Origin of the sequence: Bacteroides salyersiae WAL 10018 = DSM 18765 = JCM 12988, assembly GCF_000381365.1 — a bacterium.
Taxonomy (GTDB): domain Bacteria; phylum Bacteroidota; class Bacteroidia; order Bacteroidales; family Bacteroidaceae; genus Bacteroides; species Bacteroides salyersiae.
Window position 1 is genome coordinate 1,031,050 of sequence record NZ_KB905466.1, and the last position, 57,671, is coordinate 1,088,720.

Genomic DNA, 57,671 nt, shown 5'->3' on the forward strand with positions numbered 1-57,671 from the left:
TCAAAAATGCAAAGGACTCATCATTGACCTGCGTGGAAATACCGGTGGCTATATGGATGCCGCAACCCGTATGGTAAACGAGTTCCTGCCACAAGGAAAATTAATCGTTTACGCCCAAGGACGTAAATACAAACGTTTAGACGAAGTTGCCAACGGGACAGGAAGCTGTCAGGACATTCCGCTAATCGTCCTTGTAGATGAAGGATCGGCTTCCGCCAGCGAAATTTTCTCGGGTGCCATACAAGACAACGATCGGGGTACCATCGTAGGTCGTCGGTCATTCGGTAAAGGATTAGTGCAACAGCCGATCGATTTCAGTGACGGTTCTGCCATCCGTCTGACGATTGCCCGCTACTACACCCCCTCCGGACGCTGCATACAACGCCCCTATGAGAACGGAAAAGACCGTAATTATGAAATGGATCTGTACAATCGTTATACGCATGGAGAGTTCTTCTCTAAAGACAGTATCAAGCTCGATGAATCACAACGTTACTCCACAGGCCTTGGTCGCCCGGTATACGGTGGCGGCGGCATTATGCCCGACGTATTTGTTCCGCAAGATACTACCGGAGTAACCTCCTACCTGTCGACAGTATTAAACAAAGGCCTGACCATTCAATTTACTTTCCAATACACGGATAATAATCGCGAAAAGATGAGTCAATACGATACGGAAGAGGCATTGGTAAATTATCTTCGTCAGCAAGGATTAGTCGAAAAATTCATCCGCTACGCAGAAACCAAAGGGGTAAAGAGAAGAAATATCCTGATCCAGAAATCATACAAATTGCTGGAGAAAAACATTCTCGGAAATATCGTCTATAACATGTTAGGGAAAGAGGCTTACATCAAATACTCCAACCAGACAGACCCTACCGTAAAGAAAGGGCTGGAATTACTTGAAAAAGGAGAAGCTTTCCCAAAAGCACCGGTTATTACCGAAGAACCGGAAACCCAAAATAAAAATGAAAGAAAGGAAAAGAAAACTGCGAAAGTGGATAGCACAGGAGAAAACCCGGTATTGCGACTCTACGCTGAAAGATCTTTCTGCTGATATACTTGCCAACCTCGAAAAGCATCCGGCTTTCGAGGCGGCAACTACGCTATTACTTTATCACTCATTGAAGGACGAGGTGCAAACCCACTCCTTCATTGAGAAATGGAGTAAAAAAAAGACCATTATTTTACCTGTCGTCGTCGGAGAAGAGCTGGAACTGCGTCTCTATACCGGTCCTCAGGATTTAGCTATCGGCGCCTATGGGATTGCCGAACCTACCGGAAAGGTATTTACCGATTATAAAGCCATCGATCTGGCCGTTATTCCGGGAATGGCTTTTGACAAGGATGGTCATCGCTTAGGAAGAGGCAAAGGTTATTATGATAAACTCCTCCCTTACATTCCGGCAGTCAAGATCGGAATATGTTTCCCGTTTCAGTTGATCGAAGAGGTGCCTGCCGAACCGTTCGACATCTGCATGAATACAATTATAACAAAATGAAAACTAATTATCACACCCACACCACCCGCTGCCACCATGCGACAGGGAGTGACGAAGATTATGTTTTAAGCGCCATCAAAGGCGGCTATCAAGAACTCGGTTTTTCCGACCATACTCCATGGAAATACCGAATCGGCTATCTATCCGGTATCCGCATGACTCCCGAAGAATTTCCCGAATACGTACAAAGTATCCGCACATTACAAGAAAAGTACAAAGACCGTATCAGCATAAAATTAGGATTGGAGTGTGAATATTTCCCCGAATATATTCATTGGTTGAAGGAGTTGGTTCGTGAGTACAAACTGGACTATATCATTTTCGGCAATCATCATTTCCACACAGATGAGAAGTTTCCCTATTTCGGACATGGCACTACCACACAAGACATGCTCGACCTTTATGAAGAAAGTTCCATTGAAGGAATGGAAAGTGGATTATTTGCCTATTTTGCCCATCCGGATCTCTTTATGCGCTCTTACCCGGAATTCGACCGGCATTGTAAACTGGTGAGCCGCCATATCTGCCGCACGGCAGCACGATTAAACATCCCGTTAGAATATAATATAGGTATGATGGATTATAATCAGGCTTTTGGCGAGTTGACCTACCCCCATCCCGAATTCTGGCATATTGCAGCCAACGAGGGATGTACTGCCATTATTGGAGTAGACGCCCACGACACTAAAGCATTAGAATATTCCGGATATTATGACCAAGCATGTGAAACACTAAAAGAACTCAAAATAAAGACAATCGACCGGATAGAATTCTTAAAATACTGATATCATAAAACGGGATATTTATTTTTTCCTATTTCACTGAAAATCAAGGCATATAAAAGTATATACTATTACACAGCAAAAGTATATATCTTTATAGCGTAAAAGTATACACTTTTACACTGTAAATATATATATTCTTACATTAAGTTATATCAGCCTCACAGTAAAACCCACCATTAAAAGGATTTATAAAACACATAGCTGAAAAAAAACTTAAGATTATTTATCTTACATTGGCAATTTTGCTATCTTTGTATTAAATAACAGCAGCATAATGAGCAATACTCCTGAACCAATAACTTTTAATCAACTGTTTACCGACTACAAAGGGCGATTTACCCGTTTCGCGCAGACCTATGTACGGAATACGGCAGTTGCAGAAGATATTGTCATAGATTCATTGGTTTATTATTGGGAAAATCGACAGCGGTTAGATGAAAACACCAATATACCTGCCTATGTGCTCACTGTTATAAAGCATAAATGCCTAAACCACCTCCAACAGCAACAAATACATAAAGATATTGAAGAAAACATTCAGTCTCATGCCGAATGGGAGCTCAGTACCCGTATTGCAACTCTTGAAGCATGTAACCCCAACGAACTTTTCAATGCAGAAGCGATGGAGATCGTTAACCGTACCTTAGCCAAACTGCCAGCACGTACCCGAGAAATCTTCATAATGAGCCGTATGAAAAATATGTCTCATAAAGAAATTGCAGCAAAACTGGACATTACGACTAAAGGTGTTGAATTTCATATTAGTAAAGCACTTAAAGAACTGAGAATAAGCTTAAAAGACTATCTCCCTGTATTTCTATACTTATTTTTTTATTAAAAAAATCAATTTTCCACTAGGGATATATCTTTTTTATCTGCTTAACAAATAAGAAGATAAAAAAGGCGTATGCATTTTTAATTATTGATTATGAATAAAGAACTATTATATAACTTTTTTCAAGGAAAAACTTCCATGCAGGAAGAAATCCAAATAAGAAACTGGATGGAAGCATCACCGGAAAACCGGAAACTCTTTCTGGAAGAACGGCAATTATTTGATGCGATGATCTTATTAGCTGATGAGGATAAGATCCGCTCTTATCAAAAGAAGAATATCTTTATCGGTAACTATTGGATAAAAGAAGTAATGAAAATTGCTGCTGTAATTGCAATGACTCTGATAGGAGCATATGCATACGACAGATATACCCCCAAAGAAGAACTATTAGCTATGCAAAAAATAACGGTTCCCGCCGGACAAAGAATTAATCTTGAGCTTTCAGACGGAACAGTAATTTGGCTTAATTCACGTTCAACGATCCAATATCCGGCCTCATTCTCAGGAAAAAACCGTACCGTCCAATTGAATGGAGAAGCTTATTTTGAAGTAGCTCATAACGCACAAAAACCTTTTATAGTAGAAACAGCAAAAGGAAATGTGGAAGTCTTAGGCACAAAATTCAATTTGGAAGCCTATGCTGACAATAATTCTTTTGTGACTTCTCTAATGGAAGGTTCCGTAAAGGTAACATCCGGAACCAAAGAACGCCTTATAAAACCGGATGAAATGGTCGTATTAGACCATGGCGACTTAAAGGTTACTCCTATAGAAGATTATAATGTATATCGATGGAAAGAAGGTCTTATCTGTTTCAAAGATGAAACTTTCGTAAACATCATGAGCAAATTTGAAACTTGTTATGGAGTAACTATAAAAATTGAAAACCAAAAAGTTATAAATTCCCGTTACACTGGAAAATTCCGTCAATCAGACGGCATCTCTTATGCTTTAAGGGTATTGCAAAAAGACGTCAAGTTTACATTTGAAAGAAATGAAGAAAATCAAATAATTTATATTAAATAAGATATGGCCTATGGAATAGAATGAAAAAAAAATCTCCAAACAGAATTAAAAAAAGAGTGCCAATACCTTGACCCGCATCGACACTCTGAATAATATCAATTATCTAATAACTATATTAAACATAGCAAAGATATGAATAAAAAATCTTTGTGTGGTAGATTATACCCGCAAAAATTACGAACCAATCATCTTTTTAAGATCATGAGAATTACATTCTTGTTAGCCTTTATTTCTGTTTTCAGTTTGAATGCAAAAGACGTACACTCTCAAAATGCACGTGTCACTTTGTCTCAAACGAACAGTCCGTTAGAAGTTATTATCAATGAAATCGAAACTCAGACCGATTATCTTTTCATTGTTAATTCCAGTATCGATACCAATAAAAGAGTATCGATAAAAGTAAAAAACGCTCCAGTGCACAATGTATTAAACCAACTGCTTAAAGGAACTAATATAAGCTATTCCACTGAGGGTTCTTACATCATCCTTTCCCAAAATAAGTCTCAAACAGACAAAGACGAACCCATGCAGGAGGTTAAAGAAGTCATCATCACAGGTAAAATCATTGATGCACTCGGAGAACCTCTAATAGGAGTCAACGTTGTATTAAAAGGAAGCACAGCAGGAACAATTTCTGATATTGACGGAAATTACTCTTTAAAAGTACCCGAAGGAAAAGGAGAAATCCAATTCTCATACATAGGATACCGAAATGTCGTTTTACCCATTGGAAACAAAACTGTTATTAATGTAACGATGGAAGAAGATTCTAAAGTATTGGGAGAAGTGGTTGTTACTGCCTTAGGTATCGAGAAAAAAGCCGAATCTTTAACGTATGCTACTCAAAAAGTAGGAGGAGATGAATTGACAAGAGCCAAAGACGCCAACTTTATCAATGCATTGCAAGGTAAAACAGCCGGATTAGTCATTACTCCTAACTCGACAGGTGCCGGTGGTTCTTCTAAGTTACTACTTCGCGGAAACGCATCTGTCTTAGGAGAAAACTCTCCGTTAATAGTTATGGACGGTGTTCCGATGGCCAGTCCTGCTTCTACACAAATCACGGACGCTCTATTATCTGGTGGTAATACAACTGACGGCGGAGATATTTTATCGAATATCAACCCGGATGATATTGAAAACATAACCGTTTTGAAAGGTGCCAACGCCGCCGCGCTGTATGGTAGTGCTGCTGCTAATGGAGTACTTATGATCACTACTAAAAAAGGAAAAGAAGGAAAAGCAAGTATCAGCGTATCGAGCAGTACTCTTTTTGAAACTCCTTTGGTTACGCCCAAATTCCAAAATATTTTCGGTGCAGATGTTGAAAGCTACAATGATACTTCTTTAAATCCGAATCAGGTAATTGCCAAAAGACGATTAGGAAACTACTCATGGGGAAGCCGGATTGGACGCTTGTCAGGAACGACATTAGCAGAAATTCCTTATGCGAGAAATTCCGCTGTGGATAATGTTAGCAGTTTCCTTGAAACAGGTACAAACTTTAATAACTCAATATCAGCCTCTTTCGGATCGGAAAAAGTCAACAATTATATTTCTTACGGAAATACGACTTCTAAAGGTATGATTCCTAATAATAAATTTAATCGCCACAACCTGACTTTCAGACAGGGAATGAAACTTTTCAAGGATCGTGTGGAGATTAATTTGTCTGTCAGCTATGTTTATCAGGAATCTAAAAACAGACCGGGATCAGGTATTTACGGTAATCCACTGTACGACCTATACTTATTGCCCCGTAATGCCGATATCTCTTATTTTAAAGATAATTCTGAAGTATATGGACAATTGTACTATATACAAGGTATTTATGACGAAAATAACAAAATCGTATATCCTAAAGCGAGTACCAGCGGCCCTATTCAACAGTGGCCATGGATCAACGAAGAAAATCGTAACTCACCTTATTGGTACATGAACCGATTGCAAAAGAACTCAATACGCGAACGTATTTATGGTACTTTGGGATTAAAGGTCAATATCCTTGAAGGTTTGAGTGCACAAGCACGTTTCAGAGCGGATCGTATCAGAGATACAAACGAAACAAAAACCTACCAAGGTACAAAAGCGAAAACGCTCTATAATTCGATTTACGAATACTCCAGAAATAATGTTGATATGATGTATGCCGACTTTTTGATTTCATACAATAAGCGAGTGAATAATTTAGATCTATCAGCCAATTTCGGAGGTTCTACTGAAAAAGAAGATTTAAATGATGTAGGATGGAATTATTGGATGAGAGACTCTACAAGTATCCCAAACGTATTCGACCCATCCAACATAATAACCAATAAAAAAGATGGTACCAGTCTGCCCGTAACCAAATCAAAAGATCAGAACTGGACCAACTCAATATACGGTACATTCTCCTTAGGTTATAAGGAAATGATCTATCTTGATGCGTCTTTCCGCACAGACTGGTCGCGTGTGTATACTCAGTTTGAAATGTTTGATGCCCCCAGTCATTACACTTATTACAGTGTAGGTGGTAATGCGATATTAAACAGATTATTCAAGCTTGAAAGTGATGTATTAAACCACTCCAAATTACGTATCTCTTATAGTGAAGTAGGTAACTCTATTCCAAACTATGTATATGGAGCTGTAAAGCAGAACATTAGTTCGGGAACGATAGAAGCATCCCAATACCGTACATTCCGCAACCCAAAACCGGAAACGGTACGTTCGACAGAAGCGGGAATCGACCTCCGTTTATTTAGAAATATGATCGATTTCGATTTCACTTTCTATAACTCCAAGATGTTGAATCAATGGTTACCTAAACCGGCGGCAACAGGTGGAACTTTACCATTAAATTCCGGATTGATCAGAAATCGTGGTATTGAAACAACATTAGCCTACAACTTCACAACCCCGGACAACAAGTTCACCTGGCGCACTGCATTCAACTACTCTTTCAATCAAAACAAGATTTTAGAAACATATGGAGACAACAAGAATGAAATGATAGAACAAGATCCTGTGTATAACGGTGGTCTGAAATTACGCTACGAAGTAGGAAAACCTTATGGTGAATTATATGGTAAGACATTCCAATACGGTGCTGACGGTAAAATTAAAACAGACAGCCAGGGTATCCCAATGTTAACCAAAGACTATAACTGTTATTTAGGAAATGCAAACTCCCCCCACCATCTTGGATGGAGCAATACGTTTACTTATAAAAATTTCTCTCTCTTTTTCCTGATTGACGGTAAAATAGGAGGTAATGTTATATCGTATACGGAAGCATTGCTTGATGCATACGGGGTATCGGAACGAAGCGGAGAAGCACGTCTGACAGGGATAACCTATCAGCAAAGATCGGCAGTAGGCGGTGTAGAAGTTATGCTACCTGTACCGGGAATTGTTATGCCGGACGGCGAAATCACTTCTGTTCAAGGATATTACCAAAGGATAGGATTGGGACAACCGGCATTAAGTGAATATACATATTCGGCAACCAATTTCCGCTTACGTGAAGCATCCGTGGGATACACTTTCCGTAATCTTTTCGGAAGTGGAAACCATTTAAATGTTTCATTCGTTGCCCGCAACTTATTCTTCCTGCTTAAAAAGTCTCCTGTAGATCCGGATGTGTCTGTCTCTACAGCCAATAGCTATGGAGGTATTGAAGCATTCTCTTTACCGACAACCCGCAGTTTTGGTTTGAATCTTAAAGCAACATTTTAATTGTATATAGATATGAAATTTAATAATATTTTTTTAGTAAGCGCTATCGTATCTTTGTCCGTTGCCCTGAGTTCATGTTATGAATCGGCATTGGAGTATGAAGGCGATGTGAACAGTATCAATTCTGATGACGGAACAGGATCTGATGAAGGGTTCCTGGCCAGCCCTGATCTTGCAGTGGGTTTTTTACGGACGGCACAGCTTCGCGTTATTGATGCCAAAGAACATCCATACCAATACCAATATACATTTATCGGAGATGATCCGGTCGGATATATGTCTTCTCCCCACAATTTTGATGGACGTATGACATCGAGTCTGGCATTTTACAGTGATTTTGCAAGTGGTCCTGCTGCCAATCTTCAATGGGTGGCTCAACAAGCGGTCCCCGTTATGCGTTCGGCCGACACATTGAAAATAGCTCCTTTAGGTGCCTTTGCCTCCATCCTGTTCTCAGACGTTTCTCTACAATACACCAATGTACATGGTCCGATGCCCTTATCTGATTATAAGGTATTAAAAGAAGAACGCCCGTTAACATATGAAAAACAGAGCGTAGTGTATACCCAATTGTTTCAAGATCTGGTCAGAGCTGATTCCATATTGGCAGAATATGAAAAGCAACCGGTTGAAAGTATTGACGATCTTATTAAAGAGACCGATATGCTGACAGAACAAAGTACAGCCGCCAATATTGTAACAATGTGGAGAAAATATGCAAACTCATTAATTTTACGTATGGCAATGACGGCAGTTGATGTAGAAGGATATACATGTAACATCAACGGTGAAGAGAAAACGGTACGGCAATTAGGAGAAGAGGCTGTTCGTCGCGGAGTTTTACAGGCCGGTGACAAAACAATCGGATTACTCTGTGGAAACGGAACAGAGGTTGGTAATCATCCTCTCTATAAAATTGCAAATACTTGGGTGGATTCTCGTTTGAATGCTTCCTATCACAACTATTTAATCCGTACCCAACATCCTATTTTAGAATTCTGGTTTGCAAAAAATGAAGGAGCTATAACCAACCGGAATCAGTCTACAATAAAAAAAGAAGAAAAATTCTTAAGTATCCGTTCCGGTATGGAGCTATCTACTCAAGCTCTTACAACGCAGACTTATCAATACTATTCAAAGTTTAACTTAAACTTTTCCGGTGAGAAATTGGCATTTTTTAAAGTAGAGGAAGTTTTATTCTTATTGGCGGAAGCTGACTTACGCGGATGGAATGTAGGCGGAACGGCAGAAGATTTTTACAATGCCGGTATAAAAGAATTCTTCACTAAACACGCCTTTTCTGACGCTTCTTATAATGAATACATGTCTTGGAAAGGTATGGGAAATTTAGGTGTATCCCCACAAATAAAAGAAGAAGCCATCTACAAGGATTTCTTGGACAGTGATAATAATCTTCCATTATGGGGCGGATATTATATGCTTAACAATAGCTATGATAAACCTGAAAACGCAGATACCAATCCTTATATCAATGATTCAAAAGAGCAAAAACTTCAGAAAATCATTACTCAAAAATGGATTACTTTATTCCCGCTTTCCACAGTTGCCTGGACAGACTATCGCCGTACTGGTTATCCAATACTTCTGCCATACTGTCCATTTGCCTATGGAAATTCAGATGGTTCATTGGAAGAGCCGCGTTTTAACTGGGAAACCGGTGAAATGCTTACCACAGGAGTAACGATACGTCGTATACCTTATAATACCGGTAGCCTTGAAATAGCTAATGAAGTTGCTTTAACCGCTACTTCTGCCTTGAATGAAGAGACAACCGGAACGGCCAAGGGGGATACGCAAGGAACCCGTTTATGGTGGGATATCGCAGAAAAAAAGACACTTGATTAATATTTACTTAAAATTAGTATTATGAAGCTAAAACAATTTTTATTTTCAGCAGCCTTATTAGCATCCATGAATGCAATAGGGCAGAGTGTACCGACACACGAGATGTACGTGGACTTTGGTATAACGGAGAGGACAGATATTGTATCTGCATTGGATAAATGGCAACCGGGAGATAATTTCAGTAATGATCCTGATTATCAAGATGAAAATTTCTTCATCTCTCGCGTACCACTAAAATCACGTTTCATCAATCAAAATACGCAGGCCAATAAGAATCTGAATGAAGAAAATAATAAGAATCTCTGCTGGTGTTCTCCTATTGGTGAAATGACAAAGAAATGGGGACCAATGCCACGTTACAATTTCGATGGTGACAATTTTAATATGTGGCAATACATTAACATCCATGCAAACTGGTCTAACACGTGGTTCCGTGTACCTGGAACATTTAACGATGTAGCTCATAAAAATGGTGTCCGTACCGGATGTCTTTATTTTATCGATTGGGCAGAACAGGTTAGTGCAACCAGTAGTGCTGGAAAAATGTTAGCTGAGCTATGCGCAAAAGACGGTTCTGGAAATTTCAAATATGCCCGTAAATTAATTCAGTTCTTGAAATATTATGGCATTGATGGTTTAGGACTAAATCCTGAAGGTTACTGGTCGACACAACTGAATGAGGACTTTTCTTCTTTCCTGGCTGAATGCCATAAGGTAGCCAAGGAAATGAATCATCCGTTCCATGTAGAATGGTATGCATTTGTTTCTAATACAGGTGGCTTAAATGATAATGGATGTAAACTGGAAATAGGTGCCAACGACAAATGGTTCCATAAAAACGGCAATCCTGTTACCGACGTATTTTTCTTAAACTATAACTGGAGTGAAAGCGGTTTACAAACATCTGCTGAAGCTGCCAAATCTTTAGGACGCAGCACATACGATGTATATGCAGGCTTCGACCAGCAAGGACGCGGATATGGTAAATATGGAAATGCAGGATGGACAGCATTAATGAGACAACCGGTATCTATCGTTGTATGGGGAGCTCATGACCGTAGCCAACTGTATGCAGGTTCAACAGAAGGTGGAAACTCCGATCTCAGCGTTCAAAATGAATACCAAAAGAAACAAGAACTCTTATTCACCGGTGGTTCAAGAAATGTCCTTCGTACCCCAGATATTACAGACGATGCAATTACCAGTTCTTATACTGACTTGGCTAAATGGCATGGTTATTCAAAAGCTGTAATTGAAGAAAGTGCTTTGACGGAACTTCCTTTTGTCACTCGTTTTAATTTGGGTAACGGCCTTTCATTTAGCAAGGACGGAGTAGTTACATTCGAACACAAATGGTATAACCTTGGCTTACAGGATTTATTACCGACATGGCGTTGGTGGATTGACAACGGAGACGGAACTACAATACCGGCAGATCCTATCAACTGCGACTTTACATTTGATGATGCTTGGTTCGGCGGCTCATGCTTAAAATTACACGGAGCTACTTCTAAATCTAATATCCGTTTATTCAGTACTAAATTTAATGTAGCAAGTGCATCCGATGAATTCACCATTGTACTCAAAACACTCAACGGAACGGATCCGAAAATGAAACTGAACGTTTCAAAAGTTGGAACAGAGAATACTTTCACATCTTATACCTTATCTGCCGATGGTATTGTGCAAGGAAAGTGGAGTACAGTAAAAATCAAGGCATCCGAATTGGGATTAAAAGCCGGAGATGTTATCGGCTGTATCGGTTTGTCTGTTGAAGGTACGGATAAAGACTACGCTGTCCTATTGGGTGAAATGTCATTCATACCAAAACTGTATAAGAAAACTCCGGTTACTCCGGTCATTACCCACACCAATGTAATGAAGCGCGTATACAACCGTGCCGACTTTAAGGTTATTTTTGACGTTCCATTCAGTGGTACAAGAAAAGACGAATATCAGGATTGTCCGATTTATAACGAAGAAGTTAATTCTTGGTATTACGAAGTATACGTAAAACAGGGTGAAAAGGAAACACTGGTTACAGCTACTACTTCATGGGCTGCTTATGTAGTAGATGCTCCGCTAAATGGTGTAGATCAGACATTCCAAATCGGAGTCCGTTCTGTGGGATTAGATGGAAAAACTGTTTCTCCGATCGTTTGGTCTGAAGAAATCGAAAGTGAACTTTCAACAATCGAAACACTTACGATCGATAAAGAAATCATTAAACCGAAGGAAGAAGTAACCATCGGATTTGAAGATCCTAATCATGCAACAGCTACGATCGAAGTTTTGGATGCTTTAACCGGAAACGTAATTGACAGCAAAAAAGATATCTTGAAATTCACAACTTCATTACCTTCTGTTGGGACTTATGATGTGAGGGTTTCTACAAAAATGAATGTAAACGGAACATTAAAAGATACCGTAATCATAAACAGAGCCTTACTTTTAGTTACTCCCGAATCAACCGGACGTTTGCCGATAATTACTAACATCGCAGCAGATAAAACAGAAGTGACTACCGAAGAACAAGTAAATCTTACTGCAGATATTACCAAAGGTGATACTTATCTGTTAAACGGTAGAGAACGTGACTGCTCCGTATCCCAATCTTTGTATATGAAAGAACCTTATCAATTGACCATTGATGGTAAAATCATGTCAGAATATACAAACACCTCATTTGCTTTGTGGTTTAAAGTAGAAAAATTCGAGCATGCTTCTTTGGGAACATTGTTGATGACTAAGGTCAACCGCAATTATGGAGGTAGTTGGACAGAGTCTGTCTGGGGTGAAATGTGGACCGCTATCCGTCCTAAAAATTATAGTGAAAACAAATATAAGAACGGAGAAGATGAATTGTCTGTATCCGTAGATGCCCCTCCTGCAGGAACTGGTGGGTATGAACATAATGCTGATGTAGACGGTATGTCAAACGGTTATACACTATCGCCCAACACATGGTATCATGTCTGTGTTGTGAAATCCGGTAGAAATGTAAAACTTTACTTGAACGGAAAGAAAATTATCGATGCACAATCAAGAGGTGCAGGTCCTAAAGATTGGAGAGGTGCCAATTTCTATGTAGGTGGTAGTATGACTAATCTGGCAAGTTTCACTGGCTGGGTAGATGAAGTACAAATTTGGAGCAAGGCTTTGACCGAAGAAGAGGTACAAGAATCTATGGGTGGTTACCTAATTCCTCCTACCGGGCTGGAAGGCTACTTTACTTTCGAAAATACCGTAACAGATACAGACAACAACATTTATTTCCCTAATGAAGGAAATAACAGCACAGCTGTACCTGGAGCATACATGACAATCGGTACAAGCGAAAATGATAAAAATGTTGATGTGAAACAAAATCAATTAACCCCTGCTTTAGGAGTACCTTATATTACAGGTGTTCGTCCTATCAAGTTTGAATCAGCTAAATGGATACTCGACGGAGCTAACTTCTCACAAGAAGGAGATGACAAAGCTACTGCAACTTATGCACAAGACGGTCAATATCCGGTTACATTGACATTAACCAATTCTTGGGGTAGTACAACAAAAACAATCGCAGATTATATTGTTGTGAAAAAAGGTGTCGGTATGGAAGAAAACAGAGCAGATAATTTCTTAATCTATCCGAATCCGTTCAAAGAACAAGCTAATATATTATTTGCAGATGCAGGCGCATATAATGTACTTGTATTCGATATGCAAGGAAAGCAAATCTCCGCATACAATTATAACGCTGCCGCCGGAGAAGTTTGCCAATTGTCATTCGATGCTCCGCAAGGCATGTATTATGTAGTTGTAATGCAAAATGATAAATGCGTTCAATCTTTCAAGGTAATAAAAGAACGCTAATTTACAAAAAGGGGTGCGCAAGCCGACTGCGCTTTGCGCACTCTCCTTTTCTATTTACATTATTAAATGATATATATGAATTATCTAAGATTATTTATTCTGTTAAGCCCCATCGCTCTGTTCCTCACCGGCTGTGAGAATGATGATGACAATAACGGAACCTTGAATCAAGTCGAAAACATTATCAATTATAATCCGGCTGAAAATTACAAGGGCACTTATGACATCACCCTTCAAAAAAATATAGCACTCGAATTTTGCAAGGTCGAGGGAGTCATGGGAACAGATGAATTTATCGTCAGAAGTCAAGATTCAGGCGAATATACATATGTAAATTGGGGCTATAAATATGCCGGTGTCCAAGGAGACGAATATGGGTATTACGATCGTGTTTCGTATAACGATACGATTTTGATCGGACTGGGTTTCTCTGATACATGGCAAGTAGGTAAGTATGATCTTCTGTTAGTCAGAGATAACAACTATCAGGTGATAGATCAATTCAACTTTATGGTACTTAAAGATATCGAAGTTGATATAACACAAGCGAAAGGAGGAGTTCTGAAAGTAAAAGCAAACGGTTGGGACGTAGCAACTGACGCTGTTATCGATTCACTTGAATTCATAGATAAATCGACACAAACAGTCGTAGAAAAAATTGCTTCTGCATACAAAGGCGGAAATGACTATGAAAGTATTGTTTTTACAAAAGATAAGTATCAATCGGGAGATTATGAATTATGGATAGCAAGATGGAACTATGGATTCCGACAAAAAATCTGTGATTTCAGCTACTTCAGATATGAATTTGTTAATTCCGATCCGATGCAGAAAGATGCAAATGGCAACTATTATCTCCAATTCTATTTGGACGAAATCAATGAAGGAGACAGCTATATCGTAACAACCGAATCTCCATATATCGGTGCTTACATTGATAGGAATAAAAAACTCGATCCGGCCAATTGGGATCCTGAAACTAAAATTTATACTTATACATTGGACGAAGATTGCTGGATGGCAGACATGGAAGACGGAATGACTTTCGCTGTTCGTTTAACATTATCCAAGATCAGTATAAATGTAGCTGGGTCTAACAAATTGAAATTATAGAATCAATAGGTATCAAAATAAAATAGTCGCCATAGATAATCAATAAAACTGACACAGAACCAAGAAGATGTGTCAAGAGCTTAATTTCTAAAAAAAGTACTATAACAGCTTGTTGTAGACAACGGTTTAATAGAAAAATAGGCTTTTGATATGTCTTCTTTATCTATTTTGCTATTCGTATTATGAGAACAAACAGTTCTATATAAAAGCTTGGCACTATATCTTAATTATAATTATACTATAAAAAATGTATTTCTTACTAGGGATGTCTATTTCTTATCTGCTTTATAAAAACAAGCGATAATTTGTTTAATTAAAATTCAATTATTATGAAAAAACATTTTCTATTACTAGTTATTCTAACTCTATTTCCGTTTATTGCAAGCAATGCAGTAGGAAATAGGGCACTCAAACTGCAAACAAACAGTCTATTGAGTGAAGACGAACTCTCTTATTGTATCCCTGATGCAAACTCACGCACCAGTTCAACAGAACGACGGTTAGAAACAATCACGATTTCAGGTGCTACATCAAAAGGGGTATCCAGTCCTTTTTCAAACACTTTAAACAACAATCCACAACCGGAAGTATATCTGGATGTGACAGATGCAACCATCACTGCGACAAAAGGAGACGAATTAACTATATCATGGACTTTCCGCAATCAAATTTCATGGATGCATTATTATGTATACATCGATTACGATCAAGATGGTATCTTCAATGAAGAAAATGAATTAGTGTCGTATACATACTATAATGCAACCGGAGAAGGTCCGTCTACCAATAGTATCGGAGAAACAGTAGAGGCAGGTGAAGGTAAAACCGGGGCACCTGTATTTACAATTCCGGAAGATGTTCTAACCGGTAAAACCCGATTGAGACTAAAAATAGACTGGAATAGTAAAAATCCTTGTGGAAATCCGAGTCCTACAAACCCAATAGGAGGAAACAATGGAACAATAATTGACTATAGTATTGATATTCAAGCTAAATCTACAGCTACCACTTCTACTATCAACTTTCCCGAATCAATAGTAAACGGAGCTTTAACAGTTAAAGCCGGTGATAAAGATATTACCAACGGAGAAGAAGTAGCTAACGGAACAGAACTGACAATCATAGCTACTCCGGCAGAAGGATACATACTGGATTACTTGGAAGTAAATAATGTAACATTAACCGGAAACACTTATACCGTGACAGAAGATGCAGTTATTACAGTTGGTTTTGCAAAGAAAGCTGTAGGAGAAGAAAACAAGGCGGTAACGATTCCCAAATCACAAATAGGTAACTACTCTGGAACAGCTTATCGCTTGGAATTTCCTGAAATACTTTTAGGAGATCGTGATGGCGGAGATACTGATCGTAAAGGTAAATCATTTACTATTTCAACATGGGTGAATTTTGCAGAATTAACAGGTAGTAAAAATGAAGGAACAGGAGATGGTACTGTAATCATGGGACACGGTGCCCAAGCACATATGAACCACAATGGAAGCGTTTTTTTGTGTGCCAAGCCAAACGGAAAATTATATCTGGGAGGTGGAGAAAACAACATAACCGGCAGAGATTTGAATGCAGACATTACAATTGATACCTGGATGTATCTGACAATCGTATATGACAACGATGCTCAATCTGTAAGCGTTTACAAAGATGGTATGATATTGGAAACAGTGGAAATGGGCCATCAGCTAAATCTTTTTAATGATGATCCTGCTATTTTCTACGTTGGTGGAGTAATGTTCTCCGGAATGTGCGATGAATTCCAGTATTTCAATAAGGCTTTAACATCTGACGACGTATTAACGGCATACAATGATCCTAAAGGAATAGACGGATTAACAGCCTTATATGATTTCAATTCTATTGCCGAAGGAACGACAGGACAGTTTGAAAACAAAATAAAATCAAGTGATAAAGCTGATATTAAAGCAACTTTCAATAAATATACTACAAGTACTGTTTGGGCTGGCAATGAATTAGTTTCCGGTAAAGTTACTGAATTCGCTCCAACCTTCGCCGACGGACGTAATATGACGGTTCTTCCAACATACTATACAGTCACACTACCTATGGAAGTTGCTAATGGTATATTAACAGTTATGAATGGAAATACTTCACTTACAGCCGGAGACAACCAAGTCGAAAAAGATGCAGAATTAACGATTACAGCCACTCCAGCAGAAGGATATATTTTAGATTATCTGAAAATAAATGATACACCACTGACAGAAAGTACTTATACCGTAACAGAAGATGTTGCCATCACAGTTGCATTTTCAAAAGAACCTGCAAAGGCTACAGCCAAAGCAATACATATTCCAACAAATAGTGGTAAAACACAATATCAATTCCGGTTTGATGATCTCGTTTTAGGAGAACATAAGAATGGAACAAATAATAACTGGAGTAATGGTATCGTAGATAAAGGCGATTATCGTGCCCGTAATTTCACGATGTCAGCATGGGTTAGACCTCTGAATAGTACAGGCGACCTCTTTGGTCATGCACAAAAATCATTCTATGGTGCCGAAGGAACATTCGCAGTCCGCATCAACGCTAACAACCAATTAGTACTAAAAGCCAGAGCTTGGGTTAACGGATCTCAATGTGACGGAATACAAGAAATTGTATCTGACGTAACTTTGGATATTAATGAATGGGCTTTCTTAACAGTAGCCGTAGATGATGATGCACGTTCAATCAAATTGTACAAAAATGGTGTGTTATTATCCACAGGAGATTTAAGTGCAACTAAAAATGGAACAGAAGCTCATGGTATCGGTTTATTAGCAGACGAATGTATTTTCTTTGCAGGTAACGGTTCATCATCTTGTGACGTGGATGAAATACAAGTATGGAGTAAAACACTGAACACAGAAGAAATCGCAACCTCTATGAACGGTTATATCAATGCACCGGAAAATTTGGTTGCGTTCTATAAGTTTGATGAAAACTCTATCGAAAATATACCGAATCAAGGTACCGGAGGTACGTGTGATGCCAATTTGGTTTCCGGAACAAGTGCATATGACCCTTCTGTATGGGGAGATGTATATACTTGCTCTCCTATCCAAGCAACTTTGGTTGATGGCCATATTCTTCCCAAATTCGCAATAAATTATGTATCAGAAACAGAACACGGTTCATTTGTTATCAAGAACGGTAATAATGTAATCACTCCGGGTAGTGAAGTTGCACAATACACCATGTTAACTGTTGAAGCAACTCCTGCTGAAGGTTATCAAGTGAAAAGTATTAAAGTAAATGATACAGAAATTGAAGGTAATACATTTATTGTAAATGGAGAATCAACTGTTAGCGTTGAATTTACTGACAAACTGACCATTAACTATACCGTTTCCGGAGTAGGAACGTTCACAGTCATAGATGAAAATGATCCGGAAAATCCATTCAATAGCGGAGATCAATTTGACAAAAATACATCTATCACAATGGTGTTAGCTGCCGGCGAAGGTTACGAAATATCCAGTTTTATCGTTAATGGAGAAGAGCAAAAAGAGTCTATAAATGCTGCCGGAGTATATACAATAGCCAATTGTCAAACAGACCTGAACATTGATGTAGTATTTGCTAAAAAACTTTTCAGTGTAACATTCAGTTCTAATGATTTCGGTACATTAACAGTAAAACAGAACAATGTAAATATTGAAAGTAGCACTGCTGTAGAATATGGTACAGAATTAACAGTTATCGCAACTCCTAATGCTAATGCAACTTTAAGTGTATTTACGATCAACGGAGCTGACAAACTTGCAGAAATCCAAAATACATTAAAAATGAATATTATTGTTTCGGAAGAACTGGATATTCAAGCAGAATTCACTACTATCAGCCGGACTATAACTTGTAACATCATTGGCAATGGTTCTGTAAAAATTACAGATGCTAAAGACAATGTATATGAAAACGGTGTAGCTTCTATCCCTGATGGTTCTAATATCACTTTGACTTTCATTCCTGAAGATGGTTACCAATTGAATGATTTCAAATATGACGGTGATTCCATGTTCGAAGATATAATTGATGATCAATTCAACTTTATTGCTGATGAAGATTATACTTTCGACGTAGTTTTCACTAAGATCACTTCACTCCAAAACACTTCGGAAGATGCTGTAAGCGTTCGTTATGAATCGGGAATGCTATACGTTGAAGGAATGAATGCCGGTGACAAACTTGATATTTATGACATTACCGGAAAGTATATCGAGACATCAACTCTCGCAGCAACAAATGTTACAGATCTTGCAAACGGTTGTTACTTGGTAAGAATATCTCTCGGAAATACAATCAAAACCGTGAAGTTTATTAAAAGATAAGCTTGAACGCACTTTGAGAGATTAACATAAATTGAAAAGGCTGTGTCAAAGCTATAAATACTTTGCCACAGCCTTTTCTTCAAAAAAACAGTTCCCATAATGAAAAACATCCTTTTATTTACTCTGTTGTTATGTAGCATGACCCTACATGCGCAAACATATCGTGTGTATCCCGTTCCTCAAAAAATAACAATGAACGGAAATACCATAAAAATGACTCCAAATGTAAATATCGTCAAAGAAACCGGTATTAATGAGATTACCATAAACCGCGTCCAAGAGGTATTAACCAATGCCGGATTTAGTTTCACTGTCAGTAACACGCTTACCGATGATCAAACGAATATCCTTATCGGCATTAATGGTTCTAAAGAGATAGCCGATAATTATGCAACAAGCCACTCCCTGCCAAGAGATGTCTTTGCCGCAACAAGCAATAAATACGATCCTCACCTATTACAAATAAACAACCACCATGCCCAAGGAGATATAATCATCTTAGGTGATCATACCGGATCGGCTTATTATGGCATGGCCACTCTGGAACAAATATTAGACCAAGCTGACGGAAACAACCTGCAAACCGTCACTTTCGAGGATTATTCCCATACTCAATATCGCGGAATTGTAGAAGGATTCTATGGACATCCGTACAGCACGGAAAGCCGGCTTAACTTGTTGGACTATTGCAAACGATACAAAATGAATATGTTTGTATATGGTCCGAAAGCCGATCCTTACCATGCAGGTAAATGGCGTGAAGATTACCCGACAACCATAACCGACCAAGAACGCCACATGGGGCTGATCACCCAAGACGACCTGCGCGAACTGGCAAGCAAAGCGAAAGCCTGCAATGTTGCTTTTATATGGTCGATCCATCCGGCACTCGAAGGAGGAGGTATAAACTTCAGCAATCTGGATCCGGGAGTGGAAGCTATCATGGAGAAATTCGATCACCTGCACAAATTGGGTATACGGCATTTCGGTGTATCCATCGACGATATGAGCGGTCACCCGTACAACCAGTCTGATCTTGCAGATAAAGCTCAAGTCAAATTATATGAAAAATTCAACAAGACCGGAGTGTCAGAGGAAGACAAAGTAGGACCGCTTCTATTCGTCCCGACACAATATGCATTAAATTATGGAACCTCTACCCTCTCCTCTTTCAAAAACATTCATAAAGATGTGCTGGTAGCCTTTACCGGATATGACTGCTTTTCTAATATCCGGGGGAGTGCCTGTGACCGTATGGCCGACTTGATAGGACGCAATCCCATCATGTGGTGGAATAATCCGGTAAACGATGATTATGACGAATTTCTCTATATGCATGGGCTCACCGCACGTTGGATTATCGAAGATAAAACTCCGATCTCTTCACTACAAGGGTTGGTTTTAAATCCGATGAATCAAGGGCAGGTTTCAAAGATAGCGCTATTCAGTTCGGCAGACTATGCATGGAATCCGGCTAAATTCGATGAGTCAGCCAGTTGGGAAGCATCTCTTTCTTCTATCGTAGCCGAACCTGAGTTAACCGAAGCCCTTAAAACATTTATCGGTGTGATGAGTGCATACACTACCCATGATACAAGAACTCCGGAAGGGGAAAAATTCTCGCCGCTCTACACAGCTTTTCAATCGGCATATTCCAAAGAGAATATCCCCGATGCAACGCAACTTTTGAGTGAAATGAAAAAAGCGAATGAGGCTTGTAAGGTACTACAAACACTAAAAGACAGTGAAAATAAAGAATATAATTTATTCTACGAAGACATTAATTGCTGGCTGGCAAAAGTAGAATCGATGACGGACATCGTAGTCAAATCGATCTCTTTGATGAAAAATCAATCCGACCTTTCTTCATGGACCGATTTTGCCATAGCCCAAGCCAATGCACAAAAGATACATACAGATCCGAAATTCCAGTTGAGTGTACTCGAGGGTAAAGGAACAAGTTCTTACGAAGAATTTAAAGAGGTGCAACCCACCCCCAAATATCTGGATCCGTTCATTGATTTCCTTGCCGGTAAATTAAGTGACCATGCTCCACAGCTTCCGGAAAGATCACGGGAGATGGAAGTGATCACTAACATAAAAAATCTATCTGAAATCAATATTCAGGCGGAAGAGAATGTAACCAAACTATCCGGACTCAATGCCGTCACACTGAAACCGGGAGAATATATCGGCATCTTCTTCAATGCAATCAAGGAAGTTACTACCGGAATTCTACCGGCATCTCTCACCGATAATCTTTCAACAGAATATTCCATCAACGGAAAAGAATGGACCGGCTTTATACCGACAGAGGAATCAACAGAGCAAATGGCTTATTTCCGTATTGTGAACAACAGTAATTCCGACCAGCTCATTCCGATAAATGAAATTTCATTCAGAATGCCGGCTTCCGAGAGTTCAGTCCCTTTAGAAGCCACCACCAACATGGGTACTTACCAAACTTATAACATAAAAAATGTAATAGACGGCAATTACTCCACCAAATTTTGGAGCAGCAGTGCACAAAAAATTGGAGATTACATTCAATTGGATTTTGGCGCGTCCGCTGCCCGTTTTGACATAACCCTGCATTTTGCCGATGGAGACATGCCTACCGGGGAAGCTCTTATCCAGTTATCCGACAATGCTCAAGATTGGACTACGGTAAAATCGTTCACCGCTTCGGCCATATCCAATAGCATATATACTTGCAATGCCGGTGGAAAATCTGCAAGATACGTGCGTTTATATCTTAAATCGATAAGCGGTAATAATTGGTTCCAATTGACGGAATTTGAAGTAACGAGTTCACGTATCACTCCTGTTGCAGAAGACAATGAAGGAAACCCGATCACTCTGCTGGATGACCGCAGCTTGGCGGCTGGCTATCAGGCTCAAGATGCCGGATATGTAATCTATCGCTTCATTGAGAACATCTCTATCGATGAAATTCAGATTTTCCATAACAGTACATTTGTACCTACAGCAGACAAACCGACAATAACGGTGTGTGCCAATGGGAAATGGATCAACAAAGGCGAACTGGACGCTGCATGTACTTCTGTCCAAGTGGCTAATCTGAAAAATATTTCTCAACTAAAGATTATTTGGAATAAGGATAATATCCCTGTTCTTTACGAAATAATGCCGATCGAAAATCCTTTCATCGAAGAAAATAAAGCGATTACAATCCCACAGACAAGCGGGACAAGCGGTTATCGCCTGCAAGTACCGGAAACCATTCTTGGCGACCGTTCCGGAAGTGATACGGACCGTACAGGAAAATCATTCACTCTTGCATCGTGGGTAAACATGGATAAATTTACAAATGAAGGTAAGAATAAAGGTAACGTTATCATGGGGCACGGACCGCAAGTGCACATGAACTACAACGGAAGCCTCATCCTGAGTACTACAGAAAACGGAGAACTGAAAGTGATAGCAGGCGCATCCAACAAGATCGATCAAACGCTTTCTACCCGTATCAGTCTGAACACATGGACCTATCTGACTCTTATTTATGATAATGACACCCACAAAGTCAGCGTATATAAAGATGGTATATCAACCGGCGAAGAGATACAATTGAACAATAAATTGGAACTTTTCCCAGATGATCCGTGTATATTCTTCGTCGGTGGTATGGGATTCTCCGGACTTTGCGATGAGCTTCAATTTTTCAATAAAGCCTTGTCGGCTGCGGAAGTTCAACAAGCCTATCAAACCCCTCAAGATATGCCTAACCTAACAGCGTGGTACACTTTCAACAGCATTGACGGTAGCAGTGAAGGGGCATTCCTTAATAAAGCAACAGTTACCGACAAAACAGATGAAGAAGCCGTTTTCTTTGAATACACAGGAACAAAATCTTCGGACGGCGGTTTAATCAGTGGCACCGTTACAGAAGCTGTGCCGACATTAGCCGATGGCCGCGTTCCGGCAGCAGTGTTCTATACCGTCACGGTGCCGGCAGAAGTTGCCAACGGGACACTGACCGTCATGAACGGAGACATTCCACTCGTTGCCGGAGAGAATCAAATTGAAGAAGGTACTGCACTGACCATTACAGCGATTCCCGATAAAGGATATCAATTAAAAAGCGTTAAAGTAAACGGAACCGAAATTAAAGGCAACACATTTATTCTTGAAAAAGAATCTATCATTACGGTTGAGTTTATGCAAGACGCCACTGCCAGGCGGAGTATCACCTGTAACATCACCGGCAACGGTACTGTACAAATCACGGATGACGAAAACAATGCATATGAAAACGGTGTCGCTTCCATCTTGGATGAGACAAAAATCACCTTAACTTTCATCCCGGAAACAGGCTATGAACTCAACGATTTTATATTCGACGGAGATTCAATGTTCGACGATTTAGTTGATAATCAATTCATTTTCACTATTGATGATGATTATACTTTCGATGTTATTTTCAGTAAGATCACTTCCGTACGAAACACTTCCGAAGAAGCTGTAAGTATTCGTTATGAATCAGGAGAACTATACGTGCAGGGAATGAATGCCGGTGATAAACTCGACATTTATGACATTACCGGAAAATACATCAGAACATCAACTATTTCAAAAACAGACGTTGCAGATCTGGCAGACGGTTGCTATCTGGTAAGAGTATCTCTCGGAAATGCAGTTAAAACCGCCAAGTTTATCAAAAGATAAATTTAAACGGACTGAGAGAGATTAATATAAATTGAAAAGGCTGTGGTGAAGCGATAAATACTTTGCCACAGCCTTTTCTATTAAAAGGATTCCAGTACAGAATAATATTTCAATCCTCTATCTGAATATAATATTAACGATCACCGTCGCCCCCACTTTCTGGTTCAGGCTACGGACTAACTTTTCACGCGCCATCATCAATTCCTGACGAAGGGCGGCTGAGGTCAGATGTACATACAATGTTTGATTCTTTATATATAAGTTCTGAGTGTATGAGGCAATGGTCGGTCCCAGTATTTGCGGCCAGGCATCCAGCAAACGCTGCTCATTCAAAGGCGACTCCAAACTTTCCTGACGAAGAAATTGCTGAATCAGTTTTCCTATTTGTTCTGCATTGTTCCGTTTCATACTTCAGTCTCCTTCATTTCCGCTATTTCACCTTGTTCTACCCGAAACATTTTATAATCGCTGCCTACCTTATGCAAAATCCGGTCCAGATGTTCACGATTCGTATCGGTAATGAAAATCTGTCCGAAACTATCCCCGGCCACCAATTTCACAATCTGCTCTACACGCGAAGCATCCAGTTTGTCAAAAATATCATCCAGCAACAACAATGGAACCGTGCTGCCCGTACGTTTCAGAAAATCGAACTGTGCCAATTTAAGCGCTACAAGATACGTTTTATTCTGCCCTTGCGAACCTTCTCTTTTTATCGGAAACTCGCCCAACAGCATGTTCAACTCGTCTTTATGAATACCCCGCAAAGAATATCCCATTATTTTATCACGCACACGGCTCTCTTTCAATACTTCAAGCAAAGAAGCGTCACGCGCATGAGAATCATATGATAATCCGACTTGCTCCTTATCCTGTGATATAAAAGAATAAAAAGATTGAAAGATAGGAATAAATTCCCGGATGAACTCCTCACGTTTACGATATACCACTTCACCCGCCTGCGCCATCATCTCTTCCCATACAAGAAACAATTCTTCTTCTACCGGAAGTTCGCTTTTCAATAATGTATTGCGCTGGGTCAACGCTTTATTATAACGGATCAACGCATCCAGATACTCTTTATCATACTGAGAAATCACCACATCCATAAATCGGCGGCGCTCATCGCTCCCTCCGGCTATCAATTCAGAATCGGCAGGCGAAACCATCACCAAAGGAAGAAAACCAATATGATCGGACAAACGGCTGTATTCTTTCTTATTACGTTTAAATTGTTTTTTGGAACGGCGCTTCATGCCACAATATATCTCTTCGGGCGTGCCGTCTGCCGCCTCATAAAATCCTTGAATTACAAAAAAATCCTGTTCGTGCCGTATATTCTGCGAATCGATCGGATTTCCGGCACTCTTACAGAAAGAGAGAAAATAAACTGCATCGAGCAAGTTCGTCTTTCCCATGCCATTCTGTCCGAAAAAACAGTTCAACTTAGCAGAAAAGTTCAGTTCAACCTGCTCCAGATTTTTATAATTTAATATGGATATACGTTTCAGTATCATGTTTACACATTAAGTTTGGTTACAAAAGTAGAAAGATTTTCGTGGTTTTAGGGTGTAAAACAAAAAAAGATGCCGCTAAATTTCGTTTGTAGATATAAAAAAACTACTTTTGCGAGTCGAAATACAAAAGTTGGAATAATAACAAAAAAGAATCATATAAAAATGGCAGGACAAAAGCACCACAATGAACAAATGAATGTGGAAGATGCACTGACACAGTCGGAAGCATTTCTTATTAAAAACAAAAAAGCAATTATCGGCGGAGTTGTTGCTGTGATCATTATCGTAGCGGGCGTTATCATGTACAAACACCTTTATGCCGAACCTCGTGAAGAAAAAGCACAGGCTGCTCTCTTCAAAGGACAGGAGCTTTTTGAACAAGACAACTTTACCCAAGCATTAAACGGTGACAGTATCGGTTACACCGGTTTTCTGAAAGTGGCGGAACAATTCAGCGGCACAAAAGCAGCTAACTTAGCTAAAGCATACGCAGGCCTTTGCTACGCACAATTAGGACAATATGACGAAGCCATCAAATATCTGACTGAATTTGACGGAAAAGACCAAATGGTAGGACCGGCCGTTCTTGCTGCTGCCGGTAACTGCTATGCACAAAAGAATGAATTGGATAAAGCTGTTGCTGCATTGCTGAAAGCTGCCGATAAGGCAGACAGCAATACGTTAAGTCCTATTTATCTGTTGCAAGCCGGTGAAATCCTGATTAAGCAGGGTAAAGCAGAAGAAGCGATCAAAGCATATACCCAAATTAAAGATAAATACTTCCAGTCATATCAGGCAATGGACATCGATAAATACATCGAGCAGGCTAAATTGCTGAAGAAGTAAACATAACCCAAAACAGAGTGAAGAGTGAGAAGTGCCCTGTAGCCTTAAGCGCAGTAACTTTTCACTCTTTGTTTTTGCCCCTCCCCTCCACCTTATTTTTTATTCTTAATACATCATTTTTTAATTCTATAATTATTATGGCAACAGCTTATCACAATTTATCAGATTACGATTTTAATTCTGTTCCGAATGCAGAAGAAATGAAATTTGGTATTGTTGTTTCTGAGTGGAACGATAAAATCACCGGCGCATTATTGGACGGTGCAATAAATACATTAAAAAAACATGGCGCCAAATCCGAAAACATTTTGGTAAAGACAGTACCCGGAAGCTTTGAACTTACTTTTGGTGCCAACCAAATGATGGAAAATAGTGATGTCGATGCAATTATTATCATTGGCTGCGTAATTAAAGGAGATACTCCACATTTTGATTATGTTTGCATGGGAGTGACTCAAGGAATAGCCCAATTAAATGCAACTGGCGATATACCAGTTATTTACGGACTTATTACCACCAATACAATGGAACAGGCAGAGGACAGAGCCGGTGGCAAGTTAGGTAACAAAGGAGACGAATGTGCAATTACTGCAATAAAAATGATCGATTTTGTTTGGAGTTTAAATAAATAGTTGTATCTTTGCACCGCAATTGAGAAACAAACCTCCTTAAGTGTAAGACAAGGATCTCAAAAGCGAACAAAAGGGCAAATACCAGAGTGGCCAAATGGGGCAGACTGTAAATCTGCTGTCTTTCGACTTCGGTGGTTCGAATCCATCTTTGCCCACAAAAAATTGCGGAAGTAGCTCAGTTGATAGAGCATTAGCCTTCCAAGCTGAGGGTCGCGGGTTTGAGCCCCGTCTTCCGCTCTTAAGAAAATCCTGATAGTCATTTAAACTATCAGGATTTTTTCTTTTAAAATATTAAGTTCCAACAGGGTGTATTCGGGGATCAACGTAAAAACCTGAGGGATTCTTCGATCCGACAGAGAGAATAACAAAAATAAAATTAGCCAAATCAACCACTGCTCACGCCATACCAGTTATTTTGTCTTAAAAGAGTAGAGAAAAGAGAGTATATAGATTTACAACTTCCTATATTTGTAACATCAAATTTATTAATTTAATTCTTCAACCAAAAATACATTGGGAAACATGAAAAAGAGACTGCATTACCCCCTTGCGGGCTTTCTTTTTAGCATCTTCGGTATGCTATCTTCCGGTCTGCAAGCAGACAATAGTTCCAAACCATATTGGCAAGACGTACAAGTGGTAGCCGTAAACAAAGAATACCCCCGTTCTTCTTTTATGAGCTACGATAACCGCACGGATGCACTTAGCGGTAAATTTGAAAACAGCCGATACTACCGGCTACTCAACGGAACATGGAAATTTTACTATGTGGATTCCTATAAAGATTTACCGGACAACATCACGTCTCCGGAAGCAAATACCGCTTCGTGGCATGATATACAAGTTCCCGGAAACTGGGAAGTACAAGGACATGGCGTAGCCATCTATACCAATCACGGATACGAATTCAAAGCACGCAATCCACAACCTCCTCTCCTACCGGAAGCTACTCCTGTAGGTGTCTATCGCCGGGACATCGATATTCCGGCCGATTGGGACGGGCGAGACATCTTCCTGCATATAGCCGGAGCAAAATCCGGGGTCTATGTTTACATAAACGGACAAGAGGTAGGTTATAGCGAGGATTCCAAAAACCCGGCAGAGTTTCTGATCAACCCATATGTAAAACCGGGCAAGAACGTACTTACACTGAAAATATTCCGTTGGAGTACAGGATCCTATCTGGAATGCCAGGATTTTTGGCGTATCAGTGGCATAGAGAGAGACGTATTTCTCTATTCACAGCCTCAAGCAGCCTTGAAGGACTTCCGCATCAAGTCGACCTTGGATGATACTTACAAAGACGGTATCTTTGCATTGAGCGCTGACTTACGTAACCATCGGCCGGCCGGAACAAATCTATCAGTCGTATACGAACTTCTGGACAAGAACGGACAAGTAGTGGCAACAGAAGAAAAAACCACTTATGTGCCTGAAGGAGAATTCCGCACTGTAAGTTTTTCTCAGAAGATTCCCGCCGTACTTACCTGGACTTCGGAACACCCCAACCTGTACAAGCTCTTGATGACAGTAAAAGAAAACGGAAAAGTGAACGAAATCGTTCCTTTCAACGTCGGTTTCCGTAGAATAGAGATCAAAGAAAGTAAACAGCTGGCAGCAAACGGAAAGCCTTACACACTGCTGTTCATCAACGGACAACCCTTGAAACTAAAAGGAGTAAACATACACGAGCATAATCCCGAAACAGGACATTACGTCACTGAAGAACTCATGCGCCGCGATTTCGAGTTGATGAAACAAAACAACTTGAATACAGTCCGTTTATGCCACTATCCGCAAAGCCGCCGTTTTTATGAACTTTGCGACGAATACGGACTCTATGTTTATGATGAAGCAAACATCGAGAGCCACGGCATGTATTATGACCTGCGTAAAGGCGGTTCGTTGGGCAACAATCCGGAATGGCTGAAACCACACATGGAGCGGACTATCAACATGTTCGAGCGTAACAAAAACTATCCGAGTCTCACTTTCTGGTCGCTTGGCAACGAAGCCGGAAACGGATATAATTTCTACCAAACCTACTTATGGCTGAAGAATGCTGACAAGGAACTGATGGATCGCCCTGTAAACTACGAACGCGCCCAATGGGAATGGAACTCTGATATGTACGTACCGCAATATCCCAGTGCAGAATGGCTTGCCCAGATAGGGAAACAAGGCAGTGACCGTCCGGTGGTGCCGTCAGAATACGCTCATGCTATGGGAAATTCCACCGGAAACTTATGGGATCAATGGAAAGAAATCTATAAATATCCCAACTTGCAAGGTGGATACATATGGGACTGGGTAGATCAAGGAATTCTGGAGACAGACAAGAACGGTCGTGAATATTGGACTTATGGTGGCGACTATGGCGTAAATGCCCCGAGTGACGGCAATTTCAACTGCAACGGACTTGTCAATCCCGACCGTACACCACATCCTGCTATGGCAGAAGTGAAATATGCTCATCAAAATATCGCTTTTGAACCGGTTGATTTAACAAACGGCAGAATATTGGTAAAGAACCGTTTTTATTTTACAAATATAAAGAAATATAAGATTTCGTATAATATAGCAGCAAATGGAAAGATCATAAAAAGCGGAAAAACCTCTCTGGATATCGATCCACAAGGTTCTAAGGAATTCACAGTTCCTGTAAACGGACTGAAAGCAAAACCGGGAATTGAATACTTCATAAATTTCTCAGTAACTACTGTCGAACCGGAACCTCTGATTCCGGCAGGTCACGAAATAGCCTATGAGCAATTCCGTCTTCCTATCGAACCGTTAGCACGGCCGGCTTTTGCAACCAACGGACCGGCATTGAAAGTACAAACCGAAGGTAAAAATCTGACAGCGACCTCTTCTAAAGTTAATTTTGTATTCAACAAGGAGACAGGACTTGTCACCTCGTATCAAGTGAACGGTACGGAATATTTTAACGACGGATTCGGAATCCAGCCCAATTTCTGGCGTGCCCCAAATGACAATGATTATGGCAATGGAGAACCTAAGCGTCTCCAAATATGGAAACAATCAAGTAAGAATTTCAACGTAGCAGATGCCGACATCGTTATGGATGATAATACCGCCATACTGACAGTCAATTATCTGTTAGCAGCCGGTAATCTCTATATCGTAACTTACAAGATTTATCCATCGGGAGTTGTCAAAGTCAATGCACGATTTACTTCGACTGATATGCAAGCCACAGAAACAGAAGTATCCGAAGCAACCCGTATGGCAACATTCACTCCCGGTAATGACGAAGCACGCAAAGCTGCTGCAAAATTGAATGTTCCCCGTATCGGTGTCCGTTTCCGGCTTCCGGCAGAAATGAACAAAGTGGAATACTTCGGACGCGGACCGGAAGAGAATTACATAGACCGGAATGCAGGTACTCTTATCGGGTTATATAAAACCACAGCCGATAAGATGTATTATAATTATGTCCGTCCACAGGAAAACGGTCATCATACTGATACACGCTGGTTAAGCCTCAGCAAAAAAAATGGCAAAGGCCTGACCATCATGGCCGACAGCATCATCGGATTCAATGCTTTACGCAATTCGATTGAAGACTTCGACTCGGAAGAGGCACTCCCACATCCACGTCAATGGAATAACTTTTCACCGGAAGAGATAGCCAATCACGACGAAGAAGCCGCCCGGAATGTATTGAGAAGAATGCACCATGTCAACGATATCACTCCACGTGACTTCGTGGAAGTATGCATCGATATGAAGCAACAAGGACTGGCAGGATACAATAGCTGGGGAGCCCGTCCCGAACCGGCATACACCATTCCTGCCAACCAGGAATATAATTGGGGATTCACTTTGATACCCAATTAAGGAATGAAAGAATGAAGGAATGAAAAGAACTAATTAACCTCAGTTCGATATAATAAGAATCATACCGCATAGCTTCTCCTCTTCTGGAAGGAAAGGGAAAATACGTAGGATAAAAGTTATGTCGAACTTAGGTTAATCAAATAATTAATAAATTATTCTGCGCAGCCAATTGGCATATTGGCACATGAATCATTAGCATATTATTTTCATCAACTTTAAAAATAAAAATCATGAAAAATCTATTCGACATTGTGTCTCATTTCGAAATCCAAGGCACCATCAGCGATATAAAACCGTTGGGTGCGGGATTAATCAACGACACTTACAAAGTAACTACGGCCGAAACCGATGCCCCTGATTACGTACTGCAACGCATCAATCACGCTATCTTTCAAAATGTAGAGATGCTGCAAAACAATATAGCTTCAGTAACCAACCACATCCGTCGTAAACTGACAGAACAAGGAGAAACCGATATAGACCGTAAGGTACTGACTTTCGTAAAAGCTGATGGAGGTAAAACGTATTGGCATGATGGAGAAAATTACTGGCGTATCATGGTATTCATCCCACGCGCGAAAACATATGAAACGGTTAATCCGGAATATTCCTATTATGCCGGTGTTGCTTTCGGTGATTTCCAGGCAAAACTTGCTGACATTCCCGAAACATTGGGTGAGACTATCCCCGACTTCCATAACATGGAATTCCGCTTAAAACAATTGCGTGATGCCGTAGCAGCCAATGCTGCGGGAAGATTGGCCGAGGTACAATACTATATCGATGAGATCGAGAAGCGTGCCGATGAAATGTGTAAAGCCGAACGTATGTATCGCGAAGGAAAATTACCCAAACGTGTATGCCACTGTGATACGAAAGTAAACAACATGATGTTTGATGAAGACGGCAAGGTACTCTGCGTTATCGACCTGGATACCGTAATGCCAAGTTTTATCTTCTCTGACTACGGTGATTTTCTCCGTACAGGAGCCAATACCGGTGATGAAGACGACAAAGATTTGAATCGCGTTAACTTCAACATGGAAATATTCAAAGCATTCACCAAAGGATATCTGGAAGGTGCACGCTCGTTCCTTACTCCGATAGAAATAGAAAATTTGCCTTATGCGGCAGCTTTATTCCCGTATATGCAATGTGTACGTTTTTTGGCTGATTACATTAACGGAGACACTTACTATAAAATCAAATATCCCGAACACAACCTTGTACGCACCAAAGCACAATTCAAACTATTGCAAAGTGTAGAAGAGCACACTCCGGAGATGACAGCATTTATCAGGGAATGTTTAGGCTGACCTCTCCCCAGTCCTCTCCGTGGGAGAGAGCAAAATTAGTTTTGTAACTGATAAATAAACAAGAGTATCTCCTTACTCCCTCTCCCACGGAGAGGGTTGGGGAGAGGCTTCTTAGAATTTCTCCCCCTTCCAAGTATAAACAATAGGGCGGCGGATAAACGGTTTCAGTTTGTCTGCCGTTTCTTTTTCCATATACTCAGGAGTAGTCAGCGTAAATGTAAGTGTATTATCAGAAGCGGAAAGATCAATTTTCATCAACAGCATATCCGCTTGTAAGCGGGCATGATTATACTCATAGGCAGCAGCAGAATCGGGAGTTTCAAAGAAATCATCCATTGCCGGCATAGCGGTAATGAAATCGGATATCGGAAGCTCCTTCCAGTCAGTAGTATAAAACTGAATATTGCTGTCACACACCGGAGCACATGCGGTAGAGACGGTGCAGATAACCTGTGTAGTGTCACTGGTTGCCAATAGCTTCATCTGCCAAGTGCTTTGCGAAGTCATCTGAACACGAATGTAATCCTTGCTCAATTCCGTCATCTCCGACTCCCGTCCAAAACGATTCTCAACCTTTGCCTTCATCTTACTTTCCAAAAAGTCGATACAATCTGCACGATTTACCGCCGTAAGCAATGGAGACAAAGAATCGGGCATATTGACAAATATCTTCTTGGCTTCTTGATGAACCTGAGTTTTGGTACCTTGTTCAGCCAGAACCTTATCCTGTTCAGTCTGAGCCTGCAACGGCGCTACCGCAAACAGCCACAAAGCCGAAAATAACATCCCCCACACCATTGCATACCTACTCATTCTCAATTTATCTATCTTTTTCATCATACCGCATTTTTAATCCATCTGTTATTATTTGAAATACTCGATCCGTCCGTTATCCGGCTGTTTTTCCATCGCCAGGCGTAACCCGATGATTTTCTATGCAAATATAAAGAATAGAATTATATAATGAAAGAAAGGCAGATTATAATAAACAAGACATCTTATTTTGCCACTTTTTTATATCATCTAAGGGACTATTTGCCCATCAGGGTACATTACCCACATAGAATTTACCCCTTCACCGGCTTCACCTTTTTCAATCAAACTCCCCATTCATCGATGATACAGGGTGAAGGCAGGTCCGGTTTTCTGAATACGGTGTTTACCGTCCGTATGCTCGGTGCTCACCACCCGTATGCCTGAGGTTTACGAAACGTATGCACGGTACTTGGGAGACATTTGCACCGAAACCAAAGAGACGGAACGACCCTTCACCCTGTATTGCCGATGAATAAAGCGGCTAAGCAAAAAAGTGAAACCGATGAAGGGGGTAAAAAAGATACTACATCTTTTCACGTAAGAAAAAAATTCACGAAAGTGCTGCTGATTTTGGCTAACACTGTCACTACTTATTTTGTACAACTACTACCTGGTTCCCAGATACAAAAAGAACATTCCGATCAATACTAAAATAAGGTCAATAGCTTTACTTTTTAAATTCTTCTCACGGAAGAGCAAGGCTCCGAAAAGGAAAGAAACCACTACACTGCCACGACGCACCATTGATACGATGGAAATCATAGAATCTTCATAACTCAAAGCATAGAAATATACAAAATCCGCAGCACAAAGAAATATGGAAATCAGAATAATCGTCCAATCCCAACGGAAAGGAGTAGTCGTTTTACGCTTCGGCCACCAAAGCAGTGCCAAGATCGGACACATGATAAGCACCTGATATACATTATACCATGACTGCACCAACATCGGATTGAGATGCTTCATCAAATACTTATCATACAGCCCACTTACGGCCCCCATCACCGCAGCCAACACAATAAAGAAAATCCATTTATCATGTTTGAAATCGATCCCTTCCTTTTTTCCCGACCGACTCAGCATAAAAAAGGAGAGAACCGCCAGCATCACCCCGATCCATTGATAGAGATTCAGACGTTCTCCGAATATCAACATTGCACCTACCAGCACCATTACAGGACGGGTAGCATTGATGGGTCCCACGATGGTAAGCGGCAGATGCTTCATTCCGAAATATCCGAATATCCAGGAAGAGAGCACGATAAACGATTTTATTATAATGAATTTGTGTTCTTCCCAACCGGCAACAGGAACTTCAAACATCGTCCCTCCCAACAAATCCGGAGCATATACAGACAGGAGAATGAAAGGCAGAAAAATCAGACTGGAAAAGATCGTGTTCAAAAACAAAACCGGAAGCACGGCATTGTCTCTCAGAGACTGCTTCTTGAACACATCATAAAAACCCAGCAAAGCTGCTGAAAGGAAGGCGAGTAATAACCACATGAAGTAAAATTATTTACAATTAGACGATTAAGAAATTGACGATTAGACAATTGACGGTTTACGATTGGAGACGCCATGTTACAGATACCATGTTGGATGATTGTCAATGGTGAGAGCTATGTTTTGACAAAAAGGGTGTCGGGATACTCGACATCAACCAAAAAAAGGGCATGGCCGGGTACCGAAGTGCCGGCTTTGCAACGATCCTGCTGTTCTATGACATTCCGAAAACCCTCTATGGACAACTTTCCACGCCCCACTTCAAGAAGCGTACCGACTATTGCACGTACCATGTTCCGCAAAAAACGATCTGCTTGAATGGTAAAGACCCAAGTCGTATCATCCACCTGAGTCCATTCGGCATGCATTATTTGGCATAGATTGGTTTTCGCATCCGTATGCAATTTACTGAAACTTGTAAAATCCGAGTAATCAAACAAAGTAGCGGCTGCCCGGTTCATCCGGTCAAAATCGAGCACGCTATGCACACGATAACGATACTGACGGTTAAAAGGATACTTGGCAGTCGTCACATAATACTTATAGGTACGTGCCGTCGCATCAAAGCGCGCATGAGCATCTTCTCTCACCGGACAGACTTTAAAAACGGAGATATCCGGAGGCAACAAACGGTTCAGTTTTTCCGTCACAGCCATTACATCCAGTTCTTCCTCATTATCAAAATGGGCCACCATCAGCGAAGCATGTACTCCGGCATCGGTTCTTCCGGCTCCCACCACCTCTACTTCTCTTCGCAAAAAGGTAGACAAGGCTTTCATCAGGCACTCCTGTACGCTGCATCCATTGGGTTGAATCTGCCAACCGTGATAGTTGGTTCCGTCATAAGCCAAATAAATAAAGTATCTTTGCACGCTTTCTATCCGATTATAAGTTTTCGCGTGCAAAGGTAATTATTTTAATCGAAAATCAGGAATTATCCGTTGAATTCGCATAGGTGGAAGGGGTTGTACCAAATGCATCTACAAAATGTTTCCGGAAAGTCGGTATATCATTATAGCCGACCATTTCGGCCACTTCCTGCACGGCATATACCTTCTGCTTCAGCAACACGGCCGCCTTACGCATACGCACTCCCCTTATCAGCTCTATGATTGTAAAATCCGTGCTCTGTTTTACCTTACGATACAGAGTGGGTTGGCTCAAATACAACACATTTTCGGATAACTCGAAAAGTGTAAGTAACGGTTCTCCCTTGGCTCTCTACTACTATACCGGAGAAAATATTGCTCCGGAAGCAGCCAGAAGGACTACAATAAAAATAACAGCGACTTCAGGACGGAATAGCAAAACGTATACAATAGAATTAGATGCCGATTCACCTAATGTTGAAAACAGAAATTATTCGATCTATCGAAATAACAACTATACTTTTAATATTAATCTGAAATAAAATATGACACTATATACTATGGAAATACTTGAAATTCTATCCAGAGAATCGGAAAATACACAACATGTGTATGTGTACGAAGAAAATGGCCGTTGGTATGCCTATGAACGTTCAGCACAATTAGTCAAGTATTTGCTTGCAGAACTTGTGAAAATCAAGCAATTTGTCAATACCACATACGACATTATACTCGACCGTGTGTAAGTTGACCTGACAGCACTCATCGAGAGATGTCCTATCACATTGTGTTCCGACTCGGAAATGGTGATAGAATGTCCCGGATTATAACCGGTCGACAGAAAAAAGAGAAATAGAAATTCCCTTTTTATAGAATATATTGTTTGTTTTGTTTGTGTTCCTCGCCCCACTTACAATGTTGTCTGTGAAGATAGCGGTAAGCGGGTGGGGATTTTTTCGCAAAATGTATTGTTTCGTATCTTCCAAACACGTATATTTGGAGGAAATAAAATACAAAACAATTAATCAATTCGCCATGAGTAGTAATATTTTTCTAATCATCGCACTTGTCACGACAGGCATTTTCGCTGTACAATTCGTCCTATCCATCTTTTTCGGTGATATAAATGCCGATGCAGATATTGACACAGACATCAGCAGTGTAGTGTCTTTCAAAGGTTTGACACACTTCGGTATCGGTTTCGGATGGTACATGTATCTACAACAAGACACAGACGTGATTTCGTATATAGTCGGCATACTCGTAGGGCTATTGTTTGTTTTTGCTGTGTGGTATCTTTACAAAAAGGCATATCAATTGCAACAGGTAAACCGTTCGGAGAATACAGAACAACTGGTAGGACGCGAATGTACGATTTACTTTAACCAAGGCAAGGGGAAATATACCGTGCAGGTGAGCCGGGACGGTGCCATGAGAGAAGTAGACGTCATCTCCGAATCTTCCAAAGTCTATCGGACAGGAGATAAGACGATTATCGCTGCTTATAGAGAGGGGACGCTGTATATTAATTAAGGGAGAAGGGAGAATGGAGAAGTACTATGCAGTGTAATAGCGCAGCAACTTTCAACTAAACAAGAGCTTTCAACTGAAGAGAGGGAAAATTAAAAGATTAAAATAAGTTGAACATTAAACATTGACAATTGACATGACGCAGGAAATGATGATTATGGCTGCTATTCTGGTGGCGGTGATTTTATTTACATTCATCGGGATTCTATCCCGCTACAGAAAATGTAAGAGTGACGAAGTATTGGTAGTTTACGGTAAGACAGGAGGAGACAAGAAGTCGGCGAAACTTTATCACGGTGGAGCGGCTTTTGTATGGCCTATCATCCAAGGATACGAATTCTTGTCGATGAAACCATTGCAGATCGACTGTAAACTCACAGGAGCACTGTCTGCGCAGAATATTCGCGTGGATGTACCGACCACTATTACTGTGGCCATCAGCACAGATCCGGAAGTGATGCAAAACGCAGCGGAACGTATGCTGGGACTGACAATGGACGACAAACAAAACTTGATTACGGATGTAGTATACGGCCAGATGCGTCTGGTGATTGCCGATATGACGATTGAAGAGCTGAACTCTGACCGTGACAAGTTTTTGTCGAAGGTGAAAGACAACATCGATACGGAATTGCGCAAATTCGGTCTGTACCTGATGAATATCAATATCAGTGACATCCGGGATGCCGCCAACTATATCGTCAATTTAGGTAAAGAAGCGGAAAGCAAGGCATTGAACGAAGCACAAGCCAACATCGAAGAACAGGAAAAACTCGGTGCGATCAAGATTGCCAACCAGATAAAAGAACGTGAGACAAAGGTTGCAGAAACCCGTAAAGACCAAGATATTGCCATCGCCGAAACGAAAAAGCTGCAAGAAATTTCCGTAGCCAATGCCGACAAAGACCGTATCTCGCAAGTGGCAATAGCCAACGCGGAAAAAGAATCACAGGTGGCCAAAGCAGAAGCTGATAAGAACATACGCATCGAACAGGCAAATACGGAAAAAGAAAGCCGTATTGCGGAACTGAACTCCGACATGGAGATAAAACAGGCAGAGGCCGGCAAGAAAGCGGCTATCGGACGAAATGAAGCACAAAAAGAAGTGGCCAAATCAAATGCAGAATTGGCCGTAACACAGGCAAACGCCGACAAAGAGGCCGGAGAAGCAGCTGCAAAATCGGAAGCCGCCGTACAAACAGCAAGAGAAATCGCTCAGAAAGAGGTGGAAGAAGCCAAAGCCCGGAAAGTAGAATCATCGCTGAAAGCAGAAAAAATAGTACCGGCAGAAGTAGCCCGTCAAGAAGCTATCTTGCAAGCGGAAGCCGTGGCAGAAAAGATTACCCGTGAAGCGGAAGCCCGTGCTAAAGCTACGTTAGCACAAGCGGAAGCAGAGGCCAAAGCGATCCAGATGAAACTGGAAGCCGAAGCCGAAGGTAAGAAACGTTCGTTATTGGCCGAAGCCGAAGGATTCGAAGCCATGGTGCGTGCAGCAGAATCCAACCCTGCCATTGCCATCCAATACAAGATGGTGGACCAGTGGAAAGAAATTGCCGGTGAACAGGTAAAAGCGTTCGAACACATGAATTTGGGAAATATCACCGTATTCGACGGTGGAAACGGTGGAACCAGCAATTTCCTCAATACACTGGTGAAGACGGTAGCACCCAGTTTGGGAGTACTCGACAAACTGCCGATTGGTGAAACAGTGAAAGGAATCATAAACCCGGACAGCAAAGAAGAAAAGAAAGAGGAAAAACCGGAAGAAAAAAAGAAATAAACGGATTCTGAATTCCTTTTTCATATAATTCATACATCATAAACCCTTTCAAAAGAAGAACGTAAAAACCGTTCTTCTTTTTTTGTTATTCACCGAATCTTTTCACGCAAAAAGTTTATCTTTGTGCCCACAAAATAAAAATGGAGTTTATATCTATGCGCTTTCATCATCATTATCCTATCTGTCTATTTCTGTCTATCGTACTTATCAGTTTTACCGGATGCAAAAAGAAAGATATGTCGCTCAAACTGAACGAGCCACGCAACATCAAAGGAGTCATCAGCTACAAACGCTCTTTCGGGGACTTGAACGATATGCATCTCAAAGCAGCTCAAAGTCTGGGAATCCGCCCGCTTGCTTCACGGGAAGAGGCAGAACGGATGAAAGAAAAATTAGTGCAGATCAGAAACAACGAACATTACAGCGTCGACTCACTGACACACTCCATTCCATTTCTCATTCCGCGCGCCGGTGCTCTATTAGACACGATAGGTGTTAACTTCCTCGACTCGCTCACTTCGAAAGGATTGAATCCTAACCAGATAGTAGTGACTTCCGTGCTCCGCACAGAAGATGATGTGAAACGTTTACGACGCAGAAATGTAAATGCATCGAAAAACTCCGCCCACTTTTATGGAACGACTTTCGATGTAAGCTGGAAACGTTTCAGAAAAATAGAGGACGAAGACGGGCGTCCGTTACAAGATGTATCTGCTGACACTCTAAAACTCGTACTTGCCGAAGTTCTGAGAGATTTGCGCAAAGCAGACAAATGTTTTATAAAATATGAATTGAAACAGGGATGTTTCCACATTACAACCAGATAAGAAAGAAGTTACAGATATACAACTTGTAATTAAAATATTTCCGTCCTAACATTCAAAGTATCCAAACCTTTCATTAAATTTGCGGATATTTTTCTTTAATACAATTCAATGATAGAGAAACTGATTGTTCTGGAGGATATCGATCCGGTAATCTTTTATGGCGTTAACAACGCTAATATACAGTTAATTAAAGCTTTATATCCGAAGCTACGTATTGTTGCCCGTGGTAATGTCATTAAAGTGATGGGTGACGAAGAAGAAATGTGTGCTTTCGAAGAAAACATCATCAAACTGGAAAAATACTGCGCAGAATACAACTCACTGAAAGAAGAAGTAATTATTGACATCATCAAAGGAAACGCTCCGCAAGCCGAGCAGACCGGAAATGTGATCGTATTCAGTGTAACCGGTAAACCGATTATTCCCCGTAGCGAGAATCAACTGAAATTAGTGGAAGGTTTCGCCAAAAACGATATGGTATTTGCAATCGGCCCTGCCGGCTCGGGAAAGACATATACTGCTATTGCTCTGGCCGTTCGTGCGCTGAAAAATAAGGAAATAAAAAAAATCATTCTCAGCCGCCCTGCTGTGGAAGCCGGAGAAAAGTTAGGTTTCCTGCCCGGTGACATGAAAGATAAAATAGATCCGTACCTGCAACCGCTCTATGATGCTTTGCAAGACATGATTCCGGCTGCCAAGCTGAAAGAATATATGGAACTAAATATCATCCAGATTGCTCCGCTCGCTTTCATGCGCGGACGTACGCTGAATGATGCTGTCGTCATTCTGGATGAAGCGCAGAATACCACCACCCAGCAAATCAAAATGTTTCTGACCCGTATGGGCATGAACACCAAGATGATCGTAACCGGAGACATGACACAGATCGACTTGCCGACTTCACAAACATCGGGATTGATACAGGCACTCCGTATCTTGAAAGGAGTAAAAGGAATCAGCTTTGTAGAGTTGAATAAAAAAGACATTGTCCGTCATAAACTGGTAGAACGCATCGTAGACGCTTACGAAAAATTCGACAAGGAGGCGAAAGCCGAGCGGGAGAAAGCTAAAAGCGAAAAATTACAGGCTACCGACCATGAGAAAACCAAAAAGTAATTTCTGATTGTAAACCATCGGCATACTTACGTGTAAAATTTAAATAATGGTCATGACCATAGGAAATAAATTGTAAACAAAATGATGAAAGCATTAACAAAAACTGAGTTCAACTTTCCGGGACAAAAAAGTGTGTACCACGGGAAAGTACGCGATGTGTACAACATCAATGGTGAAAAATTAGTCATGGTAGCTACCGACCGTATTTCGGCCTTTGATGTAGTACTGCCTGAAGGTATTCCGTATAAAGGACAAATGCTGAACCAGATTGCAGCCAAATTCCTCGACGCAACAACAGACATCTGTCCGAATTGGAAACTTGCTACCCCGGACCCAATGGTTACGGTAGGTGTGCTTTGCGAAGGTTTCCCGGTGGAAATGATTGTACGCGGTTACCTTTGTGGAAGTGCATGGCGCGCTTACAAAAGTGGCGTACGCGAAATATGCGGTGTGAAACTTCCGGACGGAATGCGTGAAAACGAGAAATTCCCGGAACCGATCGTGACTCCTACCACGAAAGCCGAAATGGGATTGCATGACGAAGATATCTCCAAAGAAGAGATTCTGAAACAAGGATTGGCTACTCCGGAAGAATATGCGATCCTTGAGAAATATACACTGGCCCTCTTCAAGCGCGGTACAGAAATCGCTGCTGAACGTGGATTGATTCTTGTAGATACAAAATATGAATTCGGCAAGCACAACGGTACTATTTACCTGATGGATGAAATCCATACACCGGATTCAAGCCGTTATTTCTATTCGGAAGGTTATCAGGAACGTTTCGAAAAAGGAGAAGCACAGAAACAACTCTCCAAAGAATTCGTACGCGAATGGTTGATGGATAACGGATTCCAGGGAAAAGACGGACAGAAAGTACCCGAAATGACACCGGAAATCGTACAAGGTATCAGCGACCGTTATATCGAACTTTTTGAAAACATCACCGGAGAAAAATTTGTGAAGGAAGATACGAGCAACATTGCCGCACGTATTGAAAAGAACGTAATGGATTTCCTGAAAAAATAATGAACTACCCACAAGAACATATCAAGCCTTACGGCACGGAGGGAAAAAAGAGCGAACAGGTGGAACAAATGTTCGACAACATCGCCCCGGCATATGACATGCTGAACCATACCCTGTCATTGGGTATTGACAAAAGCTGGCGACGCAAAGCGATCAAATGGTTGCGCCCTTTCCAACCGCAACGCATGATGGATGTAGCCACCGGCACAGGCGATTTTGCCATACTGGCCTACGACATGCTCCGTCCCGAACGACTGATAGGAACGGATATCTCTGAAGGCATGATGAATGTGGGACGTGAAAAAGTAAAAAGAGTGGGTCTCTCGGACAAAATCACCTTTGTCCGGGAAGACTGTACTTCTCTCTCGTTTGCCGACAATAGTTTTGACGCTGTCACCGTTGCCTTTGGCATCCGCAACTTTGAAGATCTGGACAAAGGGCTCTCAGAGATGTGCCGCGTGCTCATTCCCGGTGGTCATTTAGTGATATTGGAATTAACCACACCCGACCGTTTCCCGATGAAACAGTTGTTTGCCCTTTATTCCAAAATCGTCATTCCCGTTTTAGGCAAGCTATTTTCAAAAGACAACAATGCCTACCGCTATCTGCCGCAAACAATCAAAGTCTTCCCGCAGGGAGAGGTCATGACGAAAAGTATTGCGCAAGCAGGATTCAGCCGGGTAGAGTTCCGCCGGCTGACGTTTGGCATCTGTACACTTTATACGGCTACGAAATAATGAATAATGCACCAATATGCTAATATGCCAATATGCCAATTGGGCTGCGGCCTGTTTTTTTCGATCTGCGCAGCCCAATTGGCATATTGACATATTGACACATTAAATAATTATTATCAATATGCAGAAATATGGTTTAATCGGTTATCCGCTAAAACATTCGTTCTCTATCGGTTATTTCAACGAAAAATTCCATTCGGAAGGAATAGATGCGGAATACGTCAATTTCGAAATTCCAAGCATCAATGACTTTATGGAAGTTATTGAAGAAAATCCGAACTTATGCGGACTAAACGTTACGATACCCTACAAAGAACAGGTAATTCCATTTCTGGATTCATTAGATCCGGATACTGCCAAAATAGGTGCGGTAAACGTTATTAAGATTATTCGCCAGCCCAAAGGAAAGGTAAAATTAGTCGGCTACAATTCGGATATTATCGGTTTTACCCAATCGATACAACCATTATTATTGCCGTCACACAAAAAAGCTCTGATTTTAGGTACGGGCGGGGCTTCCAAAGCTGTTTTTCATGGGCTCAAAAATTTAGGAATCGAAGGGGTATTTGTTTCCCGTACACACAAGCCGGGAATGTTGACCTATGAAGAACTAACCCCGGAAATAATGACCGAATACACGGTGATTGTCAACTGTACGCCGGTAGGAATGTATCCGAAAGTCGATTTCTGCCCCGACATACCTTACGAACAACTTACACCAAACCATTTACTTTATGATTTGTTGTATAACCCAAACGTCACTCTTTTCATGAAAAAAGGGGAAGAGCGTGGCGCCATCACCAAAAACGGATTGGAAATGCTTCTCCTACAAGCATTCGCCGCATGGGAAATATGGAATAAATAACACAGAAGATGGAGAAAGGATTTAAAAGAGGCTGGATATTGGGAGGCATCATCTTACTGGTGATACTGACCGGTTGCATGATCGGAGGAAGTTATTATATGCTCAACTTCTCACTGACTCCGAATGCCAGGATACGTGCCAAAGATGCAGATTCCTATAGGTATCTATATGCCAATTATCCTTTTCTGCGCCCTTGGGTAGACAGTCTCAATCAAGTAAATGCCTTGAAAGACACTTTTATTTTGAACCCGGAAGGCATACGACTGCATGCCTACTATATTGCAGCTCCAAAACCTACCCCAAAAACAGCAGTCATTGTGCACGGTTATACTGACAATGCGATAAGCATGTTTATGATTGGATATCTGTATAGTCACGATTTACAGTTCAACATCCTTTTACCTGATTTACAGCATCATGGAGAAAGCGAAGGTCCTGCTATACAAATGGGATGGAAAGATCGTCTCGATGTAATGCAATGGATGCACGTAGCCAATCAGATTTACGGTGACAGTACCCGAATGGTAGTTCATGGCATCTCTATGGGAGGTGCTACCACCATGATGGTGGCCGGAGAAGAACAACCGGAATTCGTTAAATGCTTTGTGGAAGACTGCGGATATACCAGTGTATGGGACGAATTTTCACACGAACTGAAATTGGCTTTTCACTTGCCTAAATTCCCGCTGATGTACACAACAAGTTGGCTGTGCGAACAAAAGTACGGATGGAATTTCAAAGAAGCCTCTTCGCTAAAACAAGTTGAAAAGGCAGACCTTCCCATGTTCTTCATACATGGTGATAAAGACACCTACGTGCCAACCTGGATGGTTTACCCTCTCTACGAAGCTAAACCGGATCCCAAAGAATTATGGATCGTTCCGGGAGCAAAGCATGCCGTATCTTATAAAGAAAATAAAACAGAATATACCAACCGTGTAAAGAACTTCGTCGACAAGTATATCGAATAAAAGATAAAAGTAGCTATATTTGTGGACGATAACGAAAACTATTATGAAACAAATACTCACTTTTATACTGCTCACATTTCTCTGCCTGCCTTCGCAAGCGCAGGAAAAGATATATACCGTAGACAATATTCCGAAAGTACATCTGCAAAACAAACTCCGGTATGTGTGCAATCCAGCCGATATTTTGTCGCAGGCAGCCTGTGACAGCATCGACCGTATGCTCTATAATCTGGAAGAAAAAACCGGGATAGAAACAGTCGTTGCCGTAGTTCCTTCCATCGGACAAGAGGATTGCTTTGATTTCGCCCATCAACTGCTCAACCAATGGGGTGTAGGCAAAAAAGGGAAAAATAACGGTCTGGTAATTCTCTTGGTAACCGATCAACGTTGTATTCAGTTCTATACCGGATATGGGCTTGAAGGCGATTTGCCCGATGCCATCTGTAAACGGATACAAACAAAGAACATGATTCCATTCTTGAAAACAGGTAATTGGGATGCAGGAATGGTAAGCGGTATACGTGCCGTATGCCAGCGTCTGGACGGATCGATGGTAAATGACGCTGTCAACGACGAAGAAGATATTTCATGGTCGATGATCTTGTTGGCTGTCGTCGGTTTTATGGGAGTAGCATCTATTATCAGTATTATAGCAGTGAGAGCAGCCACTCGCTGTCCTCAATGCGGCAAGCACAAGTTGCAGCGCACCGGTAGCAGAGTCGTTTCCAAACGTAATGGAGTAAAAACAGAAGACATCACGTATACTTGCCGGAACTGCGGACATACTATAGTGCGCCGGCAGCAAACGTATGATGACGACTATCATGGACGTGGCGGCAGAGGTGGTGGAGGACCGTTCATCGGCGGTTTCGGTGGTGGAAGCTTCGGAGGCGGCGGTGGCTTCAGCGGTGGCAGTTTCGGAGGCGGTATGGGCGGAGGCGGTGGAGCCGGTTCACGTTTCTAAGTGCCTCCGATACGGAATGAAACGCCTCTGAAAACAAAAAGAAATGTCAGAAAAAACAAGACTATAAATAATAATTTAAAATAAGGGAATTATATACTTTATAACCTATAATTCATAATTGAGTAACCTTGGGAATTTTCTTGAGGTTATTTTTTTACAAAGTTATTAATAGAAACTTTTACAGATATGAATGAAACCATAATTAAAATCAAAATTTTAGATGATGGCAGTAATGATGCTACCATTATTGTGACAGGCGAACGAAACCGGACTTTTATGTTTGAAGAAGAATTTGCGTACGCGGATAAAGAAAAGCCTATTTTGAGATTGCATTATTTAAAGCAACGTGCTTTAAAATATCCGGAATTGTGTGGAAAACTAAGTATTGTTTGTATACGCAAAATATTAAACGGACTTTCTTTGAAAAGTAAGTCCGCAGGAATACCCGATTATAGAACGATTGAAAAACCCGCTGTTAATCAAAAGAAATGTGGTTATAAAGGCGGAAGTTGTAAAGATACAACGTGCGATGGAACTCAAAAGAAAGGGTGTCTATTAGACCAAGTGGCTAATATCAAAGTTAGCGATTGAGCCTACTCTTCAGTTCGTTAATCTGTTTTTCTAAATCATTTATTCTTTCCTCTAACAAATAACCAAGTTTTTGTATGGAATTAGGTACATTTTCAAAAGTAGTTACACCCATTGAGTTTCCACAAGTTTTACACTGTATAGAAACGAATGGATAATTACAATTATCAATATCTATATTTTGTAGAACAAATTTTGTTCCTTTACATTTTGGACATATCTGTGTCATAACTTACTGCCTTGATTCCTTGCAAAGATACAAATTTTTCCGTATATTTGCAACGTCCTGCGGGATAATTTATGGAAATAATTAGAAAGTGCCTCACAACTCTAAGAATCGCCAATTCAATCAAAGTACAAACGGGGCACAGAGAACAGCTCATATTAAGTGGGCTGCTCATCTGTGTGTTTGTACAAGCGTTTGGCGATGCTTTCGGGTTTACACGGGTGGCAGTCCACTTTCTATAAATAACATTGTTAACTTCTCTTATAGTCTGCCCGTAGAGAAAACTCGAAAAAATCGCCTATGGAAGTATTAGTAATTTTAATTGGTCTTTTGTTTGCGTTGGGAATTGCTATTGCGGCGGCTGCATTAGCATCCCGAAAAAATCGCAATCCTGTGAATTGGTTCTTTGTGTCTTGTTTTTGGGGTATTATAGGATTGATTGTATTAGCATGCTCTGAGAAATTAAACAAAGAAGAATATGAAAGTGACACGCTCGTTACAGTGATGTGGCTTATCTTACTTATACCGTTTTCGTTATTGATTATTTTATCATTATAACAATTGGGAAAGAAAATATTACGTAATGAGGGCAGGATTTTTTTTATTTCCTGCCTTTATTGTTCTTCTTAGGACGATAATTTATCATCAAGCTTACGGCTTCCTCAAAAGAAGTCGGTTTCTTATGCACTCTTTTGGGATTTTCGTCAGTATTCGATATTCGCTTCATATCGTTTACTGTCAATTCTTTCTTTTTATTCATTCCGTCAATGATTTGTAAGTGATATGATATTCTACGTTGCAAAGTAACAAATTAAATCGTTCCGTTTCATTCATTTTACGGGTATTGTAACGAAATACATATTCATTCATATATCTATGTAGGTGTTTACGACTCGTTTTATGATAGATGCCAATTATGCTTCTTTTTACCGTAGCCCAAAAACTTTCAATACTATTAGTATAAGAGTCACCATCAACATACTGTCCTTTACCGTGGTCTACAATATTGCGAACATAGATTCTACCTATCGTGTCATAACCACACCATTCATCGGTATATAACCTTGCGGAGCGTTTTACAGTTCTGAGAATAGGTACGGTAAGACTCCTTTTGGAAGTATCATTTATTACCCTACATACCACTTTGCCACCCCTTTCGAGCATTCCCAGCACTGGAGTCTTATCTTTGAAACTTCTTCCTTGAGAGTTCTTTATCTTTTTGTTAGCATGCCTATTTTTATTCTTGCCACCAACGAACGTTTCGTCCAGTTCTACTCCGCCATCTAACTTATGATCGTTCTCACAATAGAAGCATTCCCGAATACGATGTAACATATGCCAAGCCGTTTTCTGAGTTACTGAAATGTCTTTCGACAGTTGTATGGAAGATATTCCTTTCTTATGAGACGTTTCAAACCATATCGCCACAAACCACTTTATCAATGGCACTTTGCTCTTTTGAAATACCGTACCCGTTTTGACATTGAAGTTCAATCCTGTATTCTTACAACGGTATTTTCCGCCGCCATAGTTATATACCTTAGATGCTGGGTCATAGGGAGAAACTATGCCATTCTTCCATCTACATAATTCTAAATATTCAATACAAGATTGTTCCGTAGGAAACGCTTGTAATAAATCGAATAAAGATTTGAATTCAAAAGTATTCATACCCAAACTTAAACTGGTTTGGTGTGATTAACTTTGGTGATTTTTTGGTTGTTGGTGCAACTGTCTAAATAAGGCGGCTTTTTTAGATGTAAAAACAAGATAGTTTGCTGATTTACAAAGAAATGTAATTTAGAATAGACACGCGCTAAATGCAAAAAAATAACCTCAAGAAAATTCCCAAGGTTACTCAATTATGAATTATAGGTTATAAAGTATATAATTCCCTAAAATAAAAAGAAAATGAAGAAATCGATTATTATCATTATTGCCGTAGTGGCGGTTATCGTTATATGGGCTGTGAGCATGTACAATGGCCTGGTTACTATGGACGAAAGTGTAAACAGCCAGTGGGCAAATGTGGAAACACAATACCAACGCCGTGCCGACCTTATCCCTAATCTGGTAAATACAGTAAAAGGATATGCGTCTCATGAGAAAGAAACGCTGGAAGGAGTAGTGGAAGCTCGTAGCAAGGCAACTCAAATGCAGGTAAACGCCAATGACCTGACTCCGGAGAAACTGGCAGAGTATCAGAAAGCACAAGGTGCAGTCACTTCCGCTTTAGGTAAGTTACTCGCTATCACCGAAAATTACCCGGATTTAAAAGCCAACCAGAATTTCCTCGAGCTTCAAGCACAATTGGAAGGAACGGAAAACCGTATCAACGTAGCCCGCACCAACTTTAACAATGCCGCACAGGCCTACAATACAGCAATTCGCCGTTTTCCAAAAAGTCTCTTTGCATCTATGTTCGGTTTTGACAAACATGCCTATTTTGAAGCAGCCGAAGGTACCGAAACCGCTCCAACGGTAAGTTTTTAAATAAAACTCTTTCAGTCGAACTCATGCTAAAATGTTGGCTATACGGAAAAAAAACAGTACTTTTGCCGCCGTATACAAAACCCAATAACTCATGAGTAATCAACGATACATGATGCGAGGTGTCAGCGCATCAAAAGAGGATGTGCACAATGCCATCAAAAACATAGACAAAGGTATTTTTCCGCAAGCTTTTTGTAAAATCATTCCCGATATTTTGGGTGGAGATCCGGAGTATTGTAATATTATGCATGCCGATGGTGCCGGAACAAAATCATCTCTGGCCTACATGTATTGGAAAGAGACAGGTGACCTGTCCGTATGGAAAGGTATCGCACAGGATGCATTGATTATGAATATCGACGACCTGTTGTGTGTAGGTGCCGTAGACAATATTCTCGTATCATCTACTATCGGCCGTAATAAACTTCTTATTCCAGGTGAGGTTATCTCTGCCATTATCAACGGGACAGATGAATTATTGGCCGAACTTCGCGACATGGGAGTCGGTGTATACGCCACCGGAGGTGAAACAGCCGATGTAGGCGATCTTGTACGTACAATTATCGTAGACAGTACTGTGACCTGCCGTATGAAACGTGCAGATGTCATCGACAATGCCAATATCCGTCCGGGCGATGTGATTGTTGGTCTTGCTTCTTACGGACAAGCCACTTATGAAAAAGAATATAATGGCGGTATGGGAAGTAACGGACTGACCAGCGCCCGTCATGATGTATTTGCCAAATATCTGGCGGAAAAATATCCCGAAAGCTATGATGCAGCCGTTCCGGAAGAACTCGTTTACTCCGGCGGATTAAAATTGACGGATGAAGTAGAAGGTTCACCGATCAATGCGGGTAAGCTGGTACTCTCTCCCACCCGCACATATGCTCCGGTAGTAAAGAAACTGCTGGATGCGCTACGTCCCGATATCCACGGTATGGTACACTGTTCGGGCGGCGCCCAAACCAAAGTGCTGCATTTCGTAGACAAAGTACGTGTAGTAAAAGATAATCTTTTCCCCGTTCCTCCGTTGTTTAAGATCATCCAGGAACAGAGCGGCACAGACTGGGCGGAAATGTACAAGGTATTCAATATGGGACACCGTCTCGAAGTATACCTCTCACCCGAACATGCCGAAAAAGTGATTGCCATCAGCGAATCTTTCGGTATCCCCGCACAAATTGTAGGACGTATTGAAGAAAGCGATCAAAAAGAATTGATTATCAAAAGCGAATTCGGAGAATTTAAATATTAAATAATGTGCCAATAGGATAATGTGCCAATGTGCCAATTAGAGAATGAAAGAATGAAGAAATTAAAGAATTAAAAAATTCAGCAAATTATTCAGTTAACACATTCCACATTATTTTAGTGCAGCCAATTGGCATATCGGCACATTAGCACATTGGCACATTATTTTATGGCACATTGTCCTTAATCAAATTAATAATTTTCATGGCAGATAGTAACAATATATTAGAAAAATTAGATGGTCTTGTGGCTCGTTTTGAGGAAGTTTCTACCCTCATTACCGACCCGGCAGTGATTGCCGACCAAAAACGTTACGTCAAACTAACCAAAGAATATAAAGAACTTGACGACCTGATGAAGGCCCGCAAGGAATACATACAAACATTGGCCAACATCGAAGAAGCCAAAGACATACTTGCCAACGAATCGGATGCCGACATGCGTGAAATGGCAAAAGAAGAATTGGACAATAGTCAAGAGCGCCTCCCCGAACTGGAAGAAGAGATAAAAATCTTGCTTGTACCGGCAGATCCACAGGACAGCAAAAATGCCATTCTTGAAATACGTGGTGGTACGGGTGGCGATGAAGCTGCTATCTTCGCCGGTGATCTTTTCCGCATGTATGTTAAGTTCTGTGAGTCTAAAGGCTGGAAACTGGAAGTATCCAGTGCAAATGAGGGAGCAGCCGGCGGGTACAAAGAAATTATTTGTAGTATCACAGGAGATAACGTATATGGAACAATGAAATATGAATCGGGAGTACATCGTGTACAACGTGTACCTGCCACTGAAACACAGGGACGTGTGCATACTTCCGCCGCTTCCGTAGCCGTACTTCCCGAAGCGGAAGAGTTCGATGTTGTGATCAATGAGGGAGAAATAAAATGGGATACGTTTCGTTCCGGTGGTGCCGGTGGTCAGAATGTGAATAAAGTAGAATCGGGGGTTCGCCTACGCTACATCTGGAAAAACCCGAATACGGGTATTTCCGAAGAAATCCTTATTGAATGTACGGAAACCCGTGACCAACCGAAAAATAAAGAACGTGCTCTCGCGCGTCTGCGTACCTTTATCTATGACAAAGAGCACCAAAAGTACATTGACGACATTGCTTCCAAACGCAAAACAATGGTTTCTACCGGCGACCGTTCTGCTAAAATCCGTACTTACAACTATCCGCAAGGACGCATTACCGATCACCGAATCAATTACACAATCTATAACCTTGCCGCATTCATGGACGGAGATATCCAAGAATGTATAGACAAGTTGACGGTAGCCGAAAATACGGAACGCCTCAAAGAGAGCGAACTATAAAAAAGGGAGAACTCAAAAGAGAGAAGGGAGAATTGAGAGAAGGGAGAATTGAGAGGGGAGAAGGAAAGAAGAGAGAGAATTTTCAACCGTAAAATTGTAAATCGTAAATATAAAAGATGAATAAACAAGAATTATTTGAGAATATCAAACGCAAAAAATCATTCCTTTGCGTTGGGCTTGATACAGACATCAAAAAAATACCGGATCATCTCTTGGATGAAGCCGATCCGATCTTCGCTTTCAACAAAGCAATTATTGACGCAACTGCCGATCTTTGTATCGCCTACAAACCGAATTTGGCATTCTACGAAAGTATGGGTGTAAAAGGCTGGATCGCTTTTGAAAAAACAGTGAAGTATATCAAAGAAAATTATCCCGACCAGTTTATCATTGCCGATGCAAAACGCGGTGACATTGGAAACACATCTGCAATGTATGCCCGTATCTTCTTTGAGGAACTGAACATAGACTCGGTTACCGTTGCTCCATACATGGGTGAGGACAGCGTTACACCATTTCTGACCTATGAGGGTAAATGGGTAATTCTTCTTGCTCTCACCAGCAACAAAGGTTCACACGATTTCCAATTGACAGAAGATATTAATGGAGAGCGTCTTTTCGAAAAAGTATTGCGGAAATCACAAGAATGGGCCGGTGATGAACAAATGATGTATGTAGTAGGTGCTACCCAGGGGCGTGCCTTTGAAGATATCCGTAAAATTGTTCCTAACCATTTCCTTCTTGTACCCGGTGTAGGTGCGCAAGGCGGCTCACTTGAAGAAGTGTGCAAATATGGTATGAACGATACTTGCGGATTAATCGTAAACTCTTCCCGTGGAATTATTTATGCAGACAAAACCGAAAACTTTGCACAAGCAGCCAGAAAAGCCGCACAAGAAGTACAGGAGCAAATGGCAGAAGAGCTGAAAAAAGTGATTAACGATTAGTCATCACCAATCACTTACCACTAATTACATGGCTTACGAAAGAAAGATAATAAACGATCCGGTATTCGGATTCATCAACATACCGAAGGGATTGTTGTATGACATCGTACGACACCCCCTTTTACAACGATTAACCCGTATCAAACAAGTAGGATTGTCATCGGTAGTATATCCCGGAGCACAGCATACCCGTTTTCAACATTCATTGGGAGCTTTCCACCTGATGAGCGAAGCCATTATGCAACTTGCTTCTAAAGGAAACTTCATTTTCGACAGTGAAGCAGAAGCTGTACAGGCGGCAATCCTGTTACATGATATCGGACACGGTCCTTTCTCACATGTACTTGAGGACACGATTGTAAAAGGCATATCGCACGAGGAAATTTCCCTTATGCTGATGGAACGTATGAATAAGGAGATGAACGGACAACTCAGCCTTGCGATACAAATATTCAAGGATGAATATCCCAAACGCTTCCTTCATCAACTCGTAAGTGGACAGTTAGACATGGACCGTCTCGACTATTTACGCCGGGACAGCTTTTATACAGGAGTCACAGAAGGTAATATCGGATCTGCCCGTATCATAAAAATGCTCGATGTAGCGGATGATCATCTGGTGGTAGAGTCCAAAGGTATCTATTCTATCGAAAACTTTCTTACGGCCCGTCGGTTGATGTATTGGCAAGTATATCTGCACAAAACATCGGTAGCCTATGAGCGGATGCTCATCAGCACTTTGCTACGGGCAAAAGAGCTTGCCCGTAAAGGAGTGGAGCTATTCGCTTCACCGGCGCTTCATTTCTTCCTGTACAATGATATCGATCCGGAGAAGTTTCATAGTAATCCCGAATGTCTGGAGAATTTCATCCAGTTGGACGATAACGATATATGGACTTCGCTTAAGGTATGGAGTACCCATCCGGACAAAGTGCTCTCTACGCTCAGCCTCGGAATGATCAATCGCAATATCTTTAAAGTGGAAATATCTTCCGAACCCATTAGTGAAGAAAGGAAGAAAGAATTAACTTTGCAAATAAGCCGGCAATTAGGCATCACACTTTCCGAAGCGAACTATTTTGTTTCTACCCCCAGCATCGAAAAGAATATGTACGAACCGGCAGATGATAGTATTGACATTATCTATAAGGACGGCACAATCAAAAATATTGCCGAAGCATCGGATATGTTAAACATCTCGTTGCTCTCCAAAAAGGTAAAGAAATACTATATCTGCTACCAACGTTTGCATATACAAGTATAAAATATTCATTAAAGAGTAAGGATATATAAAAAAAAAGTCCGTTATTTGTGCTCTGATAGAGGTGCGCATACAAAAGCAGCCCTTATCGGACATATAAAAAACGGAAAAAAATCATATAATAATAGAGTAAAAACATGGAGTTTTCGGCTAAGCAAATTGCAGCATTTATCCAAGGAGAAGTTATAGGAGATGAAAACGCAACTGTACATACGTTCGCTAAAATAGAAGAAGGAATACCAGGAGCAATTTCATTCCTTTCCAATCCGAAGTATACACCTTATATATATGAAAGCCAATCCAGTATCATACTGGTAAATAAGGATTTTGAGCCGGAACATGAAATAAAGGCTACTTTAATAAAGGTAGACAATGCCTATGAAAGCCTCGCCAAATTAATGAATCTCTACGAAATGAGTAAACCTAAAAAACAAGGTATCGACTCATTGGCATTCGTCTCTCCCACTGCACATATCGGTGAAAATGTATACGTCGGTGCTTTTGCCTACATCGGAGAAAACACCGTTATCGGAGATAATACCCTCGTCTATCCGCACACTTATGTAGGAGATAATGTGAAGATCGGCAGTAACTGCCTTCTTTATTCTAACGTAACCATCTATCACGACTGTCATATAGGTAATGAATGTGTCTTACATTCAGGTGCAGTAATCGGAGCAGACGGTTTTGGCTTCGCACCGACTCCTCAAGGTTACGAAAAGATTCCCCAAATCGGCATTGTTATCCTTGAAGACAGAATAGACATTGGTGCCAACACTTGTGTTGACCGTGCAACGATGGGAGCTACAATCGTTCACAGTGGTGTTAAGCTGGATAATCTTGTTCAAGTAGCACACAATGATGAAATAGGTTCACATACGGTCATGGCAGCCCAGGTAGGAATTGCCGGTTCTACTAAAATAGGAGAATGGTGTATGTTCGGTGGGCAAGTAGGTATCGCCGGCCATATCAAAATCGGTGATAAAGTGAATCTCGGAGCACAATCCGGTGTACCGGGCAGTATTAAATCCGAAAGCCAGTTAATTGGTACTCCTCCGATGGAACCGAAGCAGTATTTCAAAGCAGCCGTCGTACATAAAAACTTACCTGAACTACAACAAGAACTGCGTAATCTACGCAAAGAACTTGAAGAATTAAAACAACAACTAATAAATAAGTAACCAATGCTGAAACAAAAAACTCTGAAGGATAGCTTTTCACTGAGAGGAAAAGGTCTTCACACTGGTCTTGATCTGACAGTAACGTTTAACCCTGCGCCCGAAAACCACGGATATAAAATTCAGCGTATCGATGTGGAAGGACATCCGGTCATCGATGCTGTGGCAGACAACGTGACAGAGACGACACGTGGTACTGTGTTAGCCAAAAATGGAGTAAAAGTAAGCACCGTTGAACATGGAATGGCAGCTCTTTATGCCTTAGGCATAGATAATTGTCTTATTCAAGTAAACGGTCCGGAGTTTCCTATTCTGGACGGTAGTGCACAATATTACGTACAAGAGATAGAAAAGGTCGGCATAGAAGAGCAAAATGCTGTCAAGGACTTTTATATAATCAAATCAAAAATCGAATTCCGCGACGAGGAGACTGGTTCGTCTATCATTGTATTGCCGGACGAAAATTTCAGTCTGAACGTATTGGTATCCTACGATTCTACTATCATCCCTAACCAGTTCGCAACACTGGAAGATATGAATAATTTTAAAGAGGAAGTAGCTGCCAGCCGTACATTCGTATTTGTCCGTGAAATTGAACCGTTACTATCAGCCGGACTGATCAAAGGAGGTGACTTAGACAATGCCATCGTTATCTATGAACGTAAAATGTCTCAAGAGAGTTACGATCAGTTGGCAGATGTCATGGGAGTTCCCCACATGGATGCCAACCAATTGGGGTATATTAATCACAAACCATTGGTATGGCCTAATGAATGCGCCCGTCACAAATTACTCGATGTCATCGGTGACCTTGCCCTTATCGGCAAACCCATCAAAGGCCGCATCATTGCAACTCGTCCGGGACATACGATCAACAACAAGTTTGCCCGTCAGATGCGCAAAGAAATCCGTTTGCACGAAATACAGGCTCCCATATACAACTGCAATGAAGCGCCTATCATGGATGTAAACCGCATCCGCGAACTGCTTCCTCACCGGTATCCATTCCAGTTGGTAGATAAAGTGATTGAAATTGGTGCCAACTATATTGTAGGAATCAAGAATGTCACTTCCAATGAACCCTTCTTCCAAGGTCACTTCCCCGAGGAACCGGTAATGCCCGGTGTACTTCAGATAGAAGCAATGGCACAGATCGGAGGATTGCTCGTGCTCAATTCAGTAGACGAACCTAACCGCTATTCTACTTATTTCATGAAAATAGACGGTGTGAAATTCCGCCAAAAAGTAGTACCGGGAGATACCCTTATCTTTCGGGTAGAACTGTTAGCTCCTATTCGGCGAGGCATATCCACTATGAAAGGTTACGCTTTCGTAGGTGAAAAGGTAGTATGTGAAGCGGAATTTATGGCTCAAATAGTAAAAAACAAATAAATTATGATAAGTCCCTTAGCGTATATTCACCCTGAAGCAAAAATCGGGGAAAACGTAGAGATCGGTCCTTTCGTTTACATCGATAAAAATGTGGTGATCGGCGATAATAACAAAATTATGCCCAATGCCAATATTTTATACGGTTCGCGTATCGGTAACGGAAATACTATTTTCCCGGGTGCCGTTATCGGTGCTATTCCACAAGATCTCAAATTTCGTGGAGAAGAAAGTACTGCCGAAATCGGAGACAATAACCTCATTCGCGAGAATGTAACCATCAACCGTGGTACGGCAGCCAAAGGAAAAACCATCGTTGGCAATAATAATCTTCTGATGGAAGGAGTGCATGTAGCCCACGACGCTATCATTGGCAACGGCTGTATTATCGGAAACTCTACTAAAATGGCGGGAGAAATTATCATCGACGATAATGCCATCATCAGTGGCGCCGTATTAATGCACCAATTTTGCCACGTAGGCGGATATGTTATGATTCAAGGCGGATCACGTTTTAGTAAAGACATTCCCCCTTATATTATTGCCGGACGCGAACCCATTACTTACAGTGGTATCAACATCATCGGTCTCCGTCGCCGTGGATTCTCCAATGAAGTAATTGAAAACATTCATAATGCTTACCGCATTATCTACCAAAGCGGATTAAATATTTCCGATGCTCTTACAAAAGTGGAAGCAGAAGTAGAGACGAGCCCGGAAATAGAATATATTATCAGTTTTATACGCAACTCGGAGCGAGGAATTATTAAATAACAAATCTGTCTATTGGCATATTATATATATTGAAAATTTAAAACATTATCATTATGATATACAGATTTACCATCATATCTGATGAGGTGGATAATTTCGTCAGAGAAATACAAATTGATCCGGAAGCCACTTTTTATGACTTCCATGAAGCGATATTGAAATCGACAGGGTATACCAACGATCAGATGACCTCATTTTTCCTTTGTGACGATGACTGGGAAAAGGAGAAAGAGATTACATTGGAAGAGATGGATAATAGTCCGGAAATAGACAGTTGGGTAATGAAAGATACGACCCTCAGCGAACTGATTGAGGATGAAAAGCAGAAACTGCTCTATGTATTTGATTACATGACAGAACGTTGTTTCTTCATAGAACTGTCTGAAATCATCACAGGAAAAGAGATGAAAGGCTCTAAATGCACAAAGAAAACCGGAGATGCCCCCAAACAGACCATGGATTTTGAAGAAATGGCTGCTGCCAGTGGTTCATTGGATTTGGATGAAAATTTCTACGGAGACCAGGATTTCGACCTTGAGGACTTTGATGCCGAAGGTTTTGATATAGGTGGCGGTACACCTGATGCAGGATCTTTTGAAGAAGAGAAATTATAAGCCCCAATAATATCGGATTTACGATTAGACGATTTACTATTTACGATTGGAAGTACTACTCTTCCAAGTGGCCAATCCTCTAATCGTAAACCGAATTATATGCCCAAACCCTAATGGGGTTTTCTCTCCCCAATCTTGTAATCATCCATCACCTCCCCTTACGGAGACATCAATAAAGCAAGATTCTTCAATCGTTTAATTGTAAATTATCTAATCGTAAATCCTTTTATGCCCTCTCCTACCCTTATCGTCCTTATTGGCCCTACCGGAGTTGGAAAGACAGAGTTAAGCCTCCGGTTAGCGGAACATTTTCATACAAGCATTGTTTCTGCCGATTCCAGACAGATCTATGCAGACCTTAAAATAGGTACTGCCGCCCCTACCCCGGAACAATTGAAACGGGTACCTCATTATTTGGTAGGTACACTAAAACTCACTGATTATTATAGTGCTGCGCGTTACGAGGAGGAAGCAATGACCATCCTCGAAAGGCTATTTCAAGAACATGAAGTAGTCATTCTCACAGGAGGGTCGATGATGTATGTGGATGCCATATGCAAAGGTATTGACGATATTCCTACCGTAGATACAGAGACACGGGAGATGATGCTGCAAAGATATGAAGCGGAGGGACTTGAGAATCTCTGCTCCGAACTGAAACTGCTCGATCCGGAATATTACAAAATTGTCGATTTAAAGAATCCC

General features: G+C 40.9%; 44 protein-coding genes, 2 tRNA genes and 1 pseudogene (2 of these 47 only partly in view). 39 read left to right on the forward strand and 8 right to left on the reverse strand.

The genetic code is table 11. The features are described from left to right. The 11 genes from HMPREF1532_RS04130 to HMPREF1532_RS04180 form a co-directional block, all read left to right on the forward strand. Nucleotides 1-1,057, forward strand: the 3' portion of a protein-coding gene (locus tag HMPREF1532_RS04130; protein WP_005925235.1) for a S41 family peptidase. The gene continues 689 nt to the left of window position 1, outside the view; 1,057 of the gene's 1,746 nt are visible here — the last part of the coding sequence; its start codon lies off the left edge, out of view; it ends in the stop codon at nucleotides 1,055-1,057. After that, nucleotides 969-1,502: a 5-formyltetrahydrofolate cyclo-ligase gene (locus HMPREF1532_RS04135; protein ID WP_025819104.1), complete on the forward strand. Its 534-nt coding sequence runs from the start codon at nucleotides 969-971 to the stop codon at nucleotides 1,500-1,502. Before HMPREF1532_RS04130 ends, HMPREF1532_RS04135 begins: the two co-directional genes overlap by 89 nt. Beyond that, complete coding sequence (locus HMPREF1532_RS04140; RefSeq protein WP_005925239.1) at nucleotides 1,499-2,287, forward strand: histidinol-phosphatase; 789 nt, start codon at nucleotides 1,499-1,501, stop codon at nucleotides 2,285-2,287. Before HMPREF1532_RS04135 ends, HMPREF1532_RS04140 begins: the two co-directional genes overlap by 4 nt. Before the next feature lie 274 nt (nucleotides 2,288-2,561). Next, on the forward strand, nucleotides 2,562-3,125 hold the full coding sequence (locus tag HMPREF1532_RS04145; RefSeq protein WP_005925241.1) for an RNA polymerase sigma-70 factor: 564 nt from the start codon (nucleotides 2,562-2,564) through the stop codon (nucleotides 3,123-3,125). Nucleotides 3,126-3,215: 90 nt separating this feature from the next. Then, entirely contained in the window at nucleotides 3,216-4,151 is a 936-nt protein-coding gene (locus HMPREF1532_RS04150; RefSeq protein ID WP_005925243.1) for a FecR family protein, read from the forward strand. Nucleotides 4,152-4,352: 201 nt separating this feature from the next. Further along, nucleotides 4,353-7,868, forward strand: coding sequence for a SusC/RagA family TonB-linked outer membrane protein (locus HMPREF1532_RS04155; protein WP_229103561.1), 3,516 nt, complete (start codon nucleotides 4,353-4,355; stop codon nucleotides 7,866-7,868). Nucleotides 7,869-7,880: 12 nt separating this feature from the next. Continuing rightward, complete coding sequence (locus tag HMPREF1532_RS04160) at nucleotides 7,881-9,734, forward strand: SusD/RagB family nutrient-binding outer membrane lipoprotein (RefSeq protein WP_005925248.1); 1,854 nt, start codon at nucleotides 7,881-7,883, stop codon at nucleotides 9,732-9,734. 21 nt (nucleotides 9,735-9,755) lie between these two features. Beyond that, entirely contained in the window at nucleotides 9,756-13,595 is a 3,840-nt protein-coding gene (locus tag HMPREF1532_RS04165) for an endo-beta-N-acetylglucosaminidase (RefSeq protein ID WP_005925251.1), read from the forward strand. Nucleotides 13,596-13,670: 75 nt separating this feature from the next. Then, a complete protein-coding gene (locus HMPREF1532_RS04170) occupies nucleotides 13,671-14,708 on the forward strand; it encodes a hypothetical protein (protein WP_005925253.1) in 1,038 nt (345 codons plus the stop codon). Nucleotides 14,709-15,037: 329 nt separating this feature from the next. Continuing rightward, nucleotides 15,038-19,057, forward strand: a complete 4,020-nt coding sequence (locus tag HMPREF1532_RS04175) for a LamG-like jellyroll fold domain-containing protein (RefSeq protein WP_005925257.1) — start codon at nucleotides 15,038-15,040, stop codon at nucleotides 19,055-19,057. A gap of 99 nt (nucleotides 19,058-19,156) precedes the next feature. Then, nucleotides 19,157-23,743 (forward strand): beta-N-acetylglucosaminidase domain-containing protein, encoded by a 4,587-nt coding sequence (locus HMPREF1532_RS04180; RefSeq protein ID WP_005925263.1) that lies wholly within the window; start codon nucleotides 19,157-19,159, stop codon nucleotides 23,741-23,743. Nucleotides 23,744-23,860: 117 nt separating this feature from the next. Here the strand turns inward: HMPREF1532_RS04180 and HMPREF1532_RS04185 are convergent, their stop codons facing one another. Continuing rightward, the gene (locus HMPREF1532_RS04185; RefSeq protein ID WP_005925266.1) at nucleotides 23,861-24,151 is read right to left on the reverse strand and encodes a DciA family protein; all 291 of its coding nucleotides are present in this window, start codon (nucleotides 24,149-24,151) and stop codon (nucleotides 23,861-23,863) included. Beyond that, nucleotides 24,148-25,260: a DNA replication/repair protein RecF gene (gene recF, locus HMPREF1532_RS04190; protein ID WP_005925269.1), complete on the reverse strand. Its 1,113-nt coding sequence runs from the start codon at nucleotides 25,258-25,260 to the stop codon at nucleotides 24,148-24,150. Before recF ends, HMPREF1532_RS04185 begins: the two co-directional genes overlap by 4 nt. Nucleotides 25,261-25,422: 162 nt before the next feature. Here recF and HMPREF1532_RS04195 point away from each other — a divergent pair, with 162 nt between their 5' ends. The 6 genes from HMPREF1532_RS04195 to HMPREF1532_RS04220 all read left to right on the forward strand — a co-directional run bounded on the left by HMPREF1532_RS04195 (nucleotide 25,423) and on the right by HMPREF1532_RS04220 (nucleotide 31,915). Then, the gene (locus HMPREF1532_RS04195) at nucleotides 25,423-26,106 is read left to right on the forward strand and encodes a tetratricopeptide repeat protein (RefSeq protein ID WP_005925272.1); all 684 of its coding nucleotides are present in this window, start codon (nucleotides 25,423-25,425) and stop codon (nucleotides 26,104-26,106) included. Between the two features lie 137 nt (nucleotides 26,107-26,243). After that, complete coding sequence (ribH, locus tag HMPREF1532_RS04200) at nucleotides 26,244-26,738, forward strand: 6,7-dimethyl-8-ribityllumazine synthase (protein WP_005925274.1); 495 nt, start codon at nucleotides 26,244-26,246, stop codon at nucleotides 26,736-26,738. 72 nt (nucleotides 26,739-26,810) lie between these two features. Then, nucleotides 26,811-26,893: transfer RNA gene (locus tag HMPREF1532_RS04205), tRNA-Tyr, on the forward strand. Between the two features lie 9 nt (nucleotides 26,894-26,902). After that, nucleotides 26,903-26,975 (forward strand) — tRNA-Gly (locus HMPREF1532_RS04210). Between the two features lie 285 nt (nucleotides 26,976-27,260). After that, complete coding sequence (locus tag HMPREF1532_RS04215) at nucleotides 27,261-30,599, forward strand: glycoside hydrolase family 2 TIM barrel-domain containing protein (protein ID WP_005925277.1); 3,339 nt, start codon at nucleotides 27,261-27,263, stop codon at nucleotides 30,597-30,599. Nucleotides 30,600-30,829: 230 nt separating this feature from the next. Continuing rightward, complete coding sequence (locus HMPREF1532_RS04220) at nucleotides 30,830-31,915, forward strand: phosphotransferase enzyme family protein (protein WP_005925280.1); 1,086 nt, start codon at nucleotides 30,830-30,832, stop codon at nucleotides 31,913-31,915. Nucleotides 31,916-32,026: 111 nt separating this feature from the next. Here HMPREF1532_RS04220 and HMPREF1532_RS04225 read toward each other — a convergent pair whose 3' ends face one another. The 4 genes and pseudogenes from HMPREF1532_RS04225 to HMPREF1532_RS04240 all read right to left on the reverse strand — a co-directional run. Beyond that, nucleotides 32,027-32,728: a DUF3256 family protein gene (locus HMPREF1532_RS04225; RefSeq protein ID WP_025819102.1), complete on the reverse strand. Its 702-nt coding sequence runs from the start codon at nucleotides 32,726-32,728 to the stop codon at nucleotides 32,027-32,029. Between the two features lie 609 nt (nucleotides 32,729-33,337). Continuing rightward, nucleotides 33,338-34,237 carry a DMT family transporter gene (locus tag HMPREF1532_RS04230; protein ID WP_005925285.1) on the reverse strand — a complete coding sequence of 300 codons (900 nt, stop codon included), beginning with the start codon at nucleotides 34,235-34,237 and terminating at the stop codon, nucleotides 33,338-33,340. A gap of 116 nt (nucleotides 34,238-34,353) precedes the next feature. Next, complete coding sequence (gene truA / locus HMPREF1532_RS04235; RefSeq protein ID WP_044097414.1) at nucleotides 34,354-35,109, reverse strand: tRNA pseudouridine(38-40) synthase TruA; 756 nt, start codon at nucleotides 35,107-35,109, stop codon at nucleotides 34,354-34,356. Between the two features lie 55 nt (nucleotides 35,110-35,164). After that, nucleotides 35,165-35,407: pseudogene (locus HMPREF1532_RS04240) on the reverse strand (helix-turn-helix domain-containing protein); the annotation flags it as partial. A gap of 259 nt (nucleotides 35,408-35,666) precedes the next feature. On the opposite strand from HMPREF1532_RS04240, the gene HMPREF1532_RS04250 reads away from it, so the two are divergent. From HMPREF1532_RS04250 to HMPREF1532_RS04310, 12 genes are all read left to right on the forward strand, one after another. Beyond that, entirely contained in the window at nucleotides 35,667-35,852 is a 186-nt protein-coding gene (locus tag HMPREF1532_RS04250; RefSeq protein ID WP_240050183.1) for a hypothetical protein, read from the forward strand. Between the two features lie 289 nt (nucleotides 35,853-36,141). Next, nucleotides 36,142-36,639 carry a hypothetical protein gene (locus HMPREF1532_RS04255; RefSeq protein ID WP_025819099.1) on the forward strand — a complete coding sequence of 166 codons (498 nt, stop codon included), beginning with the start codon at nucleotides 36,142-36,144 and terminating at the stop codon, nucleotides 36,637-36,639. Between the two features lie 133 nt (nucleotides 36,640-36,772). Beyond that, the gene (locus tag HMPREF1532_RS04260; protein ID WP_005925300.1) at nucleotides 36,773-38,416 is read left to right on the forward strand and encodes a flotillin family protein; all 1,644 of its coding nucleotides are present in this window, start codon (nucleotides 36,773-36,775) and stop codon (nucleotides 38,414-38,416) included. Between the two features lie 155 nt (nucleotides 38,417-38,571). Then, nucleotides 38,572-39,243 carry a DUF5715 family protein gene (locus HMPREF1532_RS04265; protein WP_005925303.1) on the forward strand — a complete coding sequence of 224 codons (672 nt, stop codon included), beginning with the start codon at nucleotides 38,572-38,574 and terminating at the stop codon, nucleotides 39,241-39,243. A 108-nt stretch (nucleotides 39,244-39,351) separates the two neighbouring features. Then, nucleotides 39,352-40,359 carry a PhoH family protein gene (locus HMPREF1532_RS04270; RefSeq protein ID WP_005925306.1) on the forward strand — a complete coding sequence of 336 codons (1,008 nt, stop codon included), beginning with the start codon at nucleotides 39,352-39,354 and terminating at the stop codon, nucleotides 40,357-40,359. An 84-nt stretch (nucleotides 40,360-40,443) separates the two neighbouring features. After that, on the forward strand, nucleotides 40,444-41,388 hold the full coding sequence (locus tag HMPREF1532_RS04275) for a phosphoribosylaminoimidazolesuccinocarboxamide synthase (protein WP_025819098.1): 945 nt from the start codon (nucleotides 40,444-40,446) through the stop codon (nucleotides 41,386-41,388). Further along, complete coding sequence (gene ubiE, locus HMPREF1532_RS04280; protein WP_005925312.1) at nucleotides 41,388-42,125, forward strand: bifunctional demethylmenaquinone methyltransferase/2-methoxy-6-polyprenyl-1,4-benzoquinol methylase UbiE; 738 nt, start codon at nucleotides 41,388-41,390, stop codon at nucleotides 42,123-42,125. Before HMPREF1532_RS04275 ends, ubiE begins: the two co-directional genes overlap by 1 nt. A 121-nt stretch (nucleotides 42,126-42,246) precedes the next feature. Continuing rightward, a complete protein-coding gene (locus HMPREF1532_RS04285; RefSeq protein ID WP_005925314.1) occupies nucleotides 42,247-42,990 on the forward strand; it encodes a shikimate dehydrogenase family protein in 744 nt (247 codons plus the stop codon). Nucleotides 42,991-42,998: 8 nt separating this feature from the next. Further along, on the forward strand, nucleotides 42,999-43,961 hold the full coding sequence (locus tag HMPREF1532_RS04290; protein WP_005925316.1) for an alpha/beta hydrolase: 963 nt from the start codon (nucleotides 42,999-43,001) through the stop codon (nucleotides 43,959-43,961). 43 nt (nucleotides 43,962-44,004) lie between these two features. Then, nucleotides 44,005-44,925: a TPM domain-containing protein gene (locus HMPREF1532_RS04295; protein ID WP_044097416.1), complete on the forward strand. Its 921-nt coding sequence runs from the start codon at nucleotides 44,005-44,007 to the stop codon at nucleotides 44,923-44,925. 186 nt (nucleotides 44,926-45,111) lie between these two features. Continuing rightward, nucleotides 45,112-45,516: a hypothetical protein gene (locus HMPREF1532_RS04300; protein WP_005925320.1), complete on the forward strand. Its 405-nt coding sequence runs from the start codon at nucleotides 45,112-45,114 to the stop codon at nucleotides 45,514-45,516. Between the two features lie 523 nt (nucleotides 45,517-46,039). Then, on the forward strand, nucleotides 46,040-46,297 hold the full coding sequence (locus HMPREF1532_RS04310) for a hypothetical protein (RefSeq protein ID WP_005925324.1): 258 nt from the start codon (nucleotides 46,040-46,042) through the stop codon (nucleotides 46,295-46,297). Between the two features lie 43 nt (nucleotides 46,298-46,340). On the opposite strand, the gene HMPREF1532_RS21475 is transcribed toward HMPREF1532_RS04310, so the two are convergent. Further along, on the reverse strand, nucleotides 46,341-46,499 hold the full coding sequence (locus tag HMPREF1532_RS21475; RefSeq protein WP_005925326.1) for a hypothetical protein: 159 nt from the start codon (nucleotides 46,497-46,499) through the stop codon (nucleotides 46,341-46,343). After that, the gene (locus HMPREF1532_RS04315; RefSeq protein ID WP_005925328.1) at nucleotides 46,496-47,410 is read right to left on the reverse strand and encodes an IS1595 family transposase; all 915 of its coding nucleotides are present in this window, start codon (nucleotides 47,408-47,410) and stop codon (nucleotides 46,496-46,498) included. Before HMPREF1532_RS04315 ends, HMPREF1532_RS21475 begins: the two co-directional genes overlap by 4 nt. A 240-nt stretch (nucleotides 47,411-47,650) precedes the next feature. Between HMPREF1532_RS04315 and HMPREF1532_RS04320 the strand changes: the two genes are divergently transcribed. From HMPREF1532_RS04320 to miaA, 10 genes are all read left to right on the forward strand, one after another. Then, nucleotides 47,651-48,232, forward strand: a complete 582-nt coding sequence (locus HMPREF1532_RS04320; RefSeq protein WP_005925330.1) for a LemA family protein — start codon at nucleotides 47,651-47,653, stop codon at nucleotides 48,230-48,232. Nucleotides 48,233-48,323: 91 nt separating this feature from the next. Then, entirely contained in the window at nucleotides 48,324-49,490 is a 1,167-nt protein-coding gene (locus HMPREF1532_RS04325; RefSeq protein WP_005925332.1) for an AIR synthase related protein, read from the forward strand. Nucleotides 49,491-49,690: 200 nt separating this feature from the next. Continuing rightward, entirely contained in the window at nucleotides 49,691-50,803 is a 1,113-nt protein-coding gene (gene prfA, locus HMPREF1532_RS04330) for a peptide chain release factor 1 (protein WP_005925335.1), read from the forward strand. Between the two features lie 116 nt (nucleotides 50,804-50,919). Further along, nucleotides 50,920-51,750, forward strand: coding sequence for an orotidine-5'-phosphate decarboxylase (gene pyrF / locus HMPREF1532_RS04335; protein WP_005925338.1), 831 nt, complete (start codon nucleotides 50,920-50,922; stop codon nucleotides 51,748-51,750). A 28-nt stretch (nucleotides 51,751-51,778) separates the two neighbouring features. Further along, nucleotides 51,779-53,014 carry an HD domain-containing protein gene (locus HMPREF1532_RS04340; protein WP_005925341.1) on the forward strand — a complete coding sequence of 412 codons (1,236 nt, stop codon included), beginning with the start codon at nucleotides 51,779-51,781 and terminating at the stop codon, nucleotides 53,012-53,014. A 134-nt stretch (nucleotides 53,015-53,148) separates the two neighbouring features. Then, entirely contained in the window at nucleotides 53,149-54,192 is a 1,044-nt protein-coding gene (gene lpxD, locus HMPREF1532_RS04345; RefSeq protein ID WP_005925344.1) for a UDP-3-O-(3-hydroxymyristoyl)glucosamine N-acyltransferase, read from the forward strand. A 3-nt stretch (nucleotides 54,193-54,195) separates the two neighbouring features. Continuing rightward, on the forward strand, nucleotides 54,196-55,581 hold the full coding sequence (locus HMPREF1532_RS04350) for a bifunctional UDP-3-O-[3-hydroxymyristoyl] N-acetylglucosamine deacetylase/3-hydroxyacyl-ACP dehydratase (protein WP_005925347.1): 1,386 nt from the start codon (nucleotides 54,196-54,198) through the stop codon (nucleotides 55,579-55,581). Between the two features lie 3 nt (nucleotides 55,582-55,584). Next, entirely contained in the window at nucleotides 55,585-56,352 is a 768-nt protein-coding gene (gene lpxA / locus HMPREF1532_RS04355) for an acyl-ACP--UDP-N-acetylglucosamine O-acyltransferase (RefSeq protein ID WP_005925350.1), read from the forward strand. Between the two features lie 53 nt (nucleotides 56,353-56,405). Then, nucleotides 56,406-56,966: an IS1096 element passenger TnpR family protein gene (locus tag HMPREF1532_RS04360; RefSeq protein WP_005925353.1), complete on the forward strand. Its 561-nt coding sequence runs from the start codon at nucleotides 56,406-56,408 to the stop codon at nucleotides 56,964-56,966. Nucleotides 56,967-57,194: 228 nt separating this feature from the next. After that, nucleotides 57,195-57,671: the 5' portion of a tRNA (adenosine(37)-N6)-dimethylallyltransferase MiaA gene (miaA, locus tag HMPREF1532_RS04365; protein ID WP_005925356.1), read on the forward strand. The gene runs 432 nt beyond the window's last position; the window shows 477 of its 909 coding nt (coding positions 1-477); its start codon is at nucleotides 57,195-57,197; the stop codon falls past the right edge of the window.

Coding starts and splice junctions, on each gene's coding strand:
- HMPREF1532_RS04180 (WP_005925263.1), top strand. CDS start 19,157: ATGAAAAACATCCTTTTATTTACTCTGTTGTTATGTAGCATGACCCTA.
- HMPREF1532_RS04165 (WP_005925251.1), top strand. CDS start 9,756: ATGAAGCTAAAACAATTTTTATTTTCAGCAGCCTTATTAGCATCCATG.
- prfA (WP_005925335.1), top strand. CDS start 49,691: ATGGCAGATAGTAACAATATATTAGAAAAATTAGATGGTCTTGTGGCT.
- HMPREF1532_RS04195 (WP_005925272.1), top strand. CDS start 25,423: ATGGCAGGACAAAAGCACCACAATGAACAAATGAATGTGGAAGATGCA.
- HMPREF1532_RS04175 (WP_005925257.1), top strand. CDS start 15,038: ATGAAAAAACATTTTCTATTACTAGTTATTCTAACTCTATTTCCGTTT.
- HMPREF1532_RS04315 (WP_005925328.1), bottom strand. CDS start 47,410: ATGAATACTTTTGAATTCAAATCTTTATTCGATTTATTACAAGCGTTT.
- HMPREF1532_RS04250 (WP_240050183.1), top strand. CDS start 35,667: ATGGAAATACTTGAAATTCTATCCAGAGAATCGGAAAATACACAACAT.
- HMPREF1532_RS04230 (WP_005925285.1), bottom strand. CDS start 34,237: ATGTGGTTATTACTCGCCTTCCTTTCAGCAGCTTTGCTGGGTTTTTAT.
- HMPREF1532_RS04310 (WP_005925324.1), top strand. CDS start 46,040: ATGGAAGTATTAGTAATTTTAATTGGTCTTTTGTTTGCGTTGGGAATT.
- HMPREF1532_RS04285 (WP_005925314.1), top strand. CDS start 42,247: ATGCAGAAATATGGTTTAATCGGTTATCCGCTAAAACATTCGTTCTCT.
- HMPREF1532_RS04170 (WP_005925253.1), top strand. CDS start 13,671: ATGAATTATCTAAGATTATTTATTCTGTTAAGCCCCATCGCTCTGTTC.
- pyrF (WP_005925338.1), top strand. CDS start 50,920: ATGAATAAACAAGAATTATTTGAGAATATCAAACGCAAAAAATCATTC.
- HMPREF1532_RS04220 (WP_005925280.1), top strand. CDS start 30,830: ATGAAAAATCTATTCGACATTGTGTCTCATTTCGAAATCCAAGGCACC.
- HMPREF1532_RS04290 (WP_005925316.1), top strand. CDS start 42,999: ATGGAGAAAGGATTTAAAAGAGGCTGGATATTGGGAGGCATCATCTTA.
- HMPREF1532_RS04350 (WP_005925347.1), top strand. CDS start 54,196: ATGCTGAAACAAAAAACTCTGAAGGATAGCTTTTCACTGAGAGGAAAA.
- HMPREF1532_RS04265 (WP_005925303.1), top strand. CDS start 38,572: ATGCGCTTTCATCATCATTATCCTATCTGTCTATTTCTGTCTATCGTA.
- HMPREF1532_RS04260 (WP_005925300.1), top strand. CDS start 36,773: ATGACGCAGGAAATGATGATTATGGCTGCTATTCTGGTGGCGGTGATT.
- HMPREF1532_RS04325 (WP_005925332.1), top strand. CDS start 48,324: ATGAGTAATCAACGATACATGATGCGAGGTGTCAGCGCATCAAAAGAG.
- HMPREF1532_RS21475 (WP_005925326.1), bottom strand. CDS start 46,499: ATGAATAAAAAGAAAGAATTGACAGTAAACGATATGAAGCGAATATCG.
- HMPREF1532_RS04275 (WP_025819098.1), top strand. CDS start 40,444: ATGAAAGCATTAACAAAAACTGAGTTCAACTTTCCGGGACAAAAAAGT.
- HMPREF1532_RS04140 (WP_005925239.1), top strand. CDS start 1,499: ATGAAAACTAATTATCACACCCACACCACCCGCTGCCACCATGCGACA.
- HMPREF1532_RS04145 (WP_005925241.1), top strand. CDS start 2,562: ATGAGCAATACTCCTGAACCAATAACTTTTAATCAACTGTTTACCGAC.
- HMPREF1532_RS04225 (WP_025819102.1), bottom strand. CDS start 32,728: ATGAGTAGGTATGCAATGGTGTGGGGGATGTTATTTTCGGCTTTGTGG.
- HMPREF1532_RS04255 (WP_025819099.1), top strand. CDS start 36,142: ATGAGTAGTAATATTTTTCTAATCATCGCACTTGTCACGACAGGCATT.
- HMPREF1532_RS04160 (WP_005925248.1), top strand. CDS start 7,881: ATGAAATTTAATAATATTTTTTTAGTAAGCGCTATCGTATCTTTGTCC.
- HMPREF1532_RS04270 (WP_005925306.1), top strand. CDS start 39,352: ATGATAGAGAAACTGATTGTTCTGGAGGATATCGATCCGGTAATCTTT.
- ribH (WP_005925274.1), top strand. CDS start 26,244: ATGGCAACAGCTTATCACAATTTATCAGATTACGATTTTAATTCTGTT.
- ubiE (WP_005925312.1), top strand. CDS start 41,388: ATGAACTACCCACAAGAACATATCAAGCCTTACGGCACGGAGGGAAAA.
- HMPREF1532_RS04215 (WP_005925277.1), top strand. CDS start 27,261: ATGAAAAAGAGACTGCATTACCCCCTTGCGGGCTTTCTTTTTAGCATC.
- HMPREF1532_RS04185 (WP_005925266.1), bottom strand. CDS start 24,151: ATGAAACGGAACAATGCAGAACAAATAGGAAAACTGATTCAGCAATTT.
- HMPREF1532_RS04135 (WP_025819104.1), top strand. CDS start 969: ATGAAAGAAAGGAAAAGAAAACTGCGAAAGTGGATAGCACAGGAGAAA.
- lpxD (WP_005925344.1), top strand. CDS start 53,149: ATGGAGTTTTCGGCTAAGCAAATTGCAGCATTTATCCAAGGAGAAGTT.
- HMPREF1532_RS04300 (WP_005925320.1), top strand. CDS start 45,112: ATGAATGAAACCATAATTAAAATCAAAATTTTAGATGATGGCAGTAAT.
- HMPREF1532_RS04155 (WP_229103561.1), top strand. CDS start 4,353: ATGAGAATTACATTCTTGTTAGCCTTTATTTCTGTTTTCAGTTTGAAT.
- HMPREF1532_RS04320 (WP_005925330.1), top strand. CDS start 47,651: ATGAAGAAATCGATTATTATCATTATTGCCGTAGTGGCGGTTATCGTT.
- HMPREF1532_RS04340 (WP_005925341.1), top strand. CDS start 51,779: ATGGCTTACGAAAGAAAGATAATAAACGATCCGGTATTCGGATTCATC.
- HMPREF1532_RS04360 (WP_005925353.1), top strand. CDS start 56,406: ATGATATACAGATTTACCATCATATCTGATGAGGTGGATAATTTCGTC.
- HMPREF1532_RS04150 (WP_005925243.1), top strand. CDS start 3,216: ATGAATAAAGAACTATTATATAACTTTTTTCAAGGAAAAACTTCCATG.
- recF (WP_005925269.1), bottom strand. CDS start 25,260: ATGATACTGAAACGTATATCCATATTAAATTATAAAAATCTGGAGCAG.
- HMPREF1532_RS04295 (WP_044097416.1), top strand. CDS start 44,005: ATGAAACAAATACTCACTTTTATACTGCTCACATTTCTCTGCCTGCCT.
- lpxA (WP_005925350.1), top strand. CDS start 55,585: ATGATAAGTCCCTTAGCGTATATTCACCCTGAAGCAAAAATCGGGGAA.